The organism is Pelagibacterium sediminicola (genome assembly GCF_003390885.1).
In the GTDB taxonomy this organism is placed as follows: Bacteria; Pseudomonadota; Alphaproteobacteria; order Rhizobiales; family Devosiaceae; genus Pelagibacterium; species Pelagibacterium sediminicola.
This window is the reverse complement of record NZ_QMEL01000006.1, coordinates 57,672-113,855: the sequence shown is the minus strand read 5'-3', so window position 1 is coordinate 113,855 and position 56,184 is coordinate 57,672. Positions and strand designations below refer to the sequence as shown.

Genomic DNA, 56,184 nt, shown 5'->3' with positions numbered 1-56,184 from the left:
TTCTTCAGCTCCAATCGCTCCACTGGAGCGATTGGTGGCTGCGCCACCGCCTCGAAGTCCCGCGAGGGGAGAGGGGGGCTCGTATGGTTGCGCCACGGCTCCCCTTCTCCCCTCGTGGGAGAAGGTGGCCGGAGCGAAGCGGAGGTCGGATGAGGGGGCCTGCGATGCTACCCCACGAACCGGTTGTTCCGCGGGAAGCCCGTTGGCACCTGGCGGCCGGCTTGTGCTCTTTCGCCCAGCCAGTCGCGGAGATCGTCCATGGGTTTGGTGTAGGTGCGGCCTGAGCTGTCGGTCCAGGTGAGGCCGTCGGCGGAGGAGAAAAGCCGTGCGTCAGAAATACCGCCATCCTTGTATTTTTGCAGGCGCACGCCCTTGCCGCGCGACATTTCGGGGAGCTGGTCGCGGGGGAAGACCAGGAGCTTTCGATTTTTGCCGACCACCGCGACCATGTCGCCTTCGGCGGGCACGCACAGGCTCGCCTCGCGGGGGGCGGAGACGTTGAGGACCTGCTTGCCCTTGCGGGTATTGGCGATCATCTCGTCCTCGGAAACGATGAAGCCGTTGCCGATATCGGAAGCGATGAGACGCCTGGCGCCGTGGCGGTGGACGAAGAGGGTGACGATGTCCTGCCCTTCCTCGATGTCGACCATGATGCGCACCGGCTCGCCGTGCCCGCGCCCGCCGGGGAGCTTGTCGGCCCCCAGCGTATAGACCTTGCCGCCGGTGGTGAGCAGCAGCAGCTTGTCGGTCGTCTCGCAGGTGAGCGAAAGCATGAGCCGGTCATCGGCCTTGAAGCTCTGGGCGGAGACGTCGTTGTTGTGGCCCTTGAGCGCCCGGATCCAGCCTTTTTCGGAAAGGATCACGGTGATGGGCTCGCGCTCGATCATCGCGGTTTCGATCTCGGCAAGATCGGCCTCGGGCGCCGCGGCCAATTCGGTGCGGCGAGCACCGAGCGGATGCGGGGTGCCGTCGGGGTTGGCCTTGGGATAGGCGGTCTTCAGCGCCTCGACCTGCTTGCGGACCTCGCCCCAGAGGCGCTTTTCCGAGCCGAGCAGGGTTTCGAGATGCTCCTTTTCCTTCGTGAGTTTGTCGAACTCGGTGCGGATCTCGATTTCCTCGAGCTTGCGCAAGCTGCGCAGGCGCATGTTGAGAATCGCTTCGGCCTGCACGTCGGTGAGGTTGAAGCGCGCGATCAGTTCGGCCTTGGCGTCATCCTCCTCGCGGATGATGCGGATGACTTCATCGAGGTTGAGATAGGCGATGAGATAGCCGCCGAGGACTTCGAGCCGATGCTCGATCTGGCCCAGCCTGTAGCGCGAACGGCGGACGAGGACCTCCTTGCGGTGTTCAAGCCATGCCTTGATGACCTCACCCAGACTCATGACGCGGGGGACGAGCCCCTTGTCGAGCACGTTCATGTTGAGCGAAACGCGGGCCTCAAGCTCGGTGAGCTTGAACATCGATTCCATCAGGAGGGTAGGATCGACATTGCCGGCGCGCGGTTCGAGGACGAGGCGGATGTCTTCGGCGCTCTCATCGCGCACGTCCTTCAAAAGCGGCAGGCGGCGGGCGAGGAGAAGTTCGGCGATCTTTTCGACGAGCCGGGATTTCTGCACGCCATAGGGGATTTCGGTGATGACGATCTGATAGACGCCCCTGCCCTTGTCCTCCCGGTGCCAGCGCGCCCGGACGCGGAACGAGCCCCGGCCAGTCGCATAAGCCTGTTCGGTGCCCGCCGGATCATCGACCATGATACCGCCGGTAGGGAAATCGGGGCCCGGAACGAAGCGCATGAGGTCCGCGGCTGAGGCGTCGGGCTCCATCAGAAGATGGAGGGCGGCGTCGCAGAGTTCGGAGACGTTGTGGGGCGGGATGGACGTCGCCATGCCCACCGCGATGCCGCTCGACCCGTTGGCGAGCAGGTTGGGGAAATTGGAGGGGAGGACGACGGGTTCGGAATCCTCGCCATCATAGGTCTGGCGGAAATCGACCGCGTCCTCGGCGATCCCTTCGAGAAGGCGGCCCGCAACCTCGGTCATGCGGCTTTCGGTGTAGCGCATGGCAGCCGCACCATCGCCGTCGATCGAGCCGAAATTACCCTGCCCGTCGACCAGCGGATAGCGCACGGCAAAATCCTGCGCCAGACGCACCAGCGCGTCATAGACCGACTGGTCGCCGTGCGGGTGGAACTTGCCGATGACGTCACCCACGATACGGGCGGATTTCTTGTACCCCTGCCCCGGATCGAGCTTCAAAAGCCGCATAGCGTGCAGGATGCGGCGGTGGACGGGCTTCAACCCGTCCCGCGCATCGGGCAGCGCGCGCTGGGTTATGGTGGAAATGGCGTAGGAAAGATAGCGCTCCTCGAGCGCGGCCTTCAGATCGACAATGCGATCTTGCTCACCGGGCGGGTCCATAATCTCGGCCATCGGCCATCCTTGGTCGGGTCATCGAATCAGTTGGGAGTATAGACGGTCGGGGCAGGCGACGCTTCACTGTCGGGAACCGGCCAGCTCCATCGTCATTGAATGGTGGCAAATGCCTCAGGTTCAGGAGACGAGATAATGACGAAGATGATTTTCATCAACCTGCCGGTCGCGGACCTTGCAGCATCCGAGCGGTTTTACAGGTCGCTCGGCTTCGAGAAGAACGAGCAGTTCAGCAACGACAGTGCCATCTCGATGGTCTGGTCGGAGGCCATCACCTTCATGCTGCTCAAGCACGCATATTTTTCCACTTTTGCGAAAAAGCCGCTGGCAAATGCCAGGGAAGCGGTGGGCGCACTTTTCGCCATCTCGCTCGACAGCCGGGATGCAGTCGACGCCATCACCGAAATGGCGGGGAAATCCGGCGGGAAAGCCGATGTGCAGGACAAGCAGGATCTGGACTTCATGTATTCACGTGCCTTCGAGGATCCGGACGGACACGTGTTCGAGTCCGTTTACATGGATATGTCGGCGTTGCCGGAGGGGTGAGGGGGCAGCGATGCCAGTCGGACACACTTACCCCGCCAGCACCCCAACCAGCCACTCGCGGGTAGCGGGAGGGGCTATTCCGCGTGCTGCCCACACGTGGCGGTCGAGGAAGTGGCTGGTAAGGCGGAAGGCGGCGTCGATGTCGCCCTGGCCGGGTTCGGTTTCCGAGCGCAGGAAGGCGGGGAGGCGCAGGAGGCGGTCGCGGTAAGGTTCGGCGGCTTGCGCCGAGACCGCCCGGCCCGTGCGAGGAGAGACGTAGGTAAGGTCATCGAGCGCACCGGTCGCGGCGCAAGATTGAAGATCGAGGCCGAAACCGAGCTCTTCGAGCAGGTAAAGCTCGAAACGGGCCAGTTCCGCGCCGAGTTCAGCGGGGCTGCACGGGGTATCGAGCAGCGAGACGACGCCTTCGAGCAGTACATCATGAGGGTCGCGTTCGGGTAGGAGCCGAAGGTGATCGGCGAGAAGCTGGCCGAGATAGAGCCGCTTGCGGTCACTGAGCATTTCGGCGGCGCGCAGGCGGGTGGCCTCGGCGGTAAACATGCCCAGATGGTCTTCGAGCCGCGCCCGCCAGGTGAGGAGGGCGGAGTTGCCGGGTTGAAGAAAGGCGGCCTGTTTTGGGCTGCGACCGCCGCGCACGAGCCCCATCCAGCGCCCCCTGCCCGGGATCATGGTTTCGAGGATGAGGCTGGTTTCCCCGTGTTTCCTGACGCCGATGATGAGCCCTTCGGCGGACCATTCCATCTTTGCGTTTCCGACTTGAGGGTTCGGAGCGTGGGGCTCATGGATTCCGGGAACAAGTCCCGGAATGACATTGGAGAAACGACAATTTCCGCCCCTCCCCCGCTACGAACACCGTGCTTTCTTTATTTCGTCCAGTCCAGCCCCATCTCGCGGTAGCGTTCGGGGTCGTCAGCCCAGTTGGCACGGACCTTTACAAACAAAAAGAGATGTACCGGGGTCTCGAACATCTCGATCATCTCGGCGCGGGCTTCGGCCCCGATGGCCTTGATGGCCTGCCCCTTGGCGCCTAGAACGATCTTCTTGTGGGTGTCGCGGGTGACGTAGATGACCTGATCGATGCGGTAGGAACCGTCGGGCTGGATCTTGAAGCTCTCGGTCTCGACGGTGGCGTTGTAGGGGATCTCCTCGTGGATCCGCAGGAACAGTTTTTCGCGCGTGACCTCGGCGGCGGTTAGCGCAAGGGTGAGGTCGGTCAGGTGCTCCTCGGGGAAATGCCACTCGCCCATGGGCGCGTTTGCGATGCACCAGTTGGTGAAGTCCGCCACGCCATCGCCCTTCAGCGCCGAAATCATGAAGGTAGCCTCGAAACGCCCCTTTTCGTTGAGCGCCTCGGAGAGCTTGAGGAGCGTTTCGCGCCTTACCGTGTCGACCTTGTTGATGACCAGCACCTTGGGCTGGCGGATGTTTTCGAGGCCTTCGAGCAGGGCTTCGACATCGGGGGCAAGGCCCTTTTTGGCATCGATGATCAACGCGACCATATCGGCATCCCCTGCCCCGGTCCAGGCGGACTGGACCATGGCGCGGTCGAGGCGGCGCTTGGGGGCGAAGATGCCGGGGGTGTCGATGAAGACCAGTTGGGTCTCCTCGATCGTCACGACGCCGCGCACCTGCGCGCGGGTGGTCTGGGCCTTGTGGGTGACGATGGACACCTTGGTGCCGACCAGCGCGTTGAGGAGCGTCGACTTGCCGGCGTTGGGCGCGCCGACCAGGGCAACGAATCCGCATTTGGTTGGGGCAGTCATTGGGGATGGCTCCAGACATCCTCGCGGACGAGGAATTTTTCGGCGGCCTGATGTTCGGCCAGTTTTTTCGAGTTGCCGGTCGCAGTGATAGGCTCGTAGCCGCGCACCGAAACCGAGATGGTGAAAACCGGGGCGTGATCCGGGCCGCTGCGGGCGGTTTCGATGTAGCTGGGCGGTTCGAGCCCCTGCGCCTGCGCCCATTCCTGAAGGGCTGTCTTGGCGTCGGCGCGGCGGGCTTGCGTCACATCGAGATTGTCCCCGAACATGCGCGTAACGAAGGTGAAGGCCGGGTCGAGCCCACCATCGGCATAGATCGCGCCGATCACCGCTTCGCAGACGTCGCCAAGGATGGCGTCCTTCTCGGCGCCGCCGGTGCGCGCTTCGCTCTCTCCCAGATGCAGGAACGGCCCAAGCCCGAGCCGGCGCGCGACGCGGGCACAGGTCTCCTTGCGCACGAGGCTGTTGAGGGTACGTGAAAGTTCGCCCTCATTGGATTTGGGCATGCGCTCGGAGAGCATGTGGGCGATGACGAGACCCAGCACGCGGTCACCCAGAAATTCGAGACGCTGATAGGATTCCGAGGTCCGGCGCGAGGGCGCCACCGCGCTCGAATGGGTGAGCGCGCGCGCCAGAAGGACCGGGTCCTGAAATTGGTAACCCAGTCTTTGTTCAAGCTGTTCCCGGTCGCGCGCGCGGAGACTCATTGGTAGATCGAGGTGAACATGCGGTCGAGGCGGACATTGCCCGGCCAGCGCCAGATCTGCCAGGGCGGAATGTTGTCCTCGATCGAGAAGAACCGCCACTCGGCCTTGCCGATCAGGTTCTCGAACGGCACGAAGCCGACGCTCGAAAGCGAGCGGCTGTCGAGCGAGCGGTCGCGATTATCCCCCATCATGAAGAAATGGCCGGGGGGCACGACATATTCCTGCGTGTTGTCGAACTGCGCGTTATCGGAAATTTCCTGGATGATGTGGCTCGTGCCGTTGGGCAGCGTCTCGCGGTAGATATTGACCGGCAGGGTCGTCGAATTGCTGTCGCGGTCCTGCGTCTGCCCCACCAGTTCGCGCTCCACCGGTTCGCCATTGATGTGCAGGATGCCGCCTGTGACCTGGATGCGGTCGCCCGGCAGGCCGATGACGCGCTTGACGTAATTTTCGCGCTGCGGGACCGGGCGGAAGACGACCACGTCGCCGCGCTCGGGCTCGCTGCCGAAAATCCGGCCATGCCATGGCACTTCTGTAAAGGGCAGAGAATAGCGCGAATAACCGTAGGAATATTTGGACGCAAGGATGTAGTCGCCGATCATGAGATTGGACTGCATCGAGGCGGTGGGGATCGAGAAGGGCTCGAACGCGAAGGTGCGGAAGACGAGCGCGATGAGCAGCGCCTGGACGATCACGACAACCGTCTCGCGCAATTCGCCCTTGCCGGACTTTTTCTTTTTGGATTCGGTCTCCGACATCGGGCTGCTCATGATGTTGAACGTCTTCCTAGTCTGTTACGGGAGAGGTCAGGTCCGGTCAACCGGAAGCGCCTCGATGATGACGAAGGCCTGCGCGAGCCCCAGATCGTCGGTGATCGTCACGTGAATATGGGCCTCGTGGCCTTCGGGGACAAGCTGGGCCAGCCGTTTGGCCGCGCCGCCGGTCAGCTTCATGGTCGGCTTGCCGCTGGGCAGGTTCACCACCCCCATGTCGCGCCAGAATACGCCATTTGAAAGGCCGGTCCCCAGCGCCTTGGCGCAGGCCTCCTTGGCGGCAAAGCGCTTGGCGTAGGAGGCGGCGCGGAGGCGGCGGCGGTCGGACTTGGCACGCTCAATCTCGGTAAAGCAGCGATGCGTGAAGCGCTCGCCGAAACGGGCAAGCGTGCGCTCGACATGGGCGATCTCGCAGATGTCGTTTCCCATCCCGACGATCATGAGGACCATCCATTGGAGCTAGACGCATCATGAGACGGCCAGACACCGTCTGTGGCTAGGCGCGTCGCAGCAGGCGATGTTTTCCATCGCCAATGCGACGGAACAACGTCCACAGACGGTGTCTGGCCGCCCTTCGGGTCGATTTTCGCCTCGCATATGGTGCGTTGCCGCGCTTGCGCGATGGTGTACATCGCGCGGCGCGCGGCGCCTGCCATATCCGGACGAAAACTCGATCTCATGATGCGTCTAGCTCCAATGGATGGTCCTACAATCCCCGACTTCCGGGCTTGACGGGCGGGATGGCTTCAAGCTCGGGCGGAAGCGCATCCGGGGCGTAGGCGGGCACCTTGAATTCGGTGAGCGCAACGAGCGGCACGCCAATATCGGCCTCGCCCGCCGAGCGGTCCACGATACAGGCCGCCGCGACCACATCGGCGCCAAGCGCCTTGACGCAATCGATACATTCGCGGATCGACAGGCCGGTCGAGACGATGTCCTCGACGATGATGACCTTTTCGCCAGGCTCGACCGAGAAGCTGCGGCGCAGCTCGAAGACGCCGTTGACGCGCTCGGTGAAGATGGCCGGCACGCCCAGATGACGGGCGGTCTCATAGCCCGGGATGATGCCGCCCAGCGCGGGCGAGACGACCTGTGACACGTCGCCAAAGCCTTCGGCGCGGATTTTTTCGGCAAGTGCCTTGCAGAGTTTTTCGGCCTTGGCCGGAAACATGAAGACGCGGTTCTTTTGCAAAAACACCGGCGAGCGCAGGCCCGAGGACAGGATGAAATGGCCTTCGAGCAAAGCATCGCAGGAACGGAAAACATCGAGCACTTCGTCGCGGGTCACTGCGGTTTCTCCTCATCGGCCGAAAAGACGCCTTCCATCCCGGCGATGGCGCTGGCCTGAAGCACGCTCGCCCGCTGGACCCTGGAAAGCCCCGGAGTGCGTTTGAGCGTTGCGAGCACATCTGTCAACTGCGCGAGATCGCGAAGCTCGAGCTCGAAGATCATTTCGTGGGAATCCTGGCCGAGCGCGCGCATGACGAGGTTGGAGATATTGGCATCGCATGCGGCGATCGCAGAGGTGATCTGGGCCAGCGCGCCGGGCCGGTTGGCCGAGTGCATGGCGATGATCACGCGGAACAGCCGGTCGGGCTGGCCTTCGAGGTCCCAGCGCACGTCGATCCAGCCCACATCCTTGTCGTGATATTCGGCCAGCGCATCGGATTCGGCGGGGTAAACGGTCATCGTCCCGTCCTGAAACAGGATGGCGATGAGGCGGTCGCCGGGCACGACGCCCTCACGGGAAAGCTCGACCGGCATATTGAAATCGAACCCGACGAGAGCGGCAAAGCGCTTGACAGAACTGCGCTGGCCGCCCGGCATGCGGAACTTGAAGTATTCGGCCTGCCGGAGCGAGAACCAGCCCTCGGAATTGTCGCCAACCGGCAGGGACAGGCTGGAGCGGCGGCGGCGCTTGCCCTTCATGGCGGCGGCTTCGCGCGCAACGTCATCGGCGCTGATGCGGCCTTCACCAATCTCGATGAAAAGGTTCTGGCGGTCCGCAGCGTTGAGGCGCTCGGCGAGGGTCGCTGTATCCTCATCGGTAAAGGTGAGAGATTCGCGTTCGAGGACGGCGATCAGAACCTGCTCGCCCAGCGAGAGCGCACGCTGTTGGGCACCAAGGCGCACAGCGCGGCGAATGGCGGAGCGCGCCTTGCCGGTGACAGCGATGTTCTCCCAGTTGGGCGGAGGAGTGTGGGCGGGATCGCGCAGGATCTCCACCTCATCGCCGGAATGGAGCTGGGTGATGAGCGGCATGACCGAGCCGTTGATCTTGCAGCCCACGCAACTGTCGCCGACATCGGTGTGGACGGCATAGGCGAAATCGATGGGCGTCGCACCACGCGGCAGGGCGATCAGCCGCCCGCGCGGGGTGAAGCAGAACACCTGATCCTGAAACAGTTCGAGCTTGGTGTGCTCGACGAATTCTTCCGGGTTCTCGCCTTCGGTCAGATGCGCGATGGTGGTGCGCAGCCAGTTATAGGCCTGGCTCTCCTCCTCGAGCCTGTGCATGTCGCCCGAGATGGCTTCCTTATAGAGCTGGTGCGCGGCGATGCCGAATTCGGCGATGGCATGCATCTCATGAGTGCGGATCTGCAATTCCACACGCTGGCGGCCCGGCCCGACGATGGTGGTGTGGATCGAGCGATAATCGTTGTGCTTGGGGACCGAGATATAATCCTTGAACCGGCCCGGCACGACCTTCCATTGCGTGTGGATCACCCCCAGCGTGCGGTAGCATTCGTCGATCGTATCGACGACGATGCGGAAGCCGATCATGTCGGAAAGCTGTTCCAGCGCAATCGCCTTGCGCTCGATCTTGGTGTAGATCGACCAGGCCGATTTCAGGCGCGAGGACACTTTTGCCCTGATCCCCTGCCCCGTCAGGTGGCTTTCGAGTTCGGAGCGGATTTCGGCGATGATCTCGCGGCTGGACAGCTCCATGGCCGCGAGCCGCTGGGTGATGGCGTTGTAATGTTCAGGGTGCAGCGTCTTGAAGGCAAGGTCCTCAAGCTCGTTGCGCATGTCCTGCATGCCCATGCGCCCGGCGAGCGGGGCATAGATATCCATGGTTTCCTGCGCGATGCGGCCCCGCTTGTGGGCGGGCATGTATTCGAGCGTGCGCATATTGTGCAGGCGATCAGCGAGCTTGACGAGCAGCACCCGCACATCCTGAGAGATGGCGAGCAGGAGCTTCCTTAGGTTCTCGGCCTGCGCCTCCTCGCGGGAAACGAGGTTCAGGCGGTCGATCTTGGTGAGGCCATCGACAATCTGGCCGATCTCGGCGCCAAACAGCTCATCGATCTCGGCGCGGGTCGCGTCGGTATCCTCGATGGTGTCGTGCAGGAGCGCCACGGCGATCGTGGCGTCGTCGAGCTTGAGGTCGGTGAGGATCGCGGCGACTTCGAGCGGATGGGCAAAATAAGGGTCGCCGGAAGCGCGGGTCTGGGAGCCGTGCTTCTGCATGCCATAAACATAGGCCCTGTTGAGCAGGTTTTCATCGGCGTTCGGATTGTAGGCCAGAACACGCTCAACAAGTTCGTACTGACGCATCATGCGTCGGAACACTCCAAGATCAGGGCCAGAGGCTGAAAATCAATAAGGCGCCCGGCTGACCGCCAGACGCCTTAAAAGATAATATAGGAAAAGGGAGTTAACGATCAATCGTCGCGGCGTTCAGGCGGCGAAAGCGACTCGATGCCGCGTAGCAGTTCCTCTTCGCTGATCGTATCGAAAACCGGACCATCCTCGTCCGAGGCGGTCTCGATCATCGGGGCCGCTTCATTCTCGGGCTCGTCGACCTCGACGTATTTCTGGAGCGAATGGATGAGGTCTTCCTTGAGGTCTTCAGGCGAAATGGTCGCATCGCCGATCTCGCGCAGGGCAACGACGGGATTCTTGTCGTTGTCGCGGTCGACGGTGATCGCGGCGCCGGATGAAATCATCCGGGCGCGATGGGCGGCCATGAGAACCAGCTCGAAGCGGTTCGGAATCTTTTCAATGCAGTCTTCTACGGTGACACGCGCCACGGACGGTCTCCATTGAGCTAGGGGGAGTGAGCGGACCGTCTACACGAATAACCGGGCGATGACAAGCAGGGCGCTTGGTCCGGGGGCTTTAAACTCATGAATAACTTGAAACGGGTGGCCGGTGCAATTGGATTGGGCCAGCTAACGTGTTAGCTTGGGCTTCAGCGCAACATTCGCTCGTCCTGCTGCGTTCTACAATCATCAAAGTCCGGGGTCTCCGCACTCATGTTCGATCCGAGGGAGAAGGTCGTCCTCTTCATTGATGGCGCCAACCTTTATGCAACATCACGCGCACTTGGCATCGATATAGATTACAGGCTGTTGCTCTCGTCCTTTCAGGAAAAGGCCTATCTCCTGCGCGCCTATTACTACACGGCGCTGATAGAGGATCAGGAGTATTCCTCGCTTCGCCCGCTCGTCGACTGGCTCGATTACAACGGCTACACGGTCGTCACCAAGCCGGCCAAAGAGTTCACCGACGCGCAGGGGCGTCGCAAGGTGAAGGGCAATATGGACATCGAACTGACCATCGACGCGCTGGAAATGGCGCCCCATTATGATCATTTCGTGCTGTTTTCGGGCGATGGGGACTTTACCGCGCTTGTCGCGGCATTGCAGCGGCGGGGCAAGAAGGTGACCGTCGCCTCCACCCTCACCACAGCGACGCCGATGATCTCGGACGATTTGCGGCGGCAGGCCGATCATTTCCTCGAAATTTCAACGCTTGCCAAAAAGGTGGGCCGCGCCCAGAGTGAACGTTCCGGCTCGGAAAACAGCGAACCCGCCTGACCGCCTTGACCCCTACCAATCCTTCGCATGACTGTCCGCTGTGCCCTCGCCTCGTGGCTTTTCGCGAGGAGGCACGGGCAAAGTTTCCCGATTGGCACAACGGACCCGTGCCCAATTGGGGCGATGAGGCGCCGCGCCTTCTGATCGTGGGGCTCGCGCCCGGCCTCAAGGGAGCCAACCGGACGGGGCGTCCGTTTACCGGGGATTACGCGGGCGACCTGCTTTATGCGACCTTGAAGAAATTCGGGCTGGCCGAAGGAGAATATGAGGCCGACCCGCATGACAGCCTCGTCCTGCGCGACACGCTGATCGTCAATTCGGTGCGCTGCGTGCCCCCGCAGAACAAGCCCACGGGGGCCGAAATCGCCACCTGCCGGCAGTTCCTCGTCGCAACCATCAAGGCCAACCCGCAGGCCAAGGCGATGCTGGCGCTGGGGCGGATCGGTCATGACTCCCTGTTATCGGCGCTGGGCGAAAGGCGGGCGGCGTTCAAATTCGGGCACGGCGCCACGCATCGGCTGAGCGACGGGCGGATGCTTTTCGACAGCTTCCACTGCTCGCGCTACAACACCAATACGGGGCGGCTGACGACGGAAATGTTCGAGGACGTGATCGGGCGGGCGGCGGCTTATATCCGCGAATGACCGGCGGCTCTTCTCGCTATCCCGGCGAAAGCCGCAATCCATTGTTTCTGCCCCCGTGTATGCGGAAGCATGGACCCCGGCTTTCGCCGGGGAAGCGAAGAAGGGAATGTACTACCCCTGCTTCAAGAGCCTTTGCTTGTCGCGCGCCCAGTCGCGGTCCTTCTGGACGTTGCGCTTGTCGAAATTCTTGCGGCCCTTGGCCAGCCCGATCAGGAGCTTGGCGATGCCGCGCTCGTTGAAATAAAGCTTTAGCGGCACGATGGTGTTCCCGGCCCGCTCGACGCCGCGGGCGAACCTGGCCAGTTCCTTTCTGGAGACCAGCAGCTTGCGGCGGCGTTTTTCATCGTGGTTGAAACGGTTGCCCTGGAGGTATTCGGGGATGGTCGAGTTGATGAGCCAGAGTTCGCCATCCTCGGTCGAGACATAGGATTCGGCGATCTGCGCCTGACCGCTGCGGAGCGATTTGACTTCGGTGCCGGTGAGAACGATCCCTGCCTCGAGCGTATCGAGGACCTCATAGTCGAAGCGGGCCCGCCGGTTTTCGGCGACGGACCCGTGGGAGATCATTCCGCTCTGCTTCTTGGCCGCCATCGAACTCTCTTGATTTGTCGCGTTTCCGAACCGAATAAGTGGTGCCCACTTATTCTGGAAACGCTCTCCCTAGCCGTTCGTCAGCCCGGCGCGAATCAGCGCATCGTCGATCACCTTGCGCGCCGCTTCGGACGCCGGGACCATGGGCAGGCGCAAGTCCTCGCCGCACAGGCCAAGCTTGCTGGCGGCGTATTTGACCCCGGCGGGGCTAGGCTCGAGGAACAGGGCCTTGTGCAGCGGAGCCAGCCGGTCCTGAATGGTGAGCGCGGTGGCGAAATCGCCGGCCGTGCAGGCGCTCTGGAAGGCGGCGCAGAGCCTTGGCGCGACGTTGGCCGTCACCGAAATGCACCCCCTGCCCCCATGGGCATTGAAGCCCAGCGCGGTCACGTCCTCGCCCGAAAGCATGACGAAATCCTCGCCCAGCATGAGGCGCTGGAGCGAAGCCCGGCCCATGTCGGAGGTGGCATCCTTGACCCCGACGATGTTGGGGCACTCATCGCGCAGGCGCTTGATGGTTTCAACGGTCAGATCGACCGTGGTGCGGGCCGGAACCGAATAAAGGATGACCGGCAGGCTGGTGGCGCGGGCCACGGCGCGGAAGTGCTGGAACAGTCCTTCCTGACTGGGCTTATTGTAATAGGGCACGATGGAGAGAACCGCATTGGCCCCCGCCTTTTCGGCGAATTCGGCGAGGTGGACCGCCTCGCGCGTCGAATTGGAGCCCGCGCCCGCGATGACGGGGACCCGGCCGGCGGACGCCTCGACGGCCAATTCGATGACACGGCGATGCTCCTCATGGCTGACGGTGGGCGACTCGCCCGTGGTGCCGACCGGGACCAGCCCGTTAGAGCCTTCGTCGATCTGCCATTTGACGAAACGCACGAACGCATCTTCATCAATGGCACCATTGTGGAACGGCGTTATCAACGCCGGGATCGACCCGCTAAACATTATTGTTCCTCAGTTGTCGCCAGCCGGCGCGCCCGGTGGCTGTTTCACTGCCTTTTGCAGCACGGCGCGGGCCGATTGCAAGCCCGGAGCCGAATGGAGCCGCACATTAGTGTCAGTTCTGCGGCACGACAAGCACAAGAAACGCGGGAAACGTATGGTCCAGCGGCATTTGCGCCGCTGTTGCGGGCTTGCACGGACATGATATCAAGGCGGATGCTTTCCTTTCTGCGCAAGCGCGACAAGATCGAGGATCACCCCCCCTTCGCGGCCATGCCGGTGCGGATGGTGACGGCCGGGCCGGCGCATCTGCAACTTGCCGTCCATGTGGCCGGGCGGCTTGGCGCGGGGGGCCGCGCTCCCATCGTCTGCCTGGGCGGCTATACGCGCAACATGCTCGATTTTGCCGATTTCATCCGCGGCTTCCGGCTGACGGAAGATGGCGAGCGGGCTATCGTTGCCATCGACCTGCCGGGGCGCGGCCGGTCCGCATACCTGCCCCCCAAAGCGCAGTATTCGACGCTCGATGACGCCGATGCGGTGATCGAGGTTCTGACCGCATTGGGGATCAGGGGCGCGATCGTGCTTGGGCAGGGGCATGGCGGGCAGATTGCGATGCTGGTTGCGCGCAAACGGCCTCCGCTGCTGGCCGGCGTGATGCTGGTGGACGCGGGGCCGGTGACCGACCCGCGCGGCATCGTACGGGTGCGCACCAATTTCCGGCATATCGCGGCCCTGAAATCGGAACGTGCGGCGCGCGATGCGGCGGGCAAGATCGCGGCGGCGGACTACCCCGGAGAGAGCGAAGCGCGGCTGGCCGAACTTGTGGCGCGGCAATACCGCAGCGACGGGCGGGGGCGGCTGGACCCACTGTTCGACCCCGCGCTCATCGCCCAGCTCGATGCGTTCGAGTTCGACGATGTGCTCGAACCGCAATGGCAATTGTTCGACGCGCTGGCGCCCTTCCCGCTGATGCTGGTCAGAACCCAGCTCAGCGACCAGTTGCGGCGCGAAACTTTTGATGAAATGGCGCGGCGGCGGCCCGACGCGGGGCGGCTGGCGATCTCGGGCGCGGGCAGCCCTGCCCTGCTCGACGGGCCGGAGGAGTTGCGGGCGATCGGGGCGTTTTGTGCAGGGATCGATGCGCCGGAAGATTCCGAGGAGGTGGCGTGAGGGCTGGATCGTTTCAGGTTTTGATGGAAACGATCAGCTTGCCTCCGCCGCTATCCCGGGCTCCACAGCGTACCATCCAACACGGTGGACTTTGCAGCATGGGCCCCGGCTTTCGCCGGGGCAGCAAAGGAGCTTGAGGCTGATCCGGCAAAATCTGAAATGATCTGGCTGGCCCTTGCGTTTCTGGCCGGCATCGCTGGCCCCCTCACCCACGAGGGGAGAGGGGGGCTCAAGAGCCGACACATCCACGGTGTCCCCTTCTCCCCTCGTGGGAGAAGGTGGCCGGAGCGAAGCGGAGGTCGGATGAGGGGGCTGCGGTGCCAGCAGGATTGGTTAGGTCCACCCTACTTCGCCGCCTTGCTCAGCGCCTTGGCCTGTTCGACCCATTGTTCGCGGTCGATGCGGCCGCGCAGGGTCAGGTGGGTGTCGAGTTCGGTGATTCTCTTTCTCGACCACCTGGCGATCTGGGCGTAGCGGTAAACGCCGTGGGAGTTGAGCCCGGCTTCGATGCGGGGGCCGATGCCGCGGATCTTCTTGAGATCGTCAGGCAAGGGCTGCGATTTGGGGGCTTTTGGCGCGGGAGCGGGCTTTTTGGCCGCTGGTTTTTTGCGAGCAGTCCCGGCCGGGACGGGCTTGGCGGCGGGCGGCGTTTCAGCCGCCGGAATGCTGGTGACAGGCGCGCGGACCGGGGCTGGTTCGACAGGCAGGGGCGTGGCCTGTGGAGCCGGGGCGGCGGGCGCGCTTCGACCTGAAAACCGGCGGGCGAAGTAGCCGACGACGCAGCCGAGCAGGAACGCCACGAGCAGCAACAGCGCGCTTTCGATGATATGGGGGGTCGCGTTCATCAGTGCGTGCCCTCCTTGCCCTCGCCTTCGACCTGGCTATACCAGCCCGTGGCAATGCCGATCACGGCCGCGATCAAAAGGAACGGCCAATAGGTCTGCAACAGGTAAAAAATCGCGCTGACGGACATTTTCGAGCCCCTTCCCAATCAGGTTTTCAATACAGGCAATCCGGCGCATAACGCAAGCCACGGCCCCGATTTACGGGAGCGGCTGGGCGATATCCTCGAACGCAAAGACGATGCGCCGGTTCTGCCGCTTGCCGTCCGCCGTGGTGTTGGACGCCACCGGCAGGCTAGCGCCATAGCCCACGGCATAAAGCCGGGCTGGATCGACGCCCAGCCCGATCAGCGCATCGACCACGGCTTCGGCGCGATGGATCGAAAGGGCGAGATTGGCCTCGGCCGTGCCGTCGGCATCGGTGTGGCCTTCGACATAGACCGGCGCATCGGGACAGATCGCGAGGCGTTCGGTCAAACCGGGGAGCAGGTCGAGCGAGGCGGGCGTCGGCGCCGTTCCTCCCGAGGGGAAAAGGATCGCCTTGCCGTTCATATAGGCGGCGACCTCATCGCGGCACACAGCGACGGCGCTGGGCGCGCGGATGAGCGTGTTCCACGAAACGCCGGGCGTCTCGGCCTCCAGCGCCGCAATGGCGGCGGTGCTGACAGCGTCGGTCGATGCGTTGCCGCTCAACAGCCATTGCCCGTCGCGCAGCACGATCTGGCCGGTCTGGAAGCTGGCGAGCGCGTGAAGACCGGCCATCGCCGTTTCCGCAAACCCTTCCGGCGCGGCGGGATTCATCGTGAAACGCCCAATGTTTACAGATAATTCCTCAAGCGCCAGCATGGCTTGCAGGACGGACGCGGGCGCATTGCCCTTGAGCGTTATCGTGCCATCGGCGCCTTTGACGGCCTGGAACGTATAGTCCGGCACGGCGAGCGCGGCTGTATCGGCGGCAGGCTCCGGGGTGGCTGGGGGATCGATCGGCGTTTCGGGCAGGGCGATGCCGGGCGATGTTTCCGCCGGTTCGGTATCGTTCTCCTCGATGTCCTTCTCGGGGGCAGCGATGGTGGCATCGCTTCCGGTTTCCGGCTCCCGGATCGCATCCGCAGCCGGTTCCTCGCCGGGCGCAACCTCGAGCACCTGATATTGCCCCAGTGCGGGAGCGTTAACGCACAGGGCCAGCGCGCAAAACAGACCGGCGGCGGAAAGGACGGGCTTGAGGTTCTGGCTGGACGGCATGGCTGTCTCGAAATGAAGGCGAAAGGACGGGCGGCGATTCGGTGTGGATTGTATCATCATGAGGCGCGCGGCGGGTGCTGCTGCTGGACCCCGGGAATAAATCCCGGGGTGACAGGGGGAGGAAGACCCGGAAAACAGCAACCATCTGCCATGTCATTGTCGGAATCCAGCGCGGTGGCATCGGTTCTTTCGGCCCTTTCCCGCTTGAGACAGGGCTATCGCATATGCTTCGGCTTTCGCCGAATCCCCCCTCCCCTTTCTGCGCTCGCAAGGGTCCACTGGACCCTTGCGTTCCGGCGTTGCCGGAACCGCTTGAAAGTCCCCCACAAGGGGGGAGGTGCTGGCCTTGTGCGTATGGAGACAGCCAAGCAAAGGAAACACCCTCCCCTTGATGGGGAGGGCTGGGGAGGGGTGCAGCGATGCTTCCGAAAACGCTGCGTTTCCAGCAGCCTCCGCTCCCCCCACCCTCAATCCCTCCCCTCAAGGGGGAGGGAAGCGATGGAGCGGGAGCTTTCGTGCCTGCCGCGTGGACGAAATGGCTGGACATAAAAAAGAAAGGCCCGGCAGAGCCGGGCCTTTCCCAAAAGATCGCGTAACGCGAAGCCTGATTAGAAGGACTTCTTGGCGTTGAACTTGACCTTGTAAGCACCGAGAGCGTTGGCTTCGAGGCCGACACCGGTCTCGAACCCGCCACCGGGCTTGTAGGTGAGGCCGAGGTCGACATAGGCGACCGGATCGTTGGCAGCCGGGATGGTGCCACCGCCGTACGCACCGACAGCAGCCGAAGCTTCGATGCCTTCGGCAACCGCAGCAACGACCTGCAGGGCAGCCTGCCAGCCTTCGTCGTTGGCAGCAGCGGTGTTCGGATCAAAGTAGCGGAAGCCAGCGTTGATCTTGACGGTTTCGGTGGCCTGGAAGCCAACCGAAGCGCCGAGGCCAAGCTCGTTAACGCCAGCGGTGTTCAGGAACTCAGCCGAGGCAGCGAGCGTGAACATATCGAACGCAGCTTCGCCGGAAAGCAGAGCATTCCAGTCACCGGTGTCGTCGAGCGCCAGAGCACCACGAACCTTGAAGTTATCAAAGTTGAAGGTTGCGCCGGTGTGGAGACCCCAGGTGGTCGCGCCAGCGCCGAGGATGTTGCCAGCGACGACAGTCGCGTGTGCATTGCCCCATCCACCGTTGGCTTCAACGAAGCCAACGAACGAACCGGTAGGCGTATCAAGCTTTTCGAGAGCAGCACCGACCGAGACGCCATCGGCGACTTCGGAAACGACCTGGATGACGTGACCGCCACGCGCCGGGAAGGCGTTGGTGAGAACACCGTCCTCGACCTGCGACGAGTTCGCCAGGCCGAGGTAGTTGAACGGCTCATCGTTACCAAGCTTGGCAATCGTACCCTTCTTACCGGCCATCAGGACGGTGGTGTCGCCGAACGAAACATAGGCTTCATTGACGTGAAGATCGTTCGCAAGACTCCAGTCCCCAGCGGCCTCGCGAGTACCGTTGATATAGCCTTCACGGTGACGAAGGGAAATGACGGCCTTGGCGGCGCCGGCATCAGTCTGGGTGGTGGCTTCGAACTTCAGGATGGCCAGTGCGCGCGAACGCCAATCGGCAGCACCGTCGCTGTTGTCGATGGTGCGGGCAGCAGTGCCGCCGGCCCAAGTATAGGCGGGACCGCCAGTGTAATCGCCCCACTGGAAGTTATAGGACACTTCGCCCGAGATCTTCAGGCAGGTGTCGGAAGAAGCAATGGTCAGACCGGTGATGCCGTAGGCATCGCACACGTCGAGCGAAACGAAGCTCGAACGCGGATCAGCAGCAAGAGCGCCCGAGGTGAGGGCGAGAGCTGCTGCAGAACCCAGAAAAAGGCTCTTGAGTTTCATAATTGACCTCCAAAGTCAGTCATTCAGTTTGCCGGGGTTTCCGGCGGTTTGTCGAAACGCGACTACAATTGTTATTGTGTCGTGTGTTGCCGTCGCGCTGCGACCGACAAACGATCCCATGCATGGACTCGCAAGCGCCACTCTACCGACCCGCGCGCCGTTCGCAACAACCCATACGGCGTTCAACAGGGGTTCGGGCAGGGTTGCGGGCGAGTTGTTGCAAATTGACCACACAAAAAGAAACGCCTTGTTAAGACTTGGGTTGAGGGGCGGCAAACCGGGCATCGGGGCGACATCTGGGGGTGGTTATCGAGGCGGGCCGATTGCCCGTTCGCTTCCGGGCGGGATCGATGTATGCAGGGGACCGGCAACGCAAAATGGCCATAAAGCTGCTGTGTAGCCGCTCCCTACCGGCACGATGCAGGAGATAGACATTATGCCCATGCGCCGGCCACGCGCCCTCAGCCTTGCCCTACTGGCCTGCGCCCTGCCCTCGGCTGCATTTTCGCAAGAAGCGGACGAGGAGGTCGGGCAGTTGCTGACCGATCTCGATGCGATGATCATCGGTACGCAGGTGACGACGCGGTGCGCGCTTTACGATTCGAGCCTTGCTTATCTCACCCCGCTCGAAGCGGCGGCCGTCGAGATTCGCAGGCGCGAGGTGGAAACCGTGCTGGCCGGTGCCGTCGAGGACCTGCCCGACGAGATTTCGGTGATGCGGGACGAAGCCAACGCCATTGCCTGCGGCGCGCCGGGGCTGGAGCCGTTCCTCGATTTCAACAGGCAGATCGCGCGGGATGTGACCGACATCGCGCTGATCGCGTGGCAAAGCATCGAGATCGATCGCTGCGCGTATTTCGCCGATGACGAGTTCATGGCGGCGGTCGAACGGGCCAAGGCGACGGAGCCTACAGCCACCGGCGCGGAGCCGGAACGGGCCGCCTATCTCAACGAGACGGCACAGGCCTGGGTGACGCTATTCAACGAAAACTGCTTCAACCTCGGCTTTGAGCCGACGCAAACCCTGCCGGGCCTCATCGCGCTGGCGCTGCCGATCGATTAGGGGTGGAAGAACTGGGGACGACGGCGGGGGCTGACGCCATATGCTTCGGCTTGCGCCGAATCCCCTTTCGGCGCTCGCAAGGGTCCACTGGACTCTTGCGTTCCGGCGTTGCCGGAACCGCCTGAAAGTCCCCCCTTGTGCAGGGCTATCGCATATGGATTTGTGCTTGTGGCCTCACCCCTCCCCGGCCCTCCCCATCAAGGGGAGGGTGCTTTCTTTTCCTGGGCGCCCCCATACGCACAAGGCCAACACCTCCCCCCTTATGGGGGACTTGCAAGCGGTTCCGGCATCGCCGGAACGCAAGGGTCCAGTGGACCCTTGCGAGCGCAGCAAGGGGAGGGGGGATTCGGCGCAAGCCGAAGCATCGATGCCCAAGCCGTCACATAGCAGGGCGCGCGGCCCATACGCACAAGGCGAGCAGACGGACAAAAATCGGGAATGGCGCCGGGAGGGTGCACTTTCCTCTTTGCGGGCCGCAAAGTTTGCGATATGACCCAGCCTGCATTGCAGGATGTTCCGTCAAGGGGTGTCCGAACGGATGGGGCTGTAGCTCAGTTGGGAGAGCGCGTCGTTCGCAATGACGAGGTCAGCGGTTCGATCCCGCTCAGCTCCACCATTTTTTTCTCTCACGCGCCGCACCGTTCGCCGCATGACGCGCTAAAGCCGCGCTATGCGGCTCTCTGGCGCTCCGAGGGGGCGCGGCAAAATGGGCGTTGCCGGGGGCCGGTTGTCGCGGTAGTTGAAGCGTATGTCTTCAACGATGCGCGCATTGATCAGGGAAATTGGCGCGGCGTTTGCCGTGCTCTCGATCTATGTGCTGACGCTGCTGATGCCGCTCCATCAGGCTGCCGCCACCCAGCGCGGCTTTGCCGAGTTGGGGTACGAGACGGCGGGGATATGGTCGATCTGCACGGCCACGGCCGATGCGCAGAGCGATTCGGAAACGCCGACCGCTGCCAAATGTCCCATGGCGGGTACCGGCAAGAAGGATCTGGCGCTGGCCATGCTGCCCGCAGCAGCGCCGGTCCGGCTCGGGCCGGCGGTGGACGCCGCCCGTTTCGGTACGCTGCCGGTTCCGCCCTCCAGCACCTATTATACGGACGCCTATCCGCGCGCGCCGCCAGCCCTGGCCTGATTTTCACGAACGCGGCGAGCGTGCCGCATAAAAATCAGATTCAATTTGCTGGAGACACATCATGATCCGCACTCTTTCGCGCGCAGCCCTTGCCGCTGCCAGCCTGCTCGTTCTTGCCGCCCCTGCCCTGTCCCATGACGGGCACGATCATGGCGAGGCGGGACCGGTCGTCGTGGGCGACCTTGAAATCTCGGGGGCGTTCACGCGGGCCACCCTGCCAAGCCAGCCGGCGGGGGGCGGCTATCTCGTCATCACCAATACCGGCGATGAGGACGACCGGCTGCTCGATGGCGCCGCCAGCTTTGCAGGCGACGTGCAGGTGCACGAGATGGCCGTCGTCAACGACGTGATGAACATGCGCGAACTGGCCGATGGCCTTGCTATTCCGGCCGGGGAAACCGTTACACTCCAGCCGGGCGGCTATCACCTGATGTTCATGGGGCTGTCCGAGCCGCTGGTCGAAGGTGAAACCGTGACCGTGACGCTCGAATTCGAGCGGGCGGGCGAGGTCGAGGTCTCGTTTGCCATTGCAGCGGCAGGTGCGCGCGGCGCTCCCGACGATCACCCCGCCCATGGCGGGCATGGCGAACATGAGGACGCCGCGCACACCCATTGATCCTGGAGCTTTTCAGGTTCGATGGAAATGGCCTTGCACGCTCCCCTCGCTTTTCCGGCGAAAGCCGGAAACCAGATGGACTCCGGCTTTCGCCGGAGAAGCAAAGGGGGGCGACTCCACCAAAGCCGGAATAACCCCAGGAAGTGTAGACACTTGCTAAGGCACGAAGAACTCGGCGTGCGCCTCTGCAATTCCGGGGAGTGAATGGAGCACTTCGGTGAGGTGGAGGCGCATGGCCGCTTCGGCGGCGTCGCCCGAGCCGGCCTCGATGGCATCGACGATGGCCGTGTGCTGACTGACGATGGTTTCGACCGGGGTGGCATTGGCGAGCGAGAGGAAGCGCACGCGGTCCATCTGGACTTTCAGGTCCTCGGCGACGCGCCAGGCATTTTCGCACTCGACGATCCGCGAGATCATCTGGTGGAAACTGTCGTCAAGGGCGAGGAAATGGGCCTGCTCGGGGTGATCCCCGGCGGCGGCCTGCCGGTCGACCAGTTCGCGCAATGCCTTCACATCCTCGGGCATGGCCATTTCGGCGGCGCGACGGACGACAGCGACCTCGATCGCCTCGCGGATGAAACGCGCATTCTCCACTTCCTTGCGGGAAATGAGCAGCACCTGCGTGCCACGCTGGGGGCGGATTTCGACGAGACCCAGTTCGGCCAGCTTGATGAACGCCTCGCGTACGGGCTGGCGCGAAACGCCCAGTTGGCGGGCGATCTCGGCTTCGGACAGCAAATGGCCGGGCTTGAAGCGGGCACGCACGATGGCCTGCCGGAGCGCCTGGTAAACGCGGTAGCCGATGGTCGCCCGGCGCGAGCTGACGCCGTTATCGGCCAGCAGCGCCAGCTCGAATTCCTCAACCATGCCAATATCTTCGCTTTGCGTTTCCGCCATGACACTCCCGCCTGAACCTGTGCCGCCCTGCCCTTGCGGCCCGCCGAGTAAGGACTATGAGGGGCGGGGCAAGTCAAGCGATTGACTTCTACCGTACTACCATACTAGTATTGGGAAGTCACGCCGGCCATTTTCCCTGTGGCCGGAACGTCAGGGAGGACATCGATGACATTTCACCGCTTCACCGGGCTGCTTCTCGCGGCCACCGCCAGCTTCACCATCGCCACGGCCGCCAATGCGCAGGATTATACACTGAGCGTCAACACGGCATTGGCAACCAATGATCCGCTCTATGCGGGGCTCGAATCTTTTGTCGAGAAGGTCGCCGAGCGTTCGGACGGGCGCCTCGAAGTAAGGCTTTTCCCCAACTCGCAACTCGGCCCCGATGAGGATGTGCTCGAGCAGGCCCGCGCGGGCGCTCCCGTCGCGGTCGTCGTCGATGGGGGGCGCCTTGCCGTGTTCGTCAATGAATTCGGCATTCTGGGCGCACCCTATCTCGCGCAGGGTTATGACGGCATTCGCAAAGTCGTGACCTCGGACATCTTCGAGGAATGGGTCGACATGCTTCGCGAAGCTTCGGGCCACCAGGTCCTGTCGTTCAACTGGTGGCAGGGCGAGCGTCACGTGGTCACCAAGAAGGCCATCAAGACGCCTGCCGATCTGGCGGGCCAGCGCCTGCGCACCCCGGGCGCGCCCGTATGGCTCGAGACCGTCGCCGCAATGGGCGCGGTGCCCACGCCCATGCCGTTTGCCGAAGTCTACAGCGCAATCCAGCAGAACGTCATCGAGGGGACCGAAGTGCAGCTTCCCGCCCTTGTCGGGGCAAATCTGCAGGAAGTGATCACGCATGTGACCATGACCGGCCACATCAACCTCATCACCGGCCTGGTGACCAGCGCTTCGTGGTTCGATACGCTGCCTGAAGACCTTCAGGTCATCCTGCGTGAAGAGGCCCTCGCCGCCGGTGATGTCGCTTCCTACGGCACGGCCGATGCGTTGGCCGGGATCGAGGCGGACCTCGTCGCGGCAGGTGTTTCCGTCGATCATATCGACATCACACCCTTCGTTGAAGCAACGTCCGGGGTCTACGATTCGCTGGGCTATAGCGGCCTGCGCGTGCTTATCGAAGATATCGTGGGCGAATAAGGCATCCTCCATTCGCCCGTCCGGCCTCCGGGGCTCGTTCCCGGAGGCGGCCTTCCTTTCCCTGGAGGCACGTTTATGCTCAAAAGACTCGAGCAGATCGAATTTGCCATCGCCGGTGGCCTGCTTGCCCTGATCACCGGGTTGGTTTTCATCGCCGCGATCATGCGTTTTTTCGGCCACCCGCTGATCTGGTCCATGGACATGGCGCAGCTTTTGTTCATCTGGCTATGTTTTTTCGGCGCGACCCGCGCGGTGCGGGAAAAAGGGCATCTGGGCGTCGACGCGCTCATACGACATTTTCCCCATACGTGGCGTCTCGTGATCGAGACGGTCATCACCGTCATCATCATCGCTTTTCTCATCGCGCTGACCAAGGAAGGCGCAAACCTCACGATGCTCAATCGGCAACGCGTCTATGGCGACAGCGGCATTTCCTATGGATTTGTCACGGTCGCGGTGCCGTTCGGCTGTCTGCTTCTTTCAGGTTCGCTGATCTACAATGTGATCGACGCATGGCGCCGGCGTGACGGCAAGACGCTCATCTATTCCCGCCCGGATTTCGATGGTCCGGCAAGGTCCGAGGTCTGAGCCATGTGGCTGATTGGTGGCGTCTTCTTCATTCTGCTGTTCATCGGCGCACCCGCCGCATTCGCGATCGGTATCGCAGGGTTCGTGTTCTTCATGACCTCCGACATCATGCCGCTCTCGATCGGCGTGCAGCGTATCGCGACGATGAGCCAGAGCTTTCCCCTGCTGGCAGTTCCATTTTTCGTTTTGACCGGGCACTTGATGAATGCAAGCGGGATTACCGAACGCCTGTTCAAGTTCGCCAATGTCGCCGTCTCCTGGATGGCCGGGGGACTGGCGCAGGTTTCGGTCATTCTCTCGGCATTGATGGGCGGCGTTTCGGGCTCCGCCGTCGCGGAAGCGGCCATGGAAGCGCGTATCCTCGGGCCGTCCATGCTCAAGGAGGGCTATTCAAAGGGGTTTTCGGCTTCGGTCATAGCGGTGACATCGCTGATCACAGCCACCCTGCCCCCGGCGATCGGGCTCATTCTCTACGGTTATGTGGGCAACGTTTCGGTCGGGCGGCTGTTCATGGCGGGTATCATCCCCGGCATTTTGATGATGCTGGCGCTGATGGTCACGACCTACCTCATCGCAAAGAAGCGCAATTACCGCGCCGCCGACACGCGCCTGCCCACCGCGCGCGAGTTTTTCTCGGCCATGTGGGACGCCAAATGGGCCCTGCTTTTCCCGATACTTCTCGTATTCTCGATCCGCGGTGGATTGTTCACCCCCTCTGAAGTTGGCGCGGCGGCGGTCGTTTATGCCCTGGCGGTCGGCTTTTTTGCCCACCACGAACTGAACTGGGACAAAATCGTCACCGCGTTCAATCACGCGGTATCCGACATCGGCATGATCATGCTTATTATCCTGATGTCGGGCATGATCGGTTTCGCCATTACGTTCCTGCAAGTACCTCAACAGGTTTCGGGCGTCATCCTGGGCGGCATCAGTGAACCCGCGCTCATCGTCATGACAATTCTGGCGATCCTGTTCGTCATGGGGCTGTTCGTCGAGTCGACGGTCATGGTCCTGCTGCTCACGCCGATTTTCGTACCTATTGTCACGTCCGTGGGCGTCGATCCTGTACATTTCGGCATCCTGATGATGACCATTGTCACGCTGGGCGGAATGACTCCCCCGGTCGGGGTCGCAATGTTTGCGGTGTGCAGCCTGCTCAATTGCCGGATCGACGACTACGCAAAAGAAGTCATGCCTTTTATTGCGACTGCCGTAATTCTCGTTCTGGTCCTGTTGTTCCTGCCTGACCTGGTGCTGTTCCTGCCCCGGCTGGTGTTTTAATCTGGAGGCATCAAGTTATGCGGCAGACCTGGCGCTGGTTCGGGCCCAAGGACGTGACGAGAATAGAGGACGTTATGCAGGCGGGTGCCGAGGGCGTGGTGTCGGCCCTGCACCATGTCCCCTATGGCGAAGTCTGGACACCGCAGGAGATCGCGCGGCGGCAGGCGGAGATAGCCCACACCGGCTCCGGCGCGCCGTCCGGCATGGCCTGGGAGGTGGTCGAAAGCCTTCCCGTCTCGGAAGACATCAAGAAGCGGACCGGCGACTGGCGAAATCATGTGGCCAATTACAGGATCAGCCTCGAAAACATCGCGGCGGCGGGTATCGAGACGGTCTGCTACAATTTCATGCCGGTACTGGACTGGACGCGCACGGACCTTGCCTTTCGCGTTGCCCATGGCGGCACCTGCATGCGGTTCGATTTCATCGATTTTGCCGCGTTCGATATCCACATCCTCAAGCGCAAGGAGGCCGCGTCGGAATTTCCGGACGAGATCGTTGCCGGGGCTGAAGAGCGGTTCCATCAGATGAGCGAGGCGCAGCGGCTTGCGCTGACGCAAAACGTCATGTTCGGGCTGCCGGGCGATGCAACGCGCCTGACGCTGGAAAAAGTGAGGGAGCATCTGGCGGAATACGGGCATATTTCGCCCGACCGGTTGCGCGGCCATCTGATCGATTTTCTCTCGGAAGTCGTACCCGTCGCCGAACGGCTGGGGCTGCGCCTCTGCTGCCACCCCGACGATCCACCCTATGGGCTGATGGGCCTGCCGCGCGTCATGTCGACGGAAGCCGATTACGTGCGTATCCTCGAGGCCGTGGACAGCCCGGCGAGCGGGATCACGCTGTGCTCGGGCTCGCTCGGCGCGCGGGCGGACAACGATCTGCCGGGGATGATGGAGCGGCTGGGGCCGCGGGTGCATTTCCTGCATCTGCGCAATGTGACACGCGAGACCGATGCCGTATTCGGATCGTTCTATGAAGACGAGCACCTTGACGGGAATACCGACATGATCGCGCTGATTGCCGCCATCATCCGCGAGGAAGCGCGGCGCAAGGCCGAGGGCCGCGCCGACCACCAGATTCCGATGCGGCCCGACCACGGACAGGACATCATCGATGACCTCCACCGCAAGGCGCAGCCGGGCTACCCGACCATCGGGCGGCTCAAGGGGCTAGCCGAGTTGCGAGGCGTGATGCGGACACTCGAACACTCCGTTTATGGCCTTGCACGATGAGCGGGGTACCCTTCCTCGATCCCGACCGGCTGTTTCCCGCCGAACCACACGTGCGCGGGCTGGCGCGTGAGCTTTACGAGGGCGTCAAGGACCTGCCGATCGTTTCCCCGCACGGGCATACCGATCCGTCATGGTTTGCGCAGGATACGGCGTTCGCCGACCCCGCGAGCCTATTCCTCACGCCCGATCATTACGTGTTGCGGATGCTGCATAGCGCGGGAATTTCCTACGACCAGCTGGGGGTTCTCCGCAAGGATGGCACGCCGGTGGCAGAGGGACGGGAGGCGTGGCGACTCTTTTGTTCCCACTGGCATCTGTTCGAGGGCACACCCTCAAAGCTCTGGATCGAGCATTCGCTGGAGATGTTCTTTGGCATCTCCGAGCCGCTTTCGGCGGAAACGGCGGACAGCATCTACGACGTTATCGATGCGGGGCTGAAAACCCCGGCGCTGCGGCCCATGGCGGTGCTCGACCGCGCGGGGGTGGAAGTCATCGCAACGACCGAATTCGCGCTCGACACGCTCGAACACCACCGCGTGCTCAAGGAAAAGGGGCTCATCGGGCGCATCCGCACCACCTACCGACCCGATGATGTGACCGACCCCGAATTGCCCGGCTTTGCCGCCAATCTGGCGCGCTTTGGCGAAATGACCGGCGAGGACACGAGCCGATGGGATGGAATGATCCGGGCGCATGGCGTGCGTCGCGCCTTTTTCCGCGAATACGGAGCCACCGCAACCGATCATGGCGTGCCTTCGGCGCGGACGGTGGACCTTGTAGCCCACGAAAAGCAGGCACTGCTCGACAAGGCGCTGAGCGGGGCGATCGGCACGGAGGAAGCCGGGCAGTTCCGCGCGCAGATGCTGACGGAGATGGCGGCGCTGTCAGCCCAGGACGGCATGGTGATGCAACTGCATGCCGGTGTCCGGCGCAGCACCGACCCGGCGCTGCTGGCCGAATACGGCCCCAACCTTGGCGCCGATATCCCGTGCCGGACCGATTTCGTCGACGGATTGGCGCCCCTGCTGGCACGTTTCGGGAATGCGGAGAAATTCCGGCTGATTCTCTTTACGCTCGACGAATCGACCTATGCGCGCGAACTTGCGCCGCTTGCGGGATACTGGCCCTCGGTGATGATCGGGCCGCCCTGGTGGTTCCACGACAGCCCCAACGGGATCAGGCGCTATCTCGACGCCGTGCACGAAACCGCCGGTTTTCATAACCTTGCGGGCTTCAATGACGATACCCGCGCGCTGCTCTCCATCCCCGCGCGGCACGATGTCTGGCGGCGCGAGGTGTGCCGGTTCCTCGCACACCTTGCCAGCGAGCACCGGATTTCGCATAGCCATGCCAGAGAGATCGCTGCATATATGTGCCACGGTGCAGCCAGGAAGGCATACAATCTGAAATGACACGACTTTCCAGTCTTGAAGGGTTGTCGGGCAAGGCCACCCTGCCCGCCTATACGCCGCAGGCGCACGGGACGGGTATCGTGCATCTGGGCCCCGGCGGTTTCATGCGCTCGCATATCGCCGTTTATACCGACGATGCGCTGGCTGCACAGGGCGGCAACTGGCGGATCATGGGCGTGAGCCTGCGTTCGGCGGGTGTTGCCGAACAGCTCAACCCCCAGGACGGGCTTTATACGCTGGTGGAGCGCGCGCCCGGCAACCCGGTCATGCGGATCGTTGGGTCGGTCGCCGGGGTCATCCTCGCCCCGAAGGAACATGAGCGGCTGATGGCACTGCTCGCGGCGCCGGAAACGCGGATCGTGAGCCTTACCATCACCGAAAAGGGTTATGGGGCGGACGATCCCGCCATCGCAGCCGATCTGGCCGATGGTCTTGCCCGGCCAGCGAGCGCGGCAGGGCTCATAACGGCGGCGCTGCGGGCGCGCCGGGAAAGCGGCGTCGGCCCCTTCACGGTGCTCAGTTGCGACAATCTTCCCCACAACGGGGCGGTGATCCGCACGCTGGTTATGGACATGGCGCAACGGGTTGACCCGGCGCTGGCGCAATGGATTGCCGAAACCGTCACCTTCCCCTCGACCATGGTGGACCGCATCACGCCGGTGACACGCGAGGAAACCTTTGCCGATGTCGCCCGCACGCTCGGCGTCGAGGACAAGGCGGCGACCGAGGCCGAACCGTTCATCCAATGGGTGGTGGAGGACGCGTTCTGCGCCGGGCGGCCCGACTGGGAAGCGGGCGGGGCGCTGTTCGTGGACGATGTGGGCCCGTTCGAGCTGATGAAACTGAGGATGCTCAACGGCACCCATTCGCTGCTCGCCTATACGGGGTTCCTGCTCGGGCACCGCTATGTGCGCGACGTGATGGCCGACCCCGATCTCGAAGCGCTGGTGCGCAGGCATGTGCATGCCGCCGCGGCGACCCTGCCGCCCGTGCCGGGGATAGACCTTGCCGCCTACGCCGAAGACCTCTTCGCCCGCTTCGCCAATCCGGCCATGGCCGACGAGACCTATCGCATCGCCATGGACGGCTCGCAAAAGCTGCCGCCACGCATTTTTCAGGCGGCGCTGATGGCCATGGATCGCAACCAGCCGCTTGAGCCCTTCGCCTTTGCGACAGCGTCGTGGATGGCCTATGCGCAAGGGCGAAAGCCCGATGGCGAGACCTACGCGCTGCGCGATCCACGTGAGACGGAAATAGCCCGCGCGCTTGCCTCAGCGGACGGAAGCGCTGAAGCCATTGCCGCCGCGCTTTCGGAACTGCCGGGCTTCGTGCCCGACGAGCTCCGGCACAACCCCGCCTGGTTCCACCTCGTCGTGCGCGCACTGGGCCGGTTCCTTGCCGATGATCCCCGCGTGGCCGTGAAAGCCGAACTGATATAATCCCTTAACGGCTTCAAACCTGGCGGCCCCCGGTGTAGGTTCCACTCGGGATTGCGAGGGAGGGACGTTTTCATGGCCGCAACGGTCACCGCCGAGTGGATCGCCGTCGACTGGGGCACGTCGAACCTGAGGGCCTGGGCCATGGACCGGGACGGGACGCCGCTTGCCATGCGGGAATCCGATAAGGGCATGGGGCGGCTCAAGCCGGATCAGTTCGAGGATGCGTTGTTGGCGCTCGTCGGAAACTGGCTCGATGAGGATCGTATCACCAACGTGCTCGCCTGTGGCATGGTCGGCGCACGGCAGGGCTGGATGGAGGCGGATTATCGCGCGGTGCCCTGCTCTCCGGCGGGGAGCGATGCGCTGCTGGTTCCAGGAACCGATCCGCGCATCCGCGTCTCGATCCTTCCCGGATTGATGCAGGAGCAGCCCGCCGACGTCATGCGTGGCGAGGAAACGCAGATCGCGGGGTATCTGGCGGACAACCCCGGCTTTGCGGGTAACATCGTGCTGCCGGGCACCCACAGCAAATGGGCCCGGATTGCGGGCGGCGAGGTGACGGGATTTTCGACCTATATGTCAGGAGAAGTGTTCGGACTGCTCTCGAAGCAATCGGTGCTTCGCCACAGCGTTGCCGGTGATGGTTGGGACGCCAGCGCCTTCAGATCATCGCTGAGGGAAAGCCTTGCCGAACCGGCAGCGGCCATGGGCGGACTGTTCCGGCTGCGGGCGGAATCGCTGCTGCATGGGCTCGCGCCGGATGCGGCGCGGGCACGGCTTTCGGGCATCGTGCTGGGCCTGGAACTGGCGGCGGCGCGCGAGCACTGGGAAACCGGACCTGTCGTGGTGATCGGCGCCTCGGGGCTTGGAAAGCGCTACGCCGAGGCCATCGAGGTGGCTGGGGGCAAGGCCGAGCAGATCGAGGGCGAAGGGATGACGCTGGCGGGGCTCGCTTCCGCCTATAATCAACTGCACGGAGGCAGCAAATGAACCGCAAGCTGATCGCCATTCTGCGCGGGATCACGCCGGAGGAGGCGCTGGGCATTACCGAAGTGCTGATCGGGGCGGGAATCGAACGGATCGAGGTTCCGCTCAACTCGCCCCGTCCGCTTGAGAGCATTACGATGATGGCCGAGCGGTTCGGCGCCGACACGCTGATCGGGGCGGGCACGGTGCTGACGGCGGGCGAGGTCGAGGACGTTGCCAATGCGGGCGGCAAGCTGATCGTTTCGCCCAATTGCGACACCGGGGTCATCGAACGGACCAAGGCGCTGGGGCTGGCATCCTATCCCGGCGTCTTTACGGCCACCGAATGTTTCGCGGCCCTTCGGGGGGGGGCAGACGGGCTGAAGATCTTCCCGGCCTTCACCATGGGGCCCGAGGGGCTGGCGGCGCTGCGCGCGGTGCTGCCGGCTGACCGGGACGTCTATGCGGTGGGCGGGGTCGGCGCGGACAATTTTTCGCAGTGGCGCGAGGCCGGGGCGAACGGGTTCGGGATCGGCACGGCCATTTACAAGCCCGGCCTCAGCGCCGGGGACGTCAAAGAACGCGCGCAGAGGCTGGTGGCAGCCTATGACGAGGTAATGGCATGACAAGCATGGTATATGACGACCGCATTTCGGCGCTGGCGGAAGGTCCGCTTTGGCATCCCCTGCGCAAGCAGCTTTTCTGGTTCGACATTCTGGGCGGCAAGCTGCATACGCGGGATGCGCGCGGCCGCCAGTCCTGGGACCTTGGCGAATATGGGTCGGCAGCGGGATGGATCGATGAGGATCACCTGCTCATCGCCACGGAAACGGGGCTCTGGCGCTTCAACGTTACGACCGGCGCGCGGGAAAAGCTCGTGGCGCTCGAAGCCGACAATCCCGACACGCGCTGCAATGACGGGCGCGCGGACCCCTGGGGCGGGTTCTGGATCGGCACGATGGGCAAGACACCGACCAAAGACGCGGGCGCGTTCTATCGCTTTTACAAGGGCGAGTTGCGCAAGCTGTTTGGCGGGATCGCCATTCCCAACGCCACCTGCTTTGCCGCCGACCGCTCACGGGCGTTCTTTGCCGACACGGTAACCCACAAGGTCATGCAGGTGGCGCTCGATCCGGCTACGGGATGGCCCTCGGGCGATCCGTCGGTCCATATCGATTTCAGCGCGGATAAACTCAACCCCGATGGGGCGGTGATCGACGCCGAAGGGCTGATCTGGATCGCGCAGTGGGGCGCATCGTGCGTTGCGGCCTATGACGGGGCGGGAAAGCTTGTGAGAAAGATCAAGGTCCCCGTACCGCAGGTCACCTGCCCGGCCTTTGGCGGGGCGGATCTTTCAGCGCTCTATATCACCACGGCGCGTGAGAATATGGACATCAAGGCCATCGCGCAGTTCCCCGAAAGCGGCATGGTGTACCGCGCCGATGGTGTGGGGCGCGGCCTGCCCGAATATCAGGTCGTCCTATAGATTGGCGCCCGGCATCGTGCCCCCGACGATGCCGGTCAACTCGCGCGCCGCATCGGCGACCAGCGCGCCGATGCGCTCGACCCGATCCTCGGTGACGCGCGCGGTGAGGCCGGAAACGGAAATGGCGCACAGCGCCTCGGCCTGATGGTTGTAGACCGTGGCGGCAACGCAGCGCAGGCCGACGACATACTCTTCGTCATCGACCGCATAGCCGCGCCTGCGGGTTTCGGCCAGATCGGCCTTGAGCATCGAGGGGACGGTGATCGCCTTCTCGGTCAATCTGCGCATCCCATACCGGCGGATGACCGCATCGACATCGTTGTCGCCATAGGTGGAGAGAATGGCCTTGCCCATGCCCGAGGAAACCATGGGCGCCCTGCCCCCGACCCGGGTGATGGCGCGCATGATCTCGCGGCTTTCCACCTGGGTCAGCACCACCACCTCGCCATCGTCGACGACGCCCAGATTGGCGGTTTCGCGCGTCTGGTCGCGCAGGCGCCGCAGGATGGGCAGCGCGGGCGCCACGAAATTGCGCTGGCGCACGAAGGCCGAGCCGACCCTGAACGCGGCGCGCCCCACATGCCATGTGCCTTCCGAGCGGTCGAACTGGACGAAACGGTGCTGTTCGAGCGTGGTCAGGAGCCGGTGGACGGTGGAAATGGAAAGGCCGGTGCGCTGGGCGAGATCGGTCAGGCGATAGCCTTCCTCATCATCGCCGAGAACCGAAAGGATGGCGAGCGCGCGCTCGACCGACTGGACGGTGCCGGAGCGCTTTTCCTTGGGTGTGGCGCTGGTATCCATATGGCTCACCTCTCCCCGATGTCATTCCGGCATTCATTGCCGAAATCCAGTGCGATGCCACCACGCGCGTCGGCGCTTGTTGAACGCTCCGGCTGGACCCCGGCAATGAATGCCGAGGTGACAGTTAAGTGTTATGAGCATGGCCTAGACAGTCGGCACTCACAAGGCCATTGCCAAAAAGGCAAGCCGCCCGCGCTTTTCGGCACGGACGGTCTTTTTGGCAGCGGGCATTGAAGAACGTGGCAGGCATCGCTGCCCCCCTCATCCGCCCCACGAGCCCCCTCTCCCCTTGCGGGAGAGGGGTTGGGGGTGAGGGGTGCTGCGGTGCCCGATGCAGGCTCTACCGGCGCGCGGTGGCCTTTCCGGCGGCGTGCTTTGCTTCCCAGCCCTCGAAGGACAGGTCGCGTTCGCCGTTTTCATCGCGGATCGAGGTCTGGAGACCCATCTGGTTCAAAAGGCCAAGGAAAGGCTGCGGGGGCAGTTCCTCGACGTTGACCATCCGGTGGACGTCCCAGACGCCCTTGGCGATGAGGATCGCGGCGGCGACCGGCGGCACACCGGCGGTATAGGAGATGCCCTGCGAGCCGACCTCGTTATAGGCGTCCTTGTGGTCGGCGACGTTGTAGATGAACACCTCGCGCTCGACGCCATCCTTGGTGCCCTTGACCAGATCGCCGATACAGGTCTTGCCCTCGTATTCGGGCGCCAGCGAGGACGGATCGGGCAGCACGGCCTTCACCACCTTGAGCGGCACGACTTCGAGCCCCTCGGCGGTCACGACCGGCTTTTCGGACAGAAGGCCGAGATTGTTGAGGACCGTGAAGACGTTGATGTAGTGCTCGCCAAAACCCATCCAGAAGCGGATGTTGGGCACGTCGAGATTTTGCGAAAGCGAATGGATCTCGTCGTGGCCGGTGAGATAGGACGTGCGCTCGCCCACGACCGGCAGGTCGTCGGTGCGCTTGACCTCGAACATCTTGTTGGTCTGCCACTCGTTGTCCTGCCAGGTGTAGACCCTGCCGGTGAACTCGCGGAAGTTGATCTCGGGATCGAAATTGGTCGCGAAATATTTCCCGTGGCTGCCCGCGTTGATGTCGATGATGTCGATGCTTTCGACGGTATCGAAATATTCCTCGACCGCCAGCGCCGCATAGGCGTTGACGACGCCCGGATCGAACCCTGCGCCCAGAATGGCGGTAACGCCCTTCTTTTCACACCGCTCGCGCCGCTTCCATTCGTAGTTGCCATACCAGGGCGGCGTCTCGCAAATCTTGGCGGGGTCTTCGTGGATGGCCGTATCGATATAGGCGGCACCGGTCTCGATGCAGGCCTCGAGGACCGGCATGTTGATGAAGGCGGAACCGACATTGATGACGATCTGGGACCGCGTTTTCGCGATCAGGGCCTTTGTCGCCTCGACGTCGAGGGCATCGAGCTCATGGGCCCTGATGACGCCGGGTTTTTTGAGCGACTTCTTTTCGAGGACGCTTGCGACAATATCTTCGCACTTGGAGAGCGTGCGCGAGGCGATGTGGATGTCGCCCAGCACGTCATTTGCCATTGCGGCCTTATGGGCGACGACCTGCGCCACACCTCCGGCTCCGATAATCAGAACGTTCTTTTTCACTTCGCACGTAACACCTTTTTGAGAAGTTGAACCAAGCTACGCCAGTCTGTCGTCATCGGGGTCTCAACCCAGTCACGAAAGGCTCTGCGCGTAGTCCTCAAACGTGAACTCGCGGACGAGTTCCACCTGTCCGTCCAGGTGACGTACCGCAATAGACGGCATCTGGACCCCGTTGAACCAGTTCTTCTTGACCATGGTGTAGCCGGCAGCATCGAGGAACGAGATACGGTCCCCGGCCTTGAGCTCGGTCTCGAACTGGAACTCTCCAAAAATGTCTCCGGCAAGACAGGTTTTGCCGCAGACAATATACGTGTATGGCCCGGTATTGGGGGCCACGCTGGCATGCTCGCTATAGATCAGCAAATCCAGCATATGGGCTTCGGTCGATGAGTCAACGATAGCGACGTGCTTGCCGTTGAAGACGGTATCGAGAACGGTAACCTCAAGGGTGGTCGACTTTGTGACCGACGCCTCGCCCGGCTCGAGATAGAGCTGGACGCCATAGCGCTCGCTCATGGCCTTGAGGCGTTGGGCGAGCCTGTCGATGGGGTAGTCGTCATTGGTGAAACGGATTCCGCCGCCGAGGCTAACCCATTCCATCTTATGAAGAATATCGGCGTAGCGCTCCTCGATCTGCGTGAGCAGCGCATCGAGGCTGTCATACTCGTCGTTCTCGCAGTTAAAGTGGAACATCACGCCCGAGAGCCGGTCAAGAACCGGCTTTATGCGCTCCATGTCCCACTCGCCCAGCCGCGAGAATGGGCGGGCCGGATCGGCGAGGATGAAGTGCGAATGGGAGATGCCGGGGTTGAGCCGCAACCCGACCGGCTTGCCCAGCGCCTCGGCCTTTTGCGCGTAACGCTCGAACTGGCTGACCGAATTGAAGATGATCTTGTCGGAAAGGGCGAGCGCCTCGTCGATCTCGTGATCGGCCCAGGCGACCGAATAGGCATGGGTCTCGCCGCCGAATTTCTCCCGGCCGAGCCTGACTTCATTGAGCGATGAGGACGTGGTGCCGTCCATGTGTTCCCGCATCAGGTCGAACACGGACCACGTGGCGAAGGCCTTGAGCGCAAGGACGCATTTTACGCCGGAAGCCTGACGCAAATACGATATTTTTTCCAGGTTTCGGAGAAGTACCGATTTGTCGAGCAGGTAGTAAGGCGTCTGTGGCGTCAATTCTTGCGATCGAACCTCCTTGCGGCGGTCAGGCCGGATGGTGTGGACGGGGCTGATTTAATGAATGTAAGGAGGGTGCACAAGTGGTTGGGGAAGAATCTTTTTTTCCTCGCATCATAGCTTTTCCCGCGCTGGCTTCGCCGGGCTTTTGCGTCGAGGCTGCGCACCCTTTGACTTCTCCGGCATCCGGACCCAAAAGACGCATATGCGCGAACTTCTCGTTATCGGCATCGGCACGGGCAATCCCGATCACATGACCCTTGAAGGCGTGGCAGCGCTTGCGCGGGCCGATATCGTGTTCGTTCCCACCAAGGGAGACGAGAAGGCCGAGCTTGCGGCGGTGCGCCGGGAGATCTGCGCGCGGCATGCGGGGGCTTCGGCGCGTATCATGGAGTTTCCGCTTCCCGTCCGGGATGCGGCCAACCCTCGATACGAAGCCGGGGTGGATGACTGGCACGCGGAAATTGCCGGGCGCTATCGTGAGTTGATCGGTGCGCTGGGCGAGGGGCAGACCGGGGCGTTCCTCGTCTGGGGCGATCCGGGGCTTTATGACAGCACGCTGCGCATTCTCGAACGGGTGCGGACGGAGAACTTTGCGTTCTCTGTGAAGGTCGTGCCGGGCATCACCGCCATTCAGGCCCTGACGGCGGCGTTTGCCATCCCGCTCAACACGATCGGCAACCCGGTGACCATCACCACGGGCCGCAAGCTGCGCGAGGGCTGGCCAGACGGGGTCGACAGCGTCGTCGTGATGCTCGACGGCCAGAAGAGCTTTGCCCATATCGATCCGGCGGGGCTTCGTATCTGGTGGGGGGCCTATCTGGGCATGGAAAAACAGGTGCTGATAGAAGGCCCGCTAGCCGAGGTGGCGGACCGGATCGCGGTGGCGCGCGACGCAGCACGGGCGGCGCATGGATGGATCATGGACGTTTACCTGTTGCGGAGGGCCCTTTGAATCCCCCTTCCCCGCGCGGCGCCTGCCCAACGCTTGCCGCACCGATGGCGGTTGCGGACGGATTGCTGGTACGGTTTCGCCCGGCCCATGGGCTGACGCCCGCGCAAATGGGCGTTTTGGGGCGGGCCGCCGAGACGTTCGGAAACGGGCGGGTCGAGATCACGGCGCGCGGCAGCGTTCAGGTGCGGGGGCTGACGCGGGAGACGGAAGGCGATTTCCGGGCGTCGATGGATGCGGCGGGGATCGAGGCGAAGACGGGGGTTGCCATCGAGATTTCGCCCATTGCGGGGGAGGACCCGGAAGAAATCCGCGATCCGCGATTGCTGACGGACCGGATCGGCGCTGCTTGTGAAAGGGCGGCGGCTGACGGGCCGTTGTCGCCCAAACTCTCGATCGTTCTCGATAGCGGCGGCCAGGTGTGCCTCTCGGGGCTCAAGGCGGATATTCGGCTGACCGCTCATGCCGATGGTTGGGAGATGATGGCCGGCGGGCAAGCCGTCGGCACGCTCTCCGAAGATAAGGTTCCTGCCGCCATCGCTGACGTACTCGGGCGGCTACAGATGCTTGGGCCGAGAGCACGGGGGAGTGATCTTGGATATGGGGATACTCCGCGATGGCCGAAACACCGCAGCACCCCTCATCCGACCTCCGCTTCGCTCCGGCCACCTTCTCCCTCAAGGGGAGAAGGGGACTCCGTGGATGTCTCGGCTTACGAGCCCCCCTCTCCCCTTGAGGGAGAGGGGTTGGGGGTGAGGGGTCCTGCGGTGCCAGCCAGAAACGCCGTATTCGCTCTCAAGTCGGATATGAAGGCCCTGCGGACCGGACTGCCATTTGGGCAGGCCGGGGGAGAGCAACTCGTAGAACTGGCACATCTCATGGACGCGCATGGCGTTGCCGAGGCTCGCCCGGCGCCGGGGCGGACGCTGGTGTTGATCGGGGCCTCCGAAGCTCTTACGCCTGCCCTTGCCGCGCTCAGGTTCGGCGCTCCCGGATTCCCGCTGTGCTCGGGGGCCGAGGCGGCGGAAGGGGGTGTTATCCATGCGGCGGACGTCGCGCGGGCGCTTGCCGGGGCGGCGCCGGATCTGATGGATGGTTCGGTCCATCTGCATGTCTCGACATGCGCCAAGGGGTGCGCTTATGCCGGGCGGCCCGGCATCGTGCTTGCGGGTAATGATCTGGCGATCTATCGGGGCGCGGCACAAAAGCCGTTTGCAAGGCTCGATCCTAGGGCTATTGAAGCCGGGCTCGTCTTGCTGGCCCGGCGAATCCGTGAGGGAAGAAAGTCGGGCGAAACGACGCTGGAGTTCCTGGAGCGCCATGACGCAATATGACTATATCCGCGATGGCGAGACGATCTATCGCCAGAGCTTCGCCACGATCAGGGCGGAGGCCGAACTTTCGCGCTTTTTGTCCGAGGAGGCGGATGTCGCCGTGCGGATGATCCATGCCTGCGGGATGGTCGAGGCGGCGCGGTTCTTCCGGTTCTCGGACGGTTTCGTTGCAGCGGCGCGTGGCGCGCTCGTTGGCGGGGCGCCGATCTTTGTCGATGCGGAGATGGTGGCGCGCGGGGTGACGCGGGCGCGCCTGCCCGCAAACAACGACGTCATCTGCGAGATCAACAACCCCGAAACGCCTCATCTGGCAAAAGATTACGGGACGACCCGCTCGGCGGCGGCTCTCCATATCTGGCTGCCCCGGCTGGCGGGATCGGTGGTCGCCATCGGCAATGCGCCCACGGCGCTGTTCCAGTTGCTCGAATTGCTGCGCGATGGCGCGCCCAAACCAGCGGCGATCATCGGGATGCCGGTTGGGTTCGTGGGTGCGGCGGAATCCAAACAGGCTCTTTTTGAAAACTCCTATGGCGTTCCCTTTGCGATCGTCGAAGGCAGGCTCGGGGGCAGCGCCATGACGGCAGCGGCACTCAACGCGCTGGCAAGGCCGGGTATATGAGCAAGAATACGGGACGCCTGATCGGCGTCGGGACGGGCCCGGGCGACCCTGAATTGCTGACGCTCAAGGCGCTGCGGGCCATCGGGGAAGCGGACGTCATCGCCCATTTCTTCAAGGCCGGGCGCAAGGGCAATGCGCGGAGCATCGTTGCGGCGCACTGGCCGGACAATGCGATCGAGTTGCCGCTGCCCTATCCGGTGACGACCGAGATCGCGCGCGAAGAGCCCGGTTATCGCGGGGCAATCGCCGGGTTCTTCGATGATGCGGCGGCACAGGTCGCGGACCATCTCGATGCCGGACGCAGCGTTGCGGTGCTCTCGGAGGGCGATCCGCTGTTTTACGGGTCCTACATGCACATTCATGTGCGGCTGGCCCACCGCTATCCAACCGAGGTGATACCGGGGGTGACGAGCCTTTCGGGCTGCTGGTCGGACGCTGGCCTGCCGCTGATGCAGGGCGATGATGTGTTCACCGTTCTGCCCGGCACGCTTTCTCTCGAAGCCCTGACGCAAAAGCTCAAGGGCACCGAGGCGGCGGCGATCATGAAGGTGGGGCGAAACCTGCCCAAGATTCGTGAGGCGCTGACCGGGGCGGGCAAGCTCGAAGGGGCGGTCTATGTCGAGCGCGGCACGATGAGCGATGCCGCCGTCATGCCGCTGGCGGGGCGCAACGATGCCCCTGCCCCCTACTTCTCGGTGGTCCTCGTTCCCGGCTGGGCGGGACGGCCATGAGCGGGCGGCTGTTCGTTGTGGGGACCGGGCCGGGCGCCCCCGGGCAGATGACACCCGAGGCGCGCGAGGCAATCTCGGCGGCAACGCATCTTTTCGGCTACAAGCCCTATCTCGACCGGCTGGATCTGCGCGCCGACCAGCAGGCCGTGGCATCAGACAACCGCGAGGAACTGGCGCGTGCGGGCGCGGCACTCGATATGGCGGCTGAGGGCGAAACCGCGGCGATGGTCTCGGGCGGCGATGCCGGGGTGTTCGCGATGGCCGCCGCAGTTTGCGAAGCGATCGATAAGGGACCGGCAGCGTGGCGCGAGGTGGAGTTGATCGTCGTGCCGGGGGTCACCGCGATGCTCGCCGTTGCCGCGCGGGTGGGCGCGCCGCTGGGCAACGACTTTTGCGCCATTTCGCTCTCGGATAACCTCAAGCCATGGGACGTGATCGAAAAGCGGCTGAGGCTGGCCGCCGAGGCGGGGTTTGCCATAGCGCTCTACAATCCGATCTCGAAGGCGCGGCCGCACCAATTGGGTGAGGCTTTCAATATCTTGCGCGCGGTTCTGCCCATGGAGATTCCGGTTGTCTTCGGGCGCGCGGCGGGGCGGCCCGACGAGCGTATCACCATGACGACGCTCGACGGAGCGAGGCCGGAGATGGCCGATATGGCGACCTGCATCATCATCGGCAACGTCCATACGCGCATCGTTGAACGGGGCGAGCGCCCTGCCCTCCTCTATACGCCGCGCTCGGTGCCCGCCCATGGCTGAGCGCTGGCTGACAGTCGTGGGGATCGGCGAGGACGGGCTGGACGGGCTCACCGATCTCACCAAGAGTCTCATCGCCCACGCGGAAATCGTATTCGGCGGGGTGCGGCACCTCGAACTGGTCTCCCGGCTCAACCTTGCGGAAAAACGGCGCTGGCAAAGCCCCATCGAAACCTCGATCGAGGAAGTGGTGCGGCTGCGGGGGCGCAAGCGGGTGTGCGTTCTGGCGAGCGGCGATCCGTTCCACTTCGGGATCGGCGCAACGCTGGCGCGGCGAGTTCCGGCGTCGGAAATGGTGGTTATCATCGCGCCGTCGGCGTTTTCGCTGGCTGCCGCGCGGATGGGGTGGGGCCTACAGGACGTGACCGTATTGTCGCTCCATGGGCGGCCCGTCGATCTGGTGCGGCGGCACCTGCATCCGGGACGGAAAATCCTGGCGCTGACCTCGGACGGGCATGGCCCGGAACAGATCGCGCAACTTCTCGCCACTAGCGGTTTCGGGGGAAGCCGGCTTGCCGTGCTTGAAGCGCTGGGGGGCCCGCGTGAAAAGATCAGGCACGCCACCGCCGCCGGGTTCGATCTGGGCAAGGCCGATGCGCTGAACGTTCTGGCGATCGAGGTTGCTGCCGGAGAGGATGCGCGCATCCTGCCGCTTGCGCCGGGGCTCGACGACGGTCTTTTCGACCATGACGGGCAGATCACCAAACGTGAAATCCGTGCGCTGACGCTTTCGGCGCTCGCGCCGCGAAGAGGAGAATTGCTCTGGGATATCGGGGCGGGTTCGGGCTCGGTGGGAATCGAATGGATGCTGGCCGACCCCTCGCTTGGCGCCATCGCCATCGAGGCCGATGCAACACGGCTTGACCGGATCGCCCGGAACGCGGCGCAAATGGGTGTGCCGGGGCTGACGCTCAAGACCGGCTGCGCGCCTGAAGCGCTCAAGGGGTTGCCGCAGCCGGACGCCATCTTCATCGGCGGCGGTGGAACCGATGACGGGGTGATCGATGCGGCCATCGCGGCGCTCCGGCCCGGCGGTCGGCTGGTGGCCAATGCGGTGACGCTGGAGATGGAGGCGCTGCTCGCCCTGCTCCACGGCCAGATGGGTGGAAAGCTCGTCCGCATCCAGATCACCCGCGCCGAAGCGCTGGGATCGATGAGCGGCTGGAAACCCGCCATGCCGGTCACGCAATGGGCCTGGGCCAAGGAAGCAGCATCGTGACCGTCCATTTCATCGGCGCGGGACCGGGAGCGGCGGACCTCATAACGGTGCGCGGGCGGGATATTCTCGCGCGGTGTCCGGTCTGTCTTTATGCGGGGTCCATCGTTCCAAAGGAAATGCTCGACTGGTGCCCGCAAGGGGCAAGGCTGGTCGATACCGCGCCGCTTTCGCTCGATGAAATCGAGGCCGAATATGTGGCGGCGCATGAAGCCGGGCTGGACGTGGCGCGGCTCCATTCGGGCGATCTTTCGGTGTGGAGCGCGGTGGCCGAGCAGGCGCGGCGGCTCGAAGCTCTGGACATTCCCTATACGCTGACGCCGGGCGTTCCGGCCTTTGCGGCTGCTGCGGCGGCGCTGGGGCAGGAATTGACCAAGCCTGGATTGGCGCAATCGCTGGTTCTCACCCGCGTATCGGGCCGCGCCTCGCCCATGCCGGAAGGCGAAACGCTTGCCGGGTTCGGCGCGACCGGGGCAACGCTCGCCATCCATCTGGCAATCCATGCACTCGAAACCGTCGTAGCCGAACTGGTCCCGCTTTATGGAACCGATTGCCCGGTCGCGATCGTTGCGTGGGCAAGCTGGGAGAGGGAAAAAGTCGTGCGCGGAACGCTGGGCGACATTGTCGCAAAAATCGCGGGAACCCCGATCGAGCGCACCGCGATCATTTTCGTGGGCCGCACGCTCGATTTCGGGGATTTTAGAGACAGCGCGCTTTACGATGCCGCTTACCAACGGCGGTTCCGGGGGCGCGAAGGGCGATGAGCGGGGACTGGCTGAAGCGGCTGCGTGCCTTCATCACGGGTGAATATGTCGCGCTGGCGGCGGTCGCCCTTGGCTGCGCCCTGCTGTTCGTCTTCCTGCGGATGACATCGGTTGCGACCGGCAGCGACACCCATGCACTCGATATCGCGATCATCGAGATGTTCCGAGCGCCCGACGATCCATCACAGATGATCGGCTCCCACCGCGTGCAGGAGGCCGTGCGGGACGTCACCGCGCTGGGCAGCTTTGCGGTGCTCACCATCATCGTTCTGCTGGCCACGGCCTTTCTGCTGTTGACCCGGCAACGGGCGGCGGCGCTGCTCATGCTGGTTTCGGTGCTGGGCGGGACGGCTCTCAGCGAATGGCTGAAGGAAATATTCGCCCGCCCGCGCCCGGAATATTCGACCATCGCCGCCGAAATGTCGGCCAGCTTCCCGAGCGGCCACGCCATGCTGTCGGCGATCACCTTTCTCACCATCGGGGCGCTGCTCTCGCGCTTTACACAAAGCAGCCGGCTGCGCTGGTTTTATGTCGGCACGGCGATCCTGCTGACGGCGCTTGTCGGGGTGACGCGCGTTATGCTGGGCGTCCACTATCCCAGCGACGTGCTGGCGGGATGGGCGCTTGGTGCCGCCTGGGCGATCGCGTGCAGCACGGCGGCGTATTTTATCGTGCGATCCTCTCGCCCATCAACCGGAAATTCCTGATCTGCTCCGGGACGCAAGGCCCTTGGCCTGCCACCAAAAAACCGACATGCTGCGCCTCGTGAATCGAGGTCGGCGGGCCGCAAGCCGAGGGAGAGATTATGGGCGCCTATATACTACGACGCCTTTTGCTGATGATCCCGACCCTGTTGGGGATCATGGCCGTCTCGTTCCTCGTCATCCAGTTCGCGCCCGGCGGCCCGGTGGAGCAGGCGATCGCGCGCATGAGCGGGATGAACGTCGAGGCGCTTTCACGCGTGACGGGGACCGTCGAGGGTGATTTTGCGGGCCAAAGCGGCATCGATACCAGCGGGGCAGCCGAAACCACCGATACGCAACCCAGCGCCTATCGCGGCGCGCGGGGGCTCTCGCCCCAGTTCATCGCCCAGCTCGAACGCCAGTACGGGTTCGACCGCCCGCCGCTCGAGCGGTTCGGCAAGATGCTCTGGGATTATATCCGCTTCGATTTCGGCCAATCCTATTATCGCGATATCTCCGTTATCGACCTCATCATCGAGAAGATGCCGGTTTCGATTTCGCTGGGGCTGTGGATGATGCTGATCTCCTACGGCATTTCCATTCCGCTCGGCATTGCCAAGGCCGTACGCGACGGATCGCGGTTTGACCTCTGGACCTCGGGGGTGGTCATCATCGGCTATGCGATCCCGGGCTTCCTGTTCGCCGTGCTGCTCATCATCCTCTTTGCGGGCGGCAGCTTCTGGTCGATCTTTCCATTAAGGGGGCTGACCTCGGCCAATTTCAGCACCCTGCCCTTGCATCTCCAGGTGCTGGATTATTTCTGGCACCTTGCGCTGCCCATCACGGCGATGGCGCTGGGGGCGTTCGCGACGACGACGCTCCTGACCAAAAATTCCTTTCTCGATGAAATCCGCAAGCAATATGTGATGACGGCGCGGGCCAAGGGGCTGACCGAACGCCGGGTGCTTTATGGCCATGTGTTCCGCAACGCCATGCTCATCGTCATCGCGGGCTTTCCCGGCGCATTCATCGGTGCATTTTTCGGCGGCTCGCTGCTGATAGAGACGATCTTCTCGCTCGACGGACTGGGCCTCTTAGGCTTTGAATCGGTCCTCAACCGTGACTATCCGGTGGTCTTTGCCACGCTCTACATGTTTTCGCTCGCCGGGCTCGTCATCGGGCTGATCTCGGACCTCACCTATATGTGGATCGATCCCCGGATCGATTTCGAGACGCGGGAGGTCTAGAAGCCTATGGAGCTTTCGGCGCTCAACCGGCGCAGGCTGGATAATTTCCGGCGCAACAGGCGCGGCTACTGGGCCTTCTGGATATTCATCTTACTGGTGGGGCTGACCCTTTTTGCCGAACTCATCACCAATGACCGCCCGATCATCGCAATCTACAAGGGCGAACTGCTGTTTCCCATCGTTGTCGACTATCCCGAAAGCAAGTTCGGAGGGTTCCTGGCAGTGACGCAGTATCGTTCGCGGGTGATCCAGGAGGAAATCAACGGGCATGGCTGGATGATCTGGCCGCTGTTCCGCTATTCGCACCGGACCGTGGACAGCGCCCTGCCCGTGCCCGCGCCTGCTCCGCCATCATGGATGATGCCGGCAGAAGAAGTGTGCGCGCGCCATCGAGACGGGGTGAACGATGCCATGTGCGTTCTGGGCAATTCGCACATTCTGGGCACAGACGATCAGGGGCGCGACGTCTTTGCGCGGCTCGTTTACGGGTTCCGCATCTCGGTGCTGTTCGGAGTCACGCTGACGCTTCTCTCGTCGGTCGTGGGCGTGGTGGCCGGGGCGGTGCAGGGCTATTTCGGGGGCTGGACGGATCTGCTGTTCCAGCGTTTCATCGAAATCTGGACCTCTATCCCCTCGCTTTACCTGCTGCTGATCATTTCGAGCGTCATCGTCCCAGGCTTCTGGGTGTTGTTGGTCATCATCCTCCTGTTCTCGTGGGTGGCTCTGGTGGGAGTGGTGCGCGCCGAATTCCTGCGCGGGCGCAATTTCGAGTATGTCAACGCGGCACGGGCGCTGGGGGTGGGCAACTGGACCATAATGTTCCGGCACCTTCTGCCCAACGCCATGGTCGCAACGCTCACCTTCATGCCGTTCATCCTCGGCGGCTCGATCACGACGCTGACGGCCCTCGACTTTCTCGGCTTCGGCCTGCCTCCCGGCTCGCCCTCGCTCGGCGAATTGCTGGCGCAGGGCAAGAACAACATCCAGGCGCCATGGCTGGGCCTTACGGGCTTCGCCGTCATCTCGATCATGCTGAGCCTTCTGGTTTTCGCAGGCGAAGCGGTGCGCGACGCATTCGATCCGCGCAAGACATTCGGGTGACAGCAATGACCTCCCCCCTCCTCTCCATCCGCAACCTCCATGCCGATTTCCGCACGGGTGACACCGTCGTCAACGCGGTGCGCGATGTCAGTTTCGATATCGCCAGGGGCGAGACGCTGGCGCTGGTCGGGGAGTCGGGGTCGGGCAAGTCGGTGACGGCGCTTTCAGTGCTCAGGCTGCTGCCTTATCCATCGGCGCATCATCCAAAAGGGGAAATCCTCTTTAAAGGCCGGAACCTGCTCGATGCGGACGAGAAGGCGCTGCGGGGGGTGCGGGGGAACGATATTTCGATAATCTTCCAGGAGCCGATGACATCGCTCAATCCGCTCCACACCATCGAAAAGCAGATCAGCGAGATTTTATCGATCCATATGGGGCTGGGGAGAGCAGCGGCGCGGACGCGGGTGCTCGAGCTGCTCGATGCGGTCGGCATTCCCGACCCGGAATCGCGGCTCGGCGCCTATCCGCACCAATTGTCGGGCGGGCAGCGGCAGCGGGTGATGATCGCCATGGCGCTGGCCAACGCGCCGGACCTGCTGATCGCCGACGAGCCAACCACCGCCCTCGATGTCACGGTGCAGGCGCAGATCCTCGACCTGCTCAAACGCCTGCAAGCGCGGATGGGGATGGCGATGCTGTTCATCACGCACGATCTCGGGATCGTGCGGCGCGTCGCCGACACGGTGTGCGTGATGCAGAAGGGCGAGATCGTCGAGCGCAACACGACCGAAGCGCTGTTCGCCGCTCCGCAACATGATTACACGCGGCAATTGCTTTCGGCAGAACTGCTCGATGCGCCGCCGCCATCGCAGGCCACCGGGGCCCCTCTCATCGCGACCGAGGATTTGAAAGTATGGTTTCCTGTAAAATCCGGCGTGCTGCGCCAGACGACGGGGCATATCAAGGCGGTCGACGGGGTCAGCATCGCCGTAAAACGGGGCGAGACACTTGGCGTCGTAGGGGAATCCGGATCGGGCAAGACGACGCTGGGGCTCGCCATGCTGCGGCTGGTGTCGTCCAGGGGCCGGGTCATCTTTCTGGGCGAGAACATCGCGGGCCGCTCATGGAAGGCGATGCGGCCGCTGCGGCGCAACATGCAGGTGGTGTTTCAGGACCCCTACGGGTCGCTTTCACCGCGCATGACGGTCGAGGACATCATCGCCGAGGGGCTGCTGGTCCACCAGCGGGGCCTTTCGGCCTCCGAGCGGCGGCAAAGGGTGGCCGAAGTGCTCGGGGAGGTCGGCCTCGACCCCGGGATGGGGCACCGCTATCCGCACGAATTTTCCGGCGGACAGCGCCAGAGGATCGCCATTGCGCGGGCGCTGGTGCTCGAACCGGACCTGATCATTCTCGATGAGCCGACTTCGGCGCTGGACATGAGCGTGCAGGCCCAGATCGTCAAGCTGCTCCGCGATCTGCAGGAAAAGCGCGGGCTGACCTATGTGTTCATATCGCACAATCTGCGCGTCGTACGGGCGCTTGCCTCCGAGGTCGTCGTGATGCTGGCGGGCAAAATCGTCGAGCAAGGGCCCACCGCTGACATTTTCAATGCCCCACGGCACGACTATACAAGGACGTTGCTCGCAGCCGCGCTGGACGATGCGGCCCCGTGACAATTCACGCCTCGAAATTCGCGCAGGACGCGTTAAGATCGCCTTTCATATCCTTGCTGTGGAGTTCGCCATGAAACCCCTCGCCATCGGACTTTCGCTTGCCGCCCTGATGGGCCTTGCGATGCCACTCCACGCGCAGGACGACAGCGGCTGGCTTCATGCCACCGATCTCACCGAGCAGGCGCCGAAATACCCTGAAGGCTTTCCGCATTTCGATTACGTCAACCCCGACGCACCCAAGGGTGGTACCGTGCGCCTTTCGGCGCAGGGGACGTTCGATACGTTCAATCCGATACTGCCCCAAGGCGAGACGGCCACCGGACTGGGGCTGCTGTTCGAGACCCTGATGACCAGTTCGCAGGACGAGCTTTACACCCAATACGGCCTTTTGGCCGATGCCCTGCGCTACCCCGACGATTACTCCTCGGTCACCTTCCGCATGGACCCCGATGCCCGTTGGCACGATGGGGAACCCGTGACAGCCCAGGATGTGGTCTGGTCTTTCGAGACGCTGCTTGAACTCAGCCCGTTCTATCAGAGCTATTATGCCAATGTGAGCGAGGTCGAAATCCCGGCGCCCGGAGAAGTCACGTTCCGGTTCGATGAAACGGGAAACCGCGAACTCCCCCACATCATGGGCCAGTTGCTCGTGCTGCCCAGGCACTGGTGGGAAGGCGAGAACGCCAATGGGGAGAAACGCGACATCCGCGCTTCGACGCTCGAACCGCCGCTGGGCTCCGGCCCATACAGGCTGGAGAGCTTCGTGCCGGGCCGCACGGTCACGTTCCGCAGGGTCGAGGATTACTGGGGAGCCGACCTTCCGGTGAATATCGGGTCCTCGAACTTCGACGAATACCGCGTCGAGTATTTCCGCGATTCGACCATCATGTTCGAGGCCTTCAAGGCCGATGAATTCGACTGGTGGCTCGAGAACACCGCACGCCGCTGGGCTACGGCCTACGACTTTCCCGCGGTCAATGACGGGCGCATCGTGCGCGAGGAATTCGAAGAACCCTATCGCAGCGCGGGGCTGATGCTGGGCTTCCTGCCCAATCTGCGCGAGGAGAAGTTCCAGGATATGCGCGTGCGCGAAGCGCTCAATTACGCGTTCGACTTCGAGGAGCTGAGCCGCACGCTGTTCTACGGGCTCTACCAGCGCATCGATTCCTATTTCTTCAACTCCGAGCTTGCCCATGAAGGGTTGCCCGAAGGGCTCGAACTGGAAATTCTCGAAGAGGTACGGGACGGCGTTCCGCCCGAAGTGTTCACGGAACGCTACACCAATCCGGTCGGGGGGGACGAGGATGCCTCACGCGAGAATCTGCGCGAGGCGCTGAGGCTTTTCAACGAGGCGGGCTATCGGCTTGACGGCACGCGGCTCGTCGATGAAGCCGGCACGCAGTTCGGCTTCGAGATCCTGCTCAACGGGCCGTTGCTGGAAGCGGTTGCCCTGAGCTTTGCGGAAAACCTCAATACCATCGGGGCAAACGTCACGGTGCGCACGGTGGATTCGCCGCAATATATCAACCGCGTCCGCGCACGGGACTACGATGTGATCTATGCGTCATGGGCCCAGTCCATGTCGCCGGGCAACGAGCAGCGCGATTTCTGGGGGTCCTCGTCGGCCGATGTCGACAGTTCGCGCAACTACGCAGGGATATCGGACCCGGCCATCGACCATCTGATCGACCGCATCATCTTTGCGCCGGACCGGGAAACGCTGGTGGCGGCGACAAAGGCGCTCGACCGCGTCCTTTTGTGGAATCACTTCATCGTGCCGACATATACGAGCAACGTGTTCCGCATCGCGCACTGGAACCGGTTCAGCCATCCCGAGGAGCTTCCCTACTATGCCATCGGTTTCCCCGAGATCTGGTGGTGGGATGAGGAAAAGGCGGCTGCGACAGGCGGCACTGCACGATAGGGGCAAGTATGAAATACGATGTGATAGTTCTCGGCGCCGGTATCGTCGGGGTTTCCACCGCCATTCATCTCACGCGGCGGGGGCGGTCCGTCCTTCTGGTGGACAAGCGCGAGCCGGGGCTCGAGACCTCGTTTGGCAATGCGGGGATCATCCAGCGCGAAGGGGTGCGCCCGCACGCCTTCCCGCGCGATCTTGCGATGCTGATGCAGGTGGGGCTGCATCTTTCGACAGCGGCGCGATACGATCCGCTGGCCCTGCCCCGCATCACGCCGCCCCTGCTGCGATACTGGTGGGAGTCCTCGCCCAGCCACTACAAAAAGATCGTCAAGAGCTATGCGCCACTGATCGGCCTTTCGATCGATGAACACGCCGACCTGATCGCGGCATCCGGCGCCGAGGATCTGGTGGTCAAAAAGGGTTGGCTGCTGGGGTTCCGCAACGAAGGCAAGCTGCGCGAAGAGGAAATAAGGGCGCAGGAAGACCACGAGCTTTACGGGGTCAACCACGCCCTGCTGTCGGGCGATGACGTTGCGGCGATCGAGCCCGATTTCCGTATCAAGCTGGCGGGTGCGATCCAGTGGACCGATCCGTGGACGATCAAGGACCCCGGCGCGCTGGTCGCGGCCTATTTCGAGTATTACAAATCGCTTGGCGGGCAGTTCAGGCACGGCGCGGCCAAAAATCTGCACCAGGACGCCGATGGATGGGCGGTCGAAATCGAGGGCGAGAAGGTTTCGGGCCGGGAGGCGGTCGTTACCCTTGGGCCATGGGCGCCGGAAGTGCTCGAACCGCTGGGCTACAGGCTGCCGCTGTTCGTCAAGCGCGGCTACCACATGCATTACGGCACCGAGGGCGGCGCCACCCTCAACAACTGGATCATCGATGCCGATATCGGCTATCTGCTCGCGCCGATGGCGCGGGGCATCCGGCTGACGACGGGTGCGGAATTTGCCATGCGCGACGCCGCCCCCTCCCCCATCCAGCTTGGCCGCGCGGAAAAGGCGGCAAGGGAAATGTTCCCGCTCGGGGAACGGCTCGATCCGCAACCGTGGAAGGGCGCGCGGCCCTGCACGCCGGACATGATGCCGATCATCGGCCCCGCGCCCAAGCATCGTGGCCTGTGGACCGGGATCGGGCACGCCCATCACGGCTTCACGCTGGGGCCTGCAACGGGCCACCTTCTGGCGCAGGTGATGACGGGGGAAAAACCGGCCATCGACATCGCGCCGTTCGGGATGGACCGGTTCGCGGGGAGCTATCGGCGTTAGGGCCTGTGGGCACTCTGCGTTTGGGGAGGCATCGCAGCCCCCTCACCCCAACCCCTCTCCCGCAAGGAGAGAGGGGGGCTCAAGAGCCGAGGAGCCCCGATTCCCCTTCTCCCCTTGCGGGAGAAGGTGGCCGAAGCGAAGCGGAGGTCGGGTGAGGGGGCCAGCGATGCTTGCTGTAAACGCCGGATACCGCCTACCCCGCCTCGCGCTTTTCTCCCGTTACGGCAGCACCGGGTGATAGCCGATGGATGAGTTCGGCGGCATCGCGTTCGCTCAAGGGGCGCGAGAAGAGGAAACCCTGGATCTCGTCGCAGCCATGGGCGCGGACGGCGTCGAGCTGGGCTTCGGTTTCCACCCCTTCCGCCGTTGTCGACATGCCAAGGCTCCGGCCAAGCGCGATGACCGCCTTGATGATCTCGAAATTGGCGTCGGTCGAGCCGACGTCCTCGATGAAGGACCGGTCGATCTTGATCTTGTCGAAGGGAAAGGCGCGCAGGTACGAGAGCGAGGAATAGCCCGTGCCGAAATCGTCCATGGAAATCCGCACGCCCATGGCCCGCAAATCGTGCAGCGTTTCGAGGGTCTGTTCGGAATCCGCGAGCATGACGGATTCGGTAATTTCGAGTTCGAGCCGGTTCGGGGACAGTCCCGCCTCATCGAGAGCATCGCGCACGACATCGAGCAGGCGGCGGCTCTTGAACTGGATGGGGGAAAGATTGATCGCGATGCGGGTTTCGCCCGGCCAGGTCGCAGCGACCCGGCAGGCCTCACGCAGCACCCATTCACCCAGCGGAACGATGAAACCGATTTCCTCGGCAACCGGAATGAACTCGACCGGCGAGACAACGCCAAGTTCGGCATTGTCCCAGCGAAGCAGCGCCTCGAAACATGACACGCGGTTGCTTTCGAGTTCCATCAGCGGCTGGAAGACCAGCGAGAACTCATCGCGGATAATCCCAAGCTTGAGCCCGCTTTCGAGCAGGCGGCGGTGCTGCATGGTGGCGTCCATGCCCTTTTCAAAAAAGCGATAATTGCCCCGTCCGTCGCCCTTGGCGCGGTAAAGCGCAAGGTCGGCGTTTTTCATGAGGGTCTCGCCGATTTCCCCGTCGGTCGGCGCGATAGCAATGCCGATGGAGGTGCCGACCATCACGCGATGCCCTTCGATATCCATGGGTTCGCTGATCGCGGCGATCAAGCGTTCCGACAGCGCGGCAACGTCCTTCGGTCCCTTGAGCGGGCCGGCCAGAAGGGCGAACTCGTCGCCGCCGAGCCGGGCGGCGGTTTCGTGCTCGCGCTTGGTATGGTTGATCCGCGCCGCGACCTCCTTGAGAACCGCATCGCCAATGGCGTGACCCAGCGTATCGTTGATGATCTTGAAGTGATCGAGATCGAAGCACAGAACGGCCATCATTTCCCCGCGCCGCACGCGGGATTCGGCCATCACCATTTCCTCTGCGAAGAGAGTCCGGTTGGGCAGGTCGGTAAGCGCGTCGTGCCGGGCGAGGTGATGGATGCGTGCTTCGGAACGGCGCTGCTCGGTGATATCCTGATGGGTTTCGACCCAGCCGCCATCGGCCATGGGCTGATGGACGACCGAGATGATCTGGCCGTTCTCGAACTCGCAGATATCGATGGCCCGCTTGCCTTCCGTTATGGTCTGCACGCGGCGCTGGAGAAAGGCGATGGGGCCATCCTTGGGCCGCATGCCGTTATCGAAGCGGTAGTCCATGATGTCGGTCAGAAGCGTGCCGGGGCATTGGAGATCTTCGGGCAGCTCGTAAAGGCTCGCATAGTTCGAGTTGCAGATGACGAGGCGGTGATCGGGGTCGATCATGCACAGGCCGTGGGCCATGTTGTCCACTGCCGTCTCGAACCGCATGGCCTGCTTGGCGAGTTCCGCTTCGCGGCGCGAGAGCGCGGTGATGTGGTCGTTGGCGTCGGTGATATCCTCGTGGGTCACGAGCCAGCCGAGCCCGGCGCGGGCCGAATAGGTGGTGCGGATGTTCCGGTCGCGCAGCACCTGCTGGTATTCGCGGGGCAGCGCTCCCTCGACCTGCCGGTCGAAGCGTTCGAGCATGTTCTCGTAAAGATCGTCGACCGAATAGCCGAAATAGTTTCCGGCATCGAGTACCAGCTTTATCGCCTCGCGCAGGTGCATTCCGGCCCGGAACGCCCCCTCCTCAAGACCGAATGCGGCGGCGTAGGCATGGTTGAACAGCAGGATCGTGTGATCCTTGCCCCAGAGGCACATGCCATACGGCATCGAATCGAGCACCGTCTCGACCGCCAGGGCGTTATCGGTCCCGTCTCGTCGCATCACGTTCAACTGCACTCCCCCAATTCAAGCTGCGTAGTTTTGCCGATGGCCCTGAATCAAAGGTGAACCGGATGGCCCCGGCAATCCTTTCCTGTGATGTGGCAAATGAGACGTTAATATCCAATGGATCATCCATCGACCGGAGCCATCAGGGAACACGAACGCCCGATGAGCGTTCTGATGATAATCGCAACGCGTTATCGAGGGAGACGCATTTTCATGTCACGTCAGGGCCTTTATGCCGTCATCGCCGTTCTGGTGGTAGTCGTCGTCGGTTTCGGTATCTATATGTATCAGCAGCAAAGCGAGCCGAGCGGCGTTCAGATCGAGCTCAACGAGCAGGGCGTCTCGGTCGAAGCCAACTGAGGGCTTCCCCCGGGCAGCGCCGCCCTTTAAAGCATGGGGCGGGACGCGCCCGACGAACGGCGCACGCTTGCTTTGACCGGATTTAGCCTATGCCGCCTGCCTACGCCCCGCTCGTGCCGCTCCATATCGTTGAACGCGCGGTCATAACCGCGCTCGAGGAAGATCTTGGACAAGCAGGAGACATAACGAGCCAGGCGACTATATCGCCCAATGCCACCGCCGTTGCGCGCATCAATGCGCGCAGCGAGGGCACGCTGTGCGGGCTGGACTGCGCAAGTACCGCGTTCAGGCTGATCGGCCCGGGTCTTGCGGTCACCCCGTTCGTGGAAGATGGCGCCAAGCTGGACGCCGGGATGCCGATACTGGAAGTCTCGGGCAATGCGCGGCTGATCCTTGCCGCCGAGCGGACGGCGCTCAACTTCCTTACCCATTTGAGCGGGGTCGCAACCCTCACCCGCCGGTTCGCCGATGCCGTGGCGGGCACAGGGGCACGTGTCTGTTGCACGCGCAAGACGACGCCGGGTCTGCGGGCGCTGGAAAAATACGCAGTGAGGTGCGGAGGCGGCCACAATCACCGGTTCGGGCTCGATGACGCGATTCTGATCAAGGACAACCACATTGCGGTTGTCGGTGGCGTCCGCGCCGCGATCGAGGCGGCGCGCGCCTTTGCGGGGCATCTGGTGGCGGTCGAGGTCGAAGTCGATACGCTCGATCAGCTTGAAGACGCGCTCGATGCAGGCGCAGCGGCGGTGCTGCTCGACAATATGGACAACGAAACGCTCGCAAGGGGCGTAGCGATGGCCACAGGCCGCGCAAAACTCGAAGCCTCGGGTAATGTGACGCTCGAACGGGTCCGCTCGATTGCCGAAACGGGCGTGGATTACATCTCCTCGAGCAGAATCACCATGGCGGCGGCGCCTCTGGATCTCGGGCTGGACGTGGTTATGCTTGGCTGACGCGTTTTTGTAAGAAAATATTGACGACGCGGCCCGCATCATGGCACTGCGGCACTCGTTCCCATTGCGCTCTGCCCGACGATCATATATAGGCCCGCCATATTCTCGTCCGGCATATGCCGCACCTCTATCAAGACGTTTTGTTTGCAAGGCCATCGCCATGAATGTGCGGACCCTTTGCCTATCCATTCTCTATACGCAGGATGCGAGCGGATATGAAATCCGCAAGATGTGCACCGAGGGCGAATGCTCTTATTTCGTGGAGGCAAGCTTTGGATCGATCTATCCTGCGCTGGCAAGGCTTGAGGATGATGGACTCGTCACCAGCAGCATCGCGCATCAGAAGGGCAAGCCCTCAAAGAAAGTATATTCGATCACCGATGCGGGCCGCACCGCGTTCGTCGATGCGCTGTTCGAACCCCTGGGCGAGGACGTTTACCGCAGCCCGTTCCTTTTGTTTGCGCGCTTTGCGCACCTATTGCCCGCAAGCCTGGTCCGCGCCCGGATCGAGGAGCGGCTGGCGGAGATTGCGGGCAATATCGCGGAACTGAGGAAGGTCGAAAAAGAACTGGAGAGCGGAACCGACCGGCTTCCCGCATCCGGTCATACAAACGATGCGTGGGTGGTCCGCTACGGAATCGTCGTTTTGGAACTTGCACAAAATTATCTCAGAGACCACATGAGCGACTTAATTGCGTCCGCAGTGCCCGACAACCAGGGCCACACTTCGCAGGCTGCTGAATAGGGGCATAAGATGCACGCACTCAAATCATTCGGCCTGTCGGCCATAATTTTGCTCATCGCGGCGCTATGGATGGCTTCCGGTACGCTCGTCCTTGGCGGACAGGGCGCGGGCAACGGCGAAAAATCGATTGCCGGGCTAATCGAGGGCGACCAGAATGGCTCCCTGACCACAGCGCTCGATGAAGCAGGAATACTGGCAAAGCCCCATTCCGACGAGGAAATCGCGCGAGCGCGGATGACAATCGCGGAACGGATCGCACAGGAAAATGGCGGTTCGGATGCAATCGTTTCGGTCCGCACCCAGACCTTCACCCTCCAGCAATTGCCGGTCGAGGTGACGCTCCGGGGCCGTACCGCCGCCACGGCCCATATCACGGCAGCGGCGGAAACCTCGGGCATCGTGCAATCGGTCCACGTTACCAAGGGCCAGCGTATCGAAGCGGGTGAACTGCTGTGCACGCTGGAACAGGGAACCCGGCAAGCAGCGGTCGGCCAGGCCGAGGCGGGGCTGGCGCAGGCGGAGGCCGGACTCGCGCAGGCGCAGCTTGATTTCGACACCAACGCCTCGCTTCGCGAGCGCGGGCTTGCACCAGCCAATACCGCAAGCGCTGTCGAGGCCGCGCTGGCATCGGCGAGGGCAGCGGTTTCGGCGGCGCGTGCTGGACTCGACAACGCAGAAGCCGAACTGGAGCGCACGCGAATCGTCGCCAAGGTGGGCGGGCTGGTCGAAGCACCGGTCGCATCGGTGGGTGAAATGCTCAATCCCGGCGGAGCTTGTGCAACCATCGTTCAGCTCGATCCCATCGTTTTCATGAGCAATGTCGCCGAGGCCAATATCGCCCTGGCGCGGACCGGGCTCGATGCGAAGGTCACGACGGTGACCGGGCTGACGCTCGACGGCAAGGTGACATTCATTGCCGCTTCCGCCGACAATGCCACACGCTCCTTCCCCATCGAAATCGAAGCCGACAATTCCAGCTTCGCAGTCCGGGACGGGCTGACCGCCGAGGCGGTGGTCAATATGGGGACCATTCCCGGCCACCTTCTCCCCCAGTCGGTCCTGACGCTCGATGACGAGGGTGTGCTGGGCGTGCGCTCGGTCAAGGGCGGTATCGTTGAGTTCCATCCCGTGACGATCGTTTCCGACACACGCGAAGGCGTCTGGGTTACCGGGCTGCCCGCATCCATCGATGTCATCACGATCGGCCAGGAATTCGTGCGCGACGGGCAAGCCGTGAGGGCAGGCAGCGAGGAAGCGGCCGGCGATCCTGTTCAATCGAACCAAGCGAGCACCCGCACATGACGAATTTCATCGAGCGCATCCTGCGCATGCCCCGCGTCGTCATGACGGTGATGGCGCTGCTTCTGCTCGCGGGCGGGCTGTCCTACTCGATCCTGCCCAAAGAGAGCTTCCCGGCGATCGACGTCCCCTATCTCTATGTCTCGATCAGCCAGACGGGCGTCTCCCCGCGCGATGCAGAAAACCTGCTCGCCAAGCCCGCCGAGGAAGAACTCAACGGACTCAGCGGCCTTGTCAACATGACCTCGACCTCGACGACCGGGCACGCCTCGGTCATCCTCGAGTTCGATGCCAATGTAGATACGGACCAGGCCGTGGCAGACACGCGCGCGCGTATCGATGCGATCAAGGCCAAGCTCCCCGCCGATGCCGACGATCCCAGTGTCAACGAAATCGACATCGTCGGCTTCCCGATCATCTCGGTGGGGATCTATGGCGATGTACCCGAGCGAGAGCTGGTCCGCCGCGCCGAGGAGCTCAAGACCGCGCTGGAAGGCATAAACGATGTCCGCGAGGTCACTCTTTCGGGCTCACGCGACGAGATCGTCGAGATCACCATAGATCTTCTGCGCCTCGAAGCTTACAACCTGACCGCCAGCCAGCTTTTCGACGCTCTGGCGCGCAACAATCTCGTCGTGCCGGGCGGCACGCTCAACACTGGCCAGGGCTCCTTCCAGGTCGAAGTGCCGGGGCTGATCTCATCGGCCCAGGACGTGTTCGAGCTGCCAATCAAGACGGACGGCAACACCGTGGTGACATTCGGCGATATCGCATCGGTCACCCGTACGCTCGAAGACGCAACCGAATACACCAATATCAACGGCTCCCCTGCCCTGATCCTGGGTGTGAGCAAGAAGGCCGGAACCAACATCATCGAGGTTTCCGACGAGGTCCGGGCAATGACCGCCCAGATCTCCGCCCAGTGGCCGCAGGGGATCGGGCACAGCTTCTTTCTCGATCAGGCTGAGACGACCACCCACCTGTTCCGCTCGCTCGAAGCGGCCGTGATCACGGCCGTGGCTCTGGTGCTCATCACCTGCGTTGCCGTGCTCGGGGTGC

Annotated in this window: 54 protein-coding genes and 1 tRNA gene (1 of these 55 cut by a window edge); 35 read left to right on the top strand and 20 right to left on the bottom strand. The window is 63.1% G+C overall.

Going from position 1 to position 56,184, the window contains the following annotated elements; all coding sequences use genetic code 11:
* Nucleotides 1–167: 167 nt before the first annotated feature.
* Nucleotides 168–2,429 carry a DNA topoisomerase IV subunit A gene (gene parC / locus DQG18_RS11205; protein ID WP_116654352.1) on the bottom strand — a complete coding sequence of 754 codons (2,262 nt, stop codon included), beginning with the start codon at nt 2,427–2,429 and terminating at the stop codon, nt 168–170.
* 135 nt (nt 2,430–2,564) lie between these two features.
* On the opposite strand from parC, the gene DQG18_RS11200 reads away from it, so the two are divergent.
* The gene (locus DQG18_RS11200) at nt 2,565–2,975 is read left to right on the top strand and encodes a VOC family protein (protein ID WP_116654351.1); all 411 of its coding nucleotides are present in this window, start codon (nt 2,565–2,567) and stop codon (nt 2,973–2,975) included.
* A 27-nt stretch (nt 2,976–3,002) separates the two neighbouring features.
* On the opposite strand, the gene recO is transcribed toward DQG18_RS11200, so the two are convergent.
* The 8 genes from recO to rpoZ form a co-directional block, all read right to left on the bottom strand.
* On the bottom strand, nt 3,003–3,716 hold the full coding sequence (recO, locus tag DQG18_RS11195; protein ID WP_116654350.1) for a DNA repair protein RecO: 714 nt from the start codon (nt 3,714–3,716) through the stop codon (nt 3,003–3,005).
* Nucleotides 3,717–3,838: 122 nt separating this feature from the next.
* A complete protein-coding gene (gene era, locus DQG18_RS11190) occupies nt 3,839–4,738 on the bottom strand; it encodes a GTPase Era (protein WP_116654349.1) in 900 nt (299 codons plus the stop codon).
* Complete coding sequence (rnc, locus tag DQG18_RS11185) at nt 4,735–5,442, bottom strand: ribonuclease III (RefSeq protein WP_116654348.1); 708 nt, start codon at nt 5,440–5,442, stop codon at nt 4,735–4,737. The genes era and rnc overlap by 4 nt, the downstream gene beginning before the upstream one ends.
* Nucleotides 5,439–6,212 (bottom strand): signal peptidase I, encoded by a 774-nt coding sequence (gene lepB / locus DQG18_RS11180; protein WP_245958445.1) that lies wholly within the window; start codon nt 6,210–6,212, stop codon nt 5,439–5,441. The genes rnc and lepB overlap by 4 nt, the downstream gene beginning before the upstream one ends.
* Nucleotides 6,213–6,248: 36 nt before the next feature.
* On the bottom strand, nt 6,249–6,656 hold the full coding sequence (gene acpS, locus DQG18_RS11175) for a holo-ACP synthase (RefSeq protein WP_116654459.1): 408 nt from the start codon (nt 6,654–6,656) through the stop codon (nt 6,249–6,251).
* 265 nt (nt 6,657–6,921) lie between these two features.
* Complete coding sequence (gene pyrE / locus DQG18_RS11170; RefSeq protein ID WP_116654346.1) at nt 6,922–7,503, bottom strand: orotate phosphoribosyltransferase; 582 nt, start codon at nt 7,501–7,503, stop codon at nt 6,922–6,924.
* Nucleotides 7,500–9,776, bottom strand: coding sequence for a RelA/SpoT family protein (locus DQG18_RS11165; protein ID WP_116654345.1), 2,277 nt, complete (start codon nt 9,774–9,776; stop codon nt 7,500–7,502). Before DQG18_RS11165 ends, pyrE begins: the two co-directional genes overlap by 4 nt.
* 104 nt (nt 9,777–9,880) lie before the next feature.
* Nucleotides 9,881–10,249 carry a DNA-directed RNA polymerase subunit omega gene (rpoZ, locus tag DQG18_RS11160; protein WP_116654344.1) on the bottom strand — a complete coding sequence of 123 codons (369 nt, stop codon included), beginning with the start codon at nt 10,247–10,249 and terminating at the stop codon, nt 9,881–9,883.
* Between the two features lie 225 nt (nt 10,250–10,474).
* Here rpoZ and DQG18_RS11155 point away from each other — a divergent pair, with 225 nt between their 5' ends.
* Together DQG18_RS11155 and DQG18_RS11150 are read left to right on the top strand one after the other, a co-directional pair.
* Nucleotides 10,475–11,038, top strand: coding sequence for a LabA-like NYN domain-containing protein (locus DQG18_RS11155; RefSeq protein ID WP_116654343.1), 564 nt, complete (start codon nt 10,475–10,477; stop codon nt 11,036–11,038).
* Entirely contained in the window at nt 11,035–11,682 is a 648-nt protein-coding gene (locus tag DQG18_RS11150; protein ID WP_116654342.1) for a uracil-DNA glycosylase, read from the top strand. Before DQG18_RS11155 ends, DQG18_RS11150 begins: the two co-directional genes overlap by 4 nt.
* A gap of 111 nt (nt 11,683–11,793) precedes the next feature.
* Here the strand turns inward: DQG18_RS11150 and smpB are convergent, their stop codons facing one another.
* A complete protein-coding gene (gene smpB, locus DQG18_RS11145) occupies nt 11,794–12,273 on the bottom strand; it encodes an SsrA-binding protein SmpB (protein WP_198669746.1) in 480 nt (159 codons plus the stop codon).
* 69 nt (nt 12,274–12,342) lie between these two features.
* Nucleotides 12,343–13,224, bottom strand: coding sequence for a 4-hydroxy-tetrahydrodipicolinate synthase (gene dapA, locus DQG18_RS11140; protein ID WP_116654341.1), 882 nt, complete (start codon nt 13,222–13,224; stop codon nt 12,343–12,345).
* Between the two features lie 213 nt (nt 13,225–13,437).
* Here dapA and DQG18_RS11135 point away from each other — a divergent pair, with 213 nt between their 5' ends.
* Complete coding sequence (locus tag DQG18_RS11135) at nt 13,438–14,394, top strand: alpha/beta fold hydrolase (protein ID WP_157970112.1); 957 nt, start codon at nt 13,438–13,440, stop codon at nt 14,392–14,394.
* Nucleotides 14,395–14,738: 344 nt separating this feature from the next.
* Here the strand turns inward: DQG18_RS11135 and DQG18_RS16640 are convergent, their stop codons facing one another.
* The 4 genes from DQG18_RS16640 to DQG18_RS11120 form a co-directional block, all read right to left on the bottom strand.
* Nucleotides 14,739–15,239, bottom strand: a complete 501-nt coding sequence (locus DQG18_RS16640; protein ID WP_116654339.1) for a hypothetical protein — start codon at nt 15,237–15,239, stop codon at nt 14,739–14,741.
* Complete coding sequence (locus DQG18_RS16635; RefSeq protein ID WP_281270412.1) at nt 15,239–15,367, bottom strand: hypothetical protein; 129 nt, start codon at nt 15,365–15,367, stop codon at nt 15,239–15,241. The genes DQG18_RS16640 and DQG18_RS16635 overlap by 1 nt, the downstream gene beginning before the upstream one ends.
* Before the next feature lie 70 nt (nt 15,368–15,437).
* A complete protein-coding gene (locus DQG18_RS11125; RefSeq protein ID WP_157970111.1) occupies nt 15,438–16,478 on the bottom strand; it encodes an OmpA family protein in 1,041 nt (346 codons plus the stop codon).
* Between the two features lie 608 nt (nt 16,479–17,086).
* Nucleotides 17,087–18,364 carry a porin gene (locus DQG18_RS11120; RefSeq protein WP_116654337.1) on the bottom strand — a complete coding sequence of 426 codons (1,278 nt, stop codon included), beginning with the start codon at nt 18,362–18,364 and terminating at the stop codon, nt 17,087–17,089.
* A gap of 442 nt (nt 18,365–18,806) precedes the next feature.
* Here DQG18_RS11120 and DQG18_RS11115 point away from each other — a divergent pair, with 442 nt between their 5' ends.
* The 4 genes from DQG18_RS11115 (at nt 18,807) to DQG18_RS11100 (ending at nt 21,178) form a co-directional block, all read left to right on the top strand.
* Nucleotides 18,807–19,427: a hypothetical protein gene (locus DQG18_RS11115; RefSeq protein WP_116654336.1), complete on the top strand. Its 621-nt coding sequence runs from the start codon at nt 18,807–18,809 to the stop codon at nt 19,425–19,427.
* Nucleotides 19,428–19,967: 540 nt separating this feature from the next.
* Nucleotides 19,968–20,043 (top strand) — tRNA-Ala (locus tag DQG18_RS11110).
* A 153-nt stretch (nt 20,044–20,196) separates the two neighbouring features.
* Nucleotides 20,197–20,562, top strand: a complete 366-nt coding sequence (locus DQG18_RS11105; protein ID WP_157970110.1) for a hypothetical protein — start codon at nt 20,197–20,199, stop codon at nt 20,560–20,562.
* 61 nt (nt 20,563–20,623) lie between these two features.
* Entirely contained in the window at nt 20,624–21,178 is a 555-nt protein-coding gene (locus DQG18_RS11100; protein WP_116654334.1) for a copper chaperone PCu(A)C, read from the top strand.
* 156 nt (nt 21,179–21,334) lie between these two features.
* Here the strand turns inward: DQG18_RS11100 and DQG18_RS11095 are convergent, their stop codons facing one another.
* A complete protein-coding gene (locus DQG18_RS11095; RefSeq protein WP_116654457.1) occupies nt 21,335–22,045 on the bottom strand; it encodes a GntR family transcriptional regulator in 711 nt (236 codons plus the stop codon).
* Nucleotides 22,046–22,240: 195 nt separating this feature from the next.
* Here DQG18_RS11095 and DQG18_RS11090 point away from each other — a divergent pair, with 195 nt between their 5' ends.
* The 9 genes from DQG18_RS11090 to DQG18_RS11050 all read left to right on the top strand — a co-directional run bounded on the left by DQG18_RS11090 (nt 22,241) and on the right by DQG18_RS11050 (nt 31,628).
* Complete coding sequence (locus DQG18_RS11090; RefSeq protein WP_116654333.1) at nt 22,241–23,221, top strand: C4-dicarboxylate TRAP transporter substrate-binding protein; 981 nt, start codon at nt 22,241–22,243, stop codon at nt 23,219–23,221.
* A gap of 75 nt (nt 23,222–23,296) precedes the next feature.
* The gene (locus tag DQG18_RS11085) at nt 23,297–23,809 is read left to right on the top strand and encodes a TRAP transporter small permease (RefSeq protein WP_116654332.1); all 513 of its coding nucleotides are present in this window, start codon (nt 23,297–23,299) and stop codon (nt 23,807–23,809) included.
* A gap of 3 nt (nt 23,810–23,812) precedes the next feature.
* The gene (locus DQG18_RS11080; RefSeq protein WP_116654331.1) at nt 23,813–25,090 is read left to right on the top strand and encodes a TRAP transporter large permease; all 1,278 of its coding nucleotides are present in this window, start codon (nt 23,813–23,815) and stop codon (nt 25,088–25,090) included.
* 17 nt (nt 25,091–25,107) lie between these two features.
* A complete protein-coding gene (gene uxuA / locus DQG18_RS11075; RefSeq protein ID WP_116654330.1) occupies nt 25,108–26,325 on the top strand; it encodes a mannonate dehydratase in 1,218 nt (405 codons plus the stop codon).
* Nucleotides 26,322–27,737: a glucuronate isomerase gene (gene uxaC, locus DQG18_RS11070; RefSeq protein ID WP_116654329.1), complete on the top strand. Its 1,416-nt coding sequence runs from the start codon at nt 26,322–26,324 to the stop codon at nt 27,735–27,737. The genes uxuA and uxaC overlap by 4 nt, the downstream gene beginning before the upstream one ends.
* The gene (locus tag DQG18_RS11065; RefSeq protein WP_116654328.1) at nt 27,734–29,176 is read left to right on the top strand and encodes a mannitol dehydrogenase family protein; all 1,443 of its coding nucleotides are present in this window, start codon (nt 27,734–27,736) and stop codon (nt 29,174–29,176) included. The genes uxaC and DQG18_RS11065 overlap by 4 nt, the downstream gene beginning before the upstream one ends.
* A 72-nt stretch (nt 29,177–29,248) precedes the next feature.
* Nucleotides 29,249–30,166 carry a 2-dehydro-3-deoxygalactonokinase gene (locus DQG18_RS11060; RefSeq protein WP_116654327.1) on the top strand — a complete coding sequence of 306 codons (918 nt, stop codon included), beginning with the start codon at nt 29,249–29,251 and terminating at the stop codon, nt 30,164–30,166.
* The gene (locus DQG18_RS11055) at nt 30,163–30,768 is read left to right on the top strand and encodes a 2-dehydro-3-deoxy-6-phosphogalactonate aldolase (protein WP_116654326.1); all 606 of its coding nucleotides are present in this window, start codon (nt 30,163–30,165) and stop codon (nt 30,766–30,768) included. The genes DQG18_RS11060 and DQG18_RS11055 overlap by 4 nt, the downstream gene beginning before the upstream one ends.
* Nucleotides 30,765–31,628 (top strand): SMP-30/gluconolactonase/LRE family protein, encoded by an 864-nt coding sequence (locus tag DQG18_RS11050; protein ID WP_116654325.1) that lies wholly within the window; start codon nt 30,765–30,767, stop codon nt 31,626–31,628. The genes DQG18_RS11055 and DQG18_RS11050 overlap by 4 nt, the downstream gene beginning before the upstream one ends.
* On the opposite strand, the gene DQG18_RS11045 is transcribed toward DQG18_RS11050, so the two are convergent.
* The 3 genes from DQG18_RS11045 to nspC form a co-directional block, all read right to left on the bottom strand.
* Nucleotides 31,623–32,429, bottom strand: a complete 807-nt coding sequence (locus tag DQG18_RS11045) for an IclR family transcriptional regulator (RefSeq protein ID WP_116654324.1) — start codon at nt 32,427–32,429, stop codon at nt 31,623–31,625. The two genes, DQG18_RS11050 and DQG18_RS11045, sit on opposite strands and share 6 nt — an antisense overlap.
* A 340-nt stretch (nt 32,430–32,769) precedes the next feature.
* Nucleotides 32,770–34,056 (bottom strand): saccharopine dehydrogenase family protein, encoded by a 1,287-nt coding sequence (locus tag DQG18_RS11040; RefSeq protein WP_116654323.1) that lies wholly within the window; start codon nt 34,054–34,056, stop codon nt 32,770–32,772.
* Between the two features lie 72 nt (nt 34,057–34,128).
* The gene (nspC, locus tag DQG18_RS11035) at nt 34,129–35,235 is read right to left on the bottom strand and encodes a carboxynorspermidine decarboxylase (protein ID WP_198669745.1); all 1,107 of its coding nucleotides are present in this window, start codon (nt 35,233–35,235) and stop codon (nt 34,129–34,131) included.
* Nucleotides 35,236–35,440: 205 nt separating this feature from the next.
* Here nspC and cobF point away from each other — a divergent pair, with 205 nt between their 5' ends.
* From cobF to DQG18_RS10970, 13 genes are all read left to right on the top strand, one after another.
* Nucleotides 35,441–36,190, top strand: a complete 750-nt coding sequence (gene cobF / locus DQG18_RS11030; protein WP_116654321.1) for a precorrin-6A synthase (deacetylating) — start codon at nt 35,441–35,443, stop codon at nt 36,188–36,190.
* Nucleotides 36,187–37,521 carry a hypothetical protein gene (locus DQG18_RS11025; RefSeq protein WP_157970109.1) on the top strand — a complete coding sequence of 445 codons (1,335 nt, stop codon included), beginning with the start codon at nt 36,187–36,189 and terminating at the stop codon, nt 37,519–37,521. The genes cobF and DQG18_RS11025 overlap by 4 nt, the downstream gene beginning before the upstream one ends.
* Entirely contained in the window at nt 37,508–38,140 is a 633-nt protein-coding gene (locus tag DQG18_RS11020) for a precorrin-8X methylmutase (RefSeq protein ID WP_116654319.1), read from the top strand. The genes DQG18_RS11025 and DQG18_RS11020 overlap by 14 nt, the downstream gene beginning before the upstream one ends.
* On the top strand, nt 38,137–38,871 hold the full coding sequence (locus DQG18_RS11015; RefSeq protein WP_116654318.1) for a precorrin-2 C(20)-methyltransferase: 735 nt from the start codon (nt 38,137–38,139) through the stop codon (nt 38,869–38,871). Before DQG18_RS11020 ends, DQG18_RS11015 begins: the two co-directional genes overlap by 4 nt.
* Nucleotides 38,868–39,629 (top strand): precorrin-3B C(17)-methyltransferase, encoded by a 762-nt coding sequence (locus tag DQG18_RS11010; RefSeq protein WP_116654317.1) that lies wholly within the window; start codon nt 38,868–38,870, stop codon nt 39,627–39,629. Before DQG18_RS11015 ends, DQG18_RS11010 begins: the two co-directional genes overlap by 4 nt.
* Entirely contained in the window at nt 39,622–40,845 is a 1,224-nt protein-coding gene (gene cbiE, locus DQG18_RS11005) for a precorrin-6y C5,15-methyltransferase (decarboxylating) subunit CbiE (protein ID WP_116654316.1), read from the top strand. The genes DQG18_RS11010 and cbiE overlap by 8 nt, the downstream gene beginning before the upstream one ends.
* Complete coding sequence (cobM, locus tag DQG18_RS11000; RefSeq protein ID WP_116654456.1) at nt 40,842–41,606, top strand: precorrin-4 C(11)-methyltransferase; 765 nt, start codon at nt 40,842–40,844, stop codon at nt 41,604–41,606. The genes cbiE and cobM overlap by 4 nt, the downstream gene beginning before the upstream one ends.
* Entirely contained in the window at nt 41,603–42,313 is a 711-nt protein-coding gene (locus tag DQG18_RS10995) for a phosphatase PAP2 family protein (RefSeq protein WP_116654315.1), read from the top strand. The genes cobM and DQG18_RS10995 overlap by 4 nt, the downstream gene beginning before the upstream one ends.
* A gap of 98 nt (nt 42,314–42,411) precedes the next feature.
* Nucleotides 42,412–43,536 (top strand): microcin C ABC transporter permease YejB, encoded by a 1,125-nt coding sequence (locus DQG18_RS10990; RefSeq protein WP_116654314.1) that lies wholly within the window; start codon nt 42,412–42,414, stop codon nt 43,534–43,536.
* Nucleotides 43,537–43,542: 6 nt separating this feature from the next.
* Nucleotides 43,543–44,637 carry an ABC transporter permease gene (locus tag DQG18_RS10985; RefSeq protein ID WP_116654313.1) on the top strand — a complete coding sequence of 365 codons (1,095 nt, stop codon included), beginning with the start codon at nt 43,543–43,545 and terminating at the stop codon, nt 44,635–44,637.
* A 5-nt stretch (nt 44,638–44,642) separates the two neighbouring features.
* Nucleotides 44,643–46,250: an ABC transporter ATP-binding protein gene (locus DQG18_RS10980; protein WP_198669744.1), complete on the top strand. Its 1,608-nt coding sequence runs from the start codon at nt 44,643–44,645 to the stop codon at nt 46,248–46,250.
* Nucleotides 46,251–46,320: 70 nt separating this feature from the next.
* Nucleotides 46,321–48,174, top strand: a complete 1,854-nt coding sequence (locus DQG18_RS10975) for an extracellular solute-binding protein (RefSeq protein ID WP_116654455.1) — start codon at nt 46,321–46,323, stop codon at nt 48,172–48,174.
* An 8-nt stretch (nt 48,175–48,182) separates the two neighbouring features.
* A complete protein-coding gene (locus DQG18_RS10970) occupies nt 48,183–49,442 on the top strand; it encodes an NAD(P)/FAD-dependent oxidoreductase (RefSeq protein WP_116654311.1) in 1,260 nt (419 codons plus the stop codon).
* A gap of 193 nt (nt 49,443–49,635) precedes the next feature.
* On the opposite strand, the gene DQG18_RS10965 is transcribed toward DQG18_RS10970, so the two are convergent.
* On the bottom strand, nt 49,636–51,759 hold the full coding sequence (locus tag DQG18_RS10965; RefSeq protein WP_116654310.1) for a putative bifunctional diguanylate cyclase/phosphodiesterase: 2,124 nt from the start codon (nt 51,757–51,759) through the stop codon (nt 49,636–49,638).
* A gap of 219 nt (nt 51,760–51,978) precedes the next feature.
* Here DQG18_RS10965 and DQG18_RS16330 point away from each other — a divergent pair, with 219 nt between their 5' ends.
* The 5 genes from DQG18_RS16330 to DQG18_RS10940 all read left to right on the top strand — a co-directional run.
* Complete coding sequence (locus DQG18_RS16330; protein ID WP_198669742.1) at nt 51,979–52,125, top strand: hypothetical protein; 147 nt, start codon at nt 51,979–51,981, stop codon at nt 52,123–52,125.
* 89 nt (nt 52,126–52,214) lie between these two features.
* On the top strand, nt 52,215–53,081 hold the full coding sequence (gene nadC / locus DQG18_RS10955; protein ID WP_116654308.1) for a carboxylating nicotinate-nucleotide diphosphorylase: 867 nt from the start codon (nt 52,215–52,217) through the stop codon (nt 53,079–53,081).
* Nucleotides 53,082–53,121: 40 nt separating this feature from the next.
* On the top strand, nt 53,122–53,826 hold the full coding sequence (locus DQG18_RS10950; protein ID WP_245958444.1) for a PadR family transcriptional regulator: 705 nt from the start codon (nt 53,122–53,124) through the stop codon (nt 53,824–53,826).
* Between the two features lie 9 nt (nt 53,827–53,835).
* Entirely contained in the window at nt 53,836–55,128 is a 1,293-nt protein-coding gene (locus DQG18_RS10945) for an efflux RND transporter periplasmic adaptor subunit (RefSeq protein ID WP_116654306.1), read from the top strand.
* Nucleotides 55,125–56,184 carry the start of an efflux RND transporter permease subunit gene (locus DQG18_RS10940; RefSeq protein ID WP_116654305.1) on the top strand. The gene runs 2,255 nt beyond the window's last position, so only the first 1,060 of its 3,315 coding nucleotides appear in the window; its start codon is at nt 55,125–55,127; its stop codon lies off the right edge, out of view. Before DQG18_RS10945 ends, DQG18_RS10940 begins: the two co-directional genes overlap by 4 nt.

What these genes read in the sequence shown, in the direction of transcription:
- parC (WP_116654352.1), bottom strand. Translation starts at nt 2,429, where the DNA reads ATGGCCGAGATTATGGACCCGCCCGGTGAGCAAGATCGCATTGTCGAT.
- DQG18_RS11200 (WP_116654351.1), top strand. Translation starts at nt 2,565, where the DNA reads ATGACGAAGATGATTTTCATCAACCTGCCGGTCGCGGACCTTGCAGCA.
- recO (WP_116654350.1), bottom strand. Translation starts at nt 3,716, where the DNA reads ATGGAATGGTCCGCCGAAGGGCTCATCATCGGCGTCAGGAAACACGGG.
- era (WP_116654349.1), bottom strand. Translation starts at nt 4,738, where the DNA reads ATGACTGCCCCAACCAAATGCGGATTCGTTGCCCTGGTCGGCGCGCCC.
- rnc (WP_116654348.1), bottom strand. Translation starts at nt 5,442, where the DNA reads ATGAGTCTCCGCGCGCGCGACCGGGAACAGCTTGAACAAAGACTGGGT.
- lepB (WP_245958445.1), bottom strand. Translation starts at nt 6,212, where the DNA reads ATGAGCAGCCCGATGTCGGAGACCGAATCCAAAAAGAAAAAGTCCGGC.
- acpS (WP_116654459.1), bottom strand. Translation starts at nt 6,656, where the DNA reads ATGATCGTCGGGATGGGAAACGACATCTGCGAGATCGCCCATGTCGAG.
- DQG18_RS11165 (WP_116654345.1), bottom strand. Translation starts at nt 9,776, where the DNA reads ATGATGCGTCAGTACGAACTTGTTGAGCGTGTTCTGGCCTACAATCCG.
- DQG18_RS11155 (WP_116654343.1), top strand. Translation starts at nt 10,475, where the DNA reads ATGTTCGATCCGAGGGAGAAGGTCGTCCTCTTCATTGATGGCGCCAAC.
- smpB (WP_198669746.1), bottom strand. Translation starts at nt 12,273, where the DNA reads ATGGCGGCCAAGAAGCAGAGCGGAATGATCTCCCACGGGTCCGTCGCC.
- dapA (WP_116654341.1), bottom strand. Translation starts at nt 13,224, where the DNA reads ATGTTTAGCGGGTCGATCCCGGCGTTGATAACGCCGTTCCACAATGGT.
- DQG18_RS11135 (WP_157970112.1), top strand. Translation starts at nt 13,438, where the DNA reads ATGCTTTCCTTTCTGCGCAAGCGCGACAAGATCGAGGATCACCCCCCC.
- DQG18_RS16640 (WP_116654339.1), bottom strand. Translation starts at nt 15,239, where the DNA reads ATGAACGCGACCCCCCATATCATCGAAAGCGCGCTGTTGCTGCTCGTG.
- DQG18_RS16635 (WP_281270412.1), bottom strand. Translation starts at nt 15,367, where the DNA reads ATGTCCGTCAGCGCGATTTTTTACCTGTTGCAGACCTATTGGCCGTTC.
- DQG18_RS11125 (WP_157970111.1), bottom strand. Translation starts at nt 16,478, where the DNA reads ATGCCGTCCAGCCAGAACCTCAAGCCCGTCCTTTCCGCCGCCGGTCTG.
- DQG18_RS11120 (WP_116654337.1), bottom strand. Translation starts at nt 18,364, where the DNA reads ATGAAACTCAAGAGCCTTTTTCTGGGTTCTGCAGCAGCTCTCGCCCTC.
- DQG18_RS11115 (WP_116654336.1), top strand. Translation starts at nt 18,807, where the DNA reads ATGCGCCGGCCACGCGCCCTCAGCCTTGCCCTACTGGCCTGCGCCCTG.
- DQG18_RS11100 (WP_116654334.1), top strand. Translation starts at nt 20,624, where the DNA reads ATGATCCGCACTCTTTCGCGCGCAGCCCTTGCCGCTGCCAGCCTGCTC.
- DQG18_RS11095 (WP_116654457.1), bottom strand. Translation starts at nt 22,045, where the DNA reads ATGGTTGAGGAATTCGAGCTGGCGCTGCTGGCCGATAACGGCGTCAGC.
- DQG18_RS11090 (WP_116654333.1), top strand. Translation starts at nt 22,241, where the DNA reads ATGACATTTCACCGCTTCACCGGGCTGCTTCTCGCGGCCACCGCCAGC.
- DQG18_RS11085 (WP_116654332.1), top strand. Translation starts at nt 23,297, where the DNA reads ATGCTCAAAAGACTCGAGCAGATCGAATTTGCCATCGCCGGTGGCCTG.
- DQG18_RS11080 (WP_116654331.1), top strand. Translation starts at nt 23,813, where the DNA reads ATGTGGCTGATTGGTGGCGTCTTCTTCATTCTGCTGTTCATCGGCGCA.
- uxuA (WP_116654330.1), top strand. Translation starts at nt 25,108, where the DNA reads ATGCGGCAGACCTGGCGCTGGTTCGGGCCCAAGGACGTGACGAGAATA.
- uxaC (WP_116654329.1), top strand. Translation starts at nt 26,322, where the DNA reads ATGAGCGGGGTACCCTTCCTCGATCCCGACCGGCTGTTTCCCGCCGAA.
- DQG18_RS11065 (WP_116654328.1), top strand. Translation starts at nt 27,734, where the DNA reads ATGACACGACTTTCCAGTCTTGAAGGGTTGTCGGGCAAGGCCACCCTG.
- DQG18_RS11060 (WP_116654327.1), top strand. Translation starts at nt 29,249, where the DNA reads ATGGCCGCAACGGTCACCGCCGAGTGGATCGCCGTCGACTGGGGCACG.
- DQG18_RS11055 (WP_116654326.1), top strand. Translation starts at nt 30,163, where the DNA reads ATGAACCGCAAGCTGATCGCCATTCTGCGCGGGATCACGCCGGAGGAG.
- DQG18_RS11050 (WP_116654325.1), top strand. Translation starts at nt 30,765, where the DNA reads ATGACAAGCATGGTATATGACGACCGCATTTCGGCGCTGGCGGAAGGT.
- DQG18_RS11045 (WP_116654324.1), bottom strand. Translation starts at nt 32,429, where the DNA reads ATGGATACCAGCGCCACACCCAAGGAAAAGCGCTCCGGCACCGTCCAG.
- cobF (WP_116654321.1), top strand. Translation starts at nt 35,441, where the DNA reads ATGCGCGAACTTCTCGTTATCGGCATCGGCACGGGCAATCCCGATCAC.
- DQG18_RS11020 (WP_116654319.1), top strand. Translation starts at nt 37,508, where the DNA reads ATGACGCAATATGACTATATCCGCGATGGCGAGACGATCTATCGCCAG.
- DQG18_RS11015 (WP_116654318.1), top strand. Translation starts at nt 38,137, where the DNA reads ATGAGCAAGAATACGGGACGCCTGATCGGCGTCGGGACGGGCCCGGGC.
- DQG18_RS11010 (WP_116654317.1), top strand. Translation starts at nt 38,868, where the DNA reads ATGAGCGGGCGGCTGTTCGTTGTGGGGACCGGGCCGGGCGCCCCCGGG.
- cbiE (WP_116654316.1), top strand. Translation starts at nt 39,622, where the DNA reads ATGGCTGAGCGCTGGCTGACAGTCGTGGGGATCGGCGAGGACGGGCTG.
- DQG18_RS10995 (WP_116654315.1), top strand. Translation starts at nt 41,603, where the DNA reads ATGAGCGGGGACTGGCTGAAGCGGCTGCGTGCCTTCATCACGGGTGAA.
- DQG18_RS10990 (WP_116654314.1), top strand. Translation starts at nt 42,412, where the DNA reads ATGGGCGCCTATATACTACGACGCCTTTTGCTGATGATCCCGACCCTG.
- DQG18_RS10985 (WP_116654313.1), top strand. Translation starts at nt 43,543, where the DNA reads ATGGAGCTTTCGGCGCTCAACCGGCGCAGGCTGGATAATTTCCGGCGC.
- DQG18_RS10980 (WP_198669744.1), top strand. Translation starts at nt 44,643, where the DNA reads ATGACCTCCCCCCTCCTCTCCATCCGCAACCTCCATGCCGATTTCCGC.
- DQG18_RS10975 (WP_116654455.1), top strand. Translation starts at nt 46,321, where the DNA reads ATGAAACCCCTCGCCATCGGACTTTCGCTTGCCGCCCTGATGGGCCTT.
- DQG18_RS10970 (WP_116654311.1), top strand. Translation starts at nt 48,183, where the DNA reads ATGAAATACGATGTGATAGTTCTCGGCGCCGGTATCGTCGGGGTTTCC.
- DQG18_RS10965 (WP_116654310.1), bottom strand. Translation starts at nt 51,759, where the DNA reads ATGCGACGAGACGGGACCGATAACGCCCTGGCGGTCGAGACGGTGCTC.
- DQG18_RS16330 (WP_198669742.1), top strand. Translation starts at nt 51,979, where the DNA reads ATGTCACGTCAGGGCCTTTATGCCGTCATCGCCGTTCTGGTGGTAGTC.
- nadC (WP_116654308.1), top strand. Translation starts at nt 52,215, where the DNA reads ATGCCGCCTGCCTACGCCCCGCTCGTGCCGCTCCATATCGTTGAACGC.
- DQG18_RS10950 (WP_245958444.1), top strand. Translation starts at nt 53,122, where the DNA reads ATGGCACTGCGGCACTCGTTCCCATTGCGCTCTGCCCGACGATCATAT.
- DQG18_RS10945 (WP_116654306.1), top strand. Translation starts at nt 53,836, where the DNA reads ATGCACGCACTCAAATCATTCGGCCTGTCGGCCATAATTTTGCTCATC.